54 protein-coding genes, 1 pseudogene and 1 other annotated feature (1 of these 56 cut by a window edge) are annotated in these 57,671 nt (G+C 38.0%); of the genes and pseudogenes, 37 read left to right on the top strand and 18 right to left on the bottom strand.

All coding sequences use genetic code 11. The annotated features are described in order from the left end of the window. The 5 genes from I2E21_RS01425 to I2E21_RS01405 form a co-directional block, all read right to left on the bottom strand. On the bottom strand, positions 1-349 hold the 5' portion of the coding sequence (locus tag I2E21_RS01425; protein ID WP_195410175.1) for a hypothetical protein. Its footprint begins 68 nt before the window's first position; only the first 349 of its 417 coding nucleotides appear in the window; the start codon lies at positions 347-349; the stop codon falls past the left edge of the window. A 154-nt stretch (positions 350-503) separates the two neighbouring features. Then, on the bottom strand, positions 504-1,121 hold the full coding sequence (locus tag I2E21_RS01420; protein WP_195410174.1) for a response regulator transcription factor: 618 nt from the start codon (positions 1,119-1,121) through the stop codon (positions 504-506). Next, entirely contained in the window at positions 1,114-2,256 is a 1,143-nt protein-coding gene (locus tag I2E21_RS01415; RefSeq protein WP_195410173.1) for a hypothetical protein, read from the bottom strand. Before I2E21_RS01415 ends, I2E21_RS01420 begins: the two co-directional genes overlap by 8 nt. A 266-nt stretch (positions 2,257-2,522) precedes the next feature. Further along, positions 2,523-4,322 carry a hypothetical protein gene (locus I2E21_RS01410; RefSeq protein ID WP_195410172.1) on the bottom strand — a complete coding sequence of 600 codons (1,800 nt, stop codon included), beginning with the start codon at positions 4,320-4,322 and terminating at the stop codon, positions 2,523-2,525. A gap of 56 nt (positions 4,323-4,378) precedes the next feature. Further along, positions 4,379-4,915 (bottom strand): hypothetical protein, encoded by a 537-nt coding sequence (locus I2E21_RS01405; protein ID WP_195410171.1) that lies wholly within the window; start codon positions 4,913-4,915, stop codon positions 4,379-4,381. A gap of 456 nt (positions 4,916-5,371) precedes the next feature. On the opposite strand from I2E21_RS01405, the gene I2E21_RS01400 reads away from it, so the two are divergent. The 4 genes from I2E21_RS01400 (at position 5,372) to I2E21_RS01385 (ending at position 8,604) form a co-directional block, all read left to right on the top strand. Next, entirely contained in the window at positions 5,372-5,581 is a 210-nt protein-coding gene (locus tag I2E21_RS01400) for a FeoA family protein (RefSeq protein WP_022234514.1), read from the top strand. A gap of 12 nt (positions 5,582-5,593) precedes the next feature. Beyond that, entirely contained in the window at positions 5,594-5,815 is a 222-nt protein-coding gene (locus I2E21_RS01395; protein WP_022234513.1) for a ferrous iron transport protein A, read from the top strand. 80 nt (positions 5,816-5,895) lie between these two features. Further along, complete coding sequence (locus tag I2E21_RS01390) at positions 5,896-8,388, top strand: ferrous iron transporter B (protein WP_195410169.1); 2,493 nt, start codon at positions 5,896-5,898, stop codon at positions 8,386-8,388. A gap of 27 nt (positions 8,389-8,415) precedes the next feature. Next, the gene (locus I2E21_RS01385) at positions 8,416-8,604 is read left to right on the top strand and encodes a FeoB-associated Cys-rich membrane protein (RefSeq protein ID WP_022234511.1); all 189 of its coding nucleotides are present in this window, start codon (positions 8,416-8,418) and stop codon (positions 8,602-8,604) included. 216 nt (positions 8,605-8,820) lie between these two features. Here I2E21_RS01385 and I2E21_RS01380 read toward each other — a convergent pair whose 3' ends face one another. Next, the gene (locus I2E21_RS01380) at positions 8,821-9,915 is read right to left on the bottom strand and encodes a leucine-rich repeat protein (protein ID WP_195410168.1); all 1,095 of its coding nucleotides are present in this window, start codon (positions 9,913-9,915) and stop codon (positions 8,821-8,823) included. 127 nt (positions 9,916-10,042) lie between these two features. Between I2E21_RS01380 and I2E21_RS01375 the strand changes: the two genes are divergently transcribed. Then, positions 10,043-10,291: a helix-turn-helix transcriptional regulator gene (locus I2E21_RS01375; protein WP_022234254.1), complete on the top strand. Its 249-nt coding sequence runs from the start codon at positions 10,043-10,045 to the stop codon at positions 10,289-10,291. A gap of 49 nt (positions 10,292-10,340) precedes the next feature. Continuing rightward, positions 10,341-10,619, top strand: a complete 279-nt coding sequence (locus I2E21_RS01370) for a helix-turn-helix transcriptional regulator (RefSeq protein ID WP_195410167.1) — start codon at positions 10,341-10,343, stop codon at positions 10,617-10,619. Positions 10,620-10,709: 90 nt separating this feature from the next. Here the strand turns inward: I2E21_RS01370 and murC are convergent, their stop codons facing one another. Then, complete coding sequence (gene murC / locus I2E21_RS01365; RefSeq protein ID WP_195410166.1) at positions 10,710-12,095, bottom strand: UDP-N-acetylmuramate--L-alanine ligase; 1,386 nt, start codon at positions 12,093-12,095, stop codon at positions 10,710-10,712. A gap of 159 nt (positions 12,096-12,254) precedes the next feature. Between murC and rlmD the strand changes: the two genes are divergently transcribed. From rlmD to I2E21_RS01335, 6 genes are all read left to right on the top strand, one after another. Further along, the gene (gene rlmD, locus I2E21_RS01360) at positions 12,255-13,625 is read left to right on the top strand and encodes a 23S rRNA (uracil(1939)-C(5))-methyltransferase RlmD (protein WP_195410165.1); all 1,371 of its coding nucleotides are present in this window, start codon (positions 12,255-12,257) and stop codon (positions 13,623-13,625) included. Between the two features lie 309 nt (positions 13,626-13,934). After that, positions 13,935-14,696, top strand: coding sequence for a hypothetical protein (locus I2E21_RS01355; RefSeq protein WP_195410164.1), 762 nt, complete (start codon positions 13,935-13,937; stop codon positions 14,694-14,696). 4 nt (positions 14,697-14,700) lie between these two features. After that, complete coding sequence (gene mutT / locus I2E21_RS01350) at positions 14,701-15,114, top strand: 8-oxo-dGTP diphosphatase MutT (RefSeq protein ID WP_195410163.1); 414 nt, start codon at positions 14,701-14,703, stop codon at positions 15,112-15,114. A gap of 376 nt (positions 15,115-15,490) precedes the next feature. Then, on the top strand, positions 15,491-16,330 hold the full coding sequence (locus I2E21_RS01345; protein ID WP_195410162.1) for a hypothetical protein: 840 nt from the start codon (positions 15,491-15,493) through the stop codon (positions 16,328-16,330). Between the two features lie 23 nt (positions 16,331-16,353). Next, on the top strand, positions 16,354-16,617 hold the full coding sequence (locus I2E21_RS01340; RefSeq protein ID WP_195410161.1) for a hypothetical protein: 264 nt from the start codon (positions 16,354-16,356) through the stop codon (positions 16,615-16,617). A gap of 11 nt (positions 16,618-16,628) precedes the next feature. Beyond that, entirely contained in the window at positions 16,629-17,576 is a 948-nt protein-coding gene (locus I2E21_RS01335; RefSeq protein WP_195410160.1) for a DUF1848 domain-containing protein, read from the top strand. Positions 17,577-17,626: 50 nt separating this feature from the next. On the opposite strand, the gene I2E21_RS01330 is transcribed toward I2E21_RS01335, so the two are convergent. Then, complete coding sequence (locus I2E21_RS01330; protein ID WP_243240571.1) at positions 17,627-18,037, bottom strand: hypothetical protein; 411 nt, start codon at positions 18,035-18,037, stop codon at positions 17,627-17,629. A 170-nt stretch (positions 18,038-18,207) separates the two neighbouring features. Between I2E21_RS01330 and I2E21_RS12405 the strand changes: the two genes are divergently transcribed. From I2E21_RS12405 to I2E21_RS01285, 9 genes and pseudogenes are all read left to right on the top strand, one after another. Then, entirely contained in the window at positions 18,208-18,648 is a 441-nt protein-coding gene (locus I2E21_RS12405) for a transposase (RefSeq protein ID WP_195410159.1), read from the top strand. Positions 18,649-18,652: 4 nt separating this feature from the next. Then, positions 18,653-18,916, top strand: a pseudogene (locus tag I2E21_RS12400) (transposase); the annotation flags it as partial. A gap of 152 nt (positions 18,917-19,068) precedes the next feature. Then, positions 19,069-19,566 (top strand): hypothetical protein, encoded by a 498-nt coding sequence (locus I2E21_RS01315; RefSeq protein ID WP_195410157.1) that lies wholly within the window; start codon positions 19,069-19,071, stop codon positions 19,564-19,566. Positions 19,567-19,705: 139 nt separating this feature from the next. Then, entirely contained in the window at positions 19,706-20,863 is a 1,158-nt protein-coding gene (locus I2E21_RS01310) for an FprA family A-type flavoprotein (protein WP_022235242.1), read from the top strand. Between the two features lie 112 nt (positions 20,864-20,975). Beyond that, the gene (locus I2E21_RS01305) at positions 20,976-21,644 is read left to right on the top strand and encodes a Crp/Fnr family transcriptional regulator (RefSeq protein WP_022235243.1); all 669 of its coding nucleotides are present in this window, start codon (positions 20,976-20,978) and stop codon (positions 21,642-21,644) included. A gap of 414 nt (positions 21,645-22,058) precedes the next feature. After that, the gene (gene nrdR / locus I2E21_RS01300) at positions 22,059-22,517 is read left to right on the top strand and encodes a transcriptional regulator NrdR (protein ID WP_022235244.1); all 459 of its coding nucleotides are present in this window, start codon (positions 22,059-22,061) and stop codon (positions 22,515-22,517) included. A 164-nt stretch (positions 22,518-22,681) separates the two neighbouring features. Next, positions 22,682-24,721, top strand: coding sequence for an alpha-amylase family glycosyl hydrolase (locus I2E21_RS01295; protein ID WP_195410156.1), 2,040 nt, complete (start codon positions 22,682-22,684; stop codon positions 24,719-24,721). A gap of 20 nt (positions 24,722-24,741) precedes the next feature. Continuing rightward, a complete protein-coding gene (locus I2E21_RS01290; RefSeq protein ID WP_195410155.1) occupies positions 24,742-25,551 on the top strand; it encodes an enhanced serine sensitivity protein SseB in 810 nt (269 codons plus the stop codon). A 294-nt stretch (positions 25,552-25,845) separates the two neighbouring features. Beyond that, positions 25,846-26,337, top strand: a complete 492-nt coding sequence (locus I2E21_RS01285) for a CarD family transcriptional regulator (protein WP_022235247.1) — start codon at positions 25,846-25,848, stop codon at positions 26,335-26,337. 578 nt (positions 26,338-26,915) lie between these two features. On the opposite strand, the gene I2E21_RS01280 is transcribed toward I2E21_RS01285, so the two are convergent. The 8 genes from I2E21_RS01280 to thyX are packed head-to-tail and all read right to left on the bottom strand — an operon-like array spanning position 26,916 to position 33,818. Next, a complete protein-coding gene (locus I2E21_RS01280; RefSeq protein WP_195410154.1) occupies positions 26,916-28,136 on the bottom strand; it encodes a U32 family peptidase in 1,221 nt (406 codons plus the stop codon). A 15-nt stretch (positions 28,137-28,151) separates the two neighbouring features. Next, positions 28,152-29,483, bottom strand: coding sequence for an endolytic transglycosylase MltG (mltG, locus tag I2E21_RS01275; protein ID WP_195410153.1), 1,332 nt, complete (start codon positions 29,481-29,483; stop codon positions 28,152-28,154). After that, a complete protein-coding gene (locus I2E21_RS01270) occupies positions 29,484-30,092 on the bottom strand; it encodes a 5-formyltetrahydrofolate cyclo-ligase (protein WP_195410152.1) in 609 nt (202 codons plus the stop codon). After that, positions 30,083-30,622 carry a DJ-1 family glyoxalase III gene (locus I2E21_RS01265; RefSeq protein ID WP_207735287.1) on the bottom strand — a complete coding sequence of 180 codons (540 nt, stop codon included), beginning with the start codon at positions 30,620-30,622 and terminating at the stop codon, positions 30,083-30,085. The genes I2E21_RS01270 and I2E21_RS01265 overlap by 10 nt, the downstream gene beginning before the upstream one ends. Positions 30,623-30,641: 19 nt before the next feature. Continuing rightward, positions 30,642-31,424, bottom strand: a complete 783-nt coding sequence (locus tag I2E21_RS01260; RefSeq protein ID WP_195410151.1) for a GNAT family N-acetyltransferase — start codon at positions 31,422-31,424, stop codon at positions 30,642-30,644. After that, complete coding sequence (locus I2E21_RS01255) at positions 31,411-32,307, bottom strand: phosphatidylglycerol lysyltransferase domain-containing protein (RefSeq protein ID WP_195410150.1); 897 nt, start codon at positions 32,305-32,307, stop codon at positions 31,411-31,413. Before I2E21_RS01255 ends, I2E21_RS01260 begins: the two co-directional genes overlap by 14 nt. Next, positions 32,301-32,972, bottom strand: a complete 672-nt coding sequence (locus I2E21_RS01250) for a deoxynucleoside kinase (RefSeq protein ID WP_195410149.1) — start codon at positions 32,970-32,972, stop codon at positions 32,301-32,303. The genes I2E21_RS01255 and I2E21_RS01250 overlap by 7 nt, the downstream gene beginning before the upstream one ends. Positions 32,973-33,017: 45 nt before the next feature. Next, the gene (gene thyX / locus I2E21_RS01245) at positions 33,018-33,818 is read right to left on the bottom strand and encodes an FAD-dependent thymidylate synthase (RefSeq protein ID WP_022234541.1); all 801 of its coding nucleotides are present in this window, start codon (positions 33,816-33,818) and stop codon (positions 33,018-33,020) included. Between the two features lie 219 nt (positions 33,819-34,037). Further along, positions 34,038-34,253 (top strand) — a binding site (T-box leader). A 48-nt stretch (positions 34,254-34,301) separates the two neighbouring features. Between thyX and alaS the strand changes: the two genes are divergently transcribed. The 8 genes from alaS to I2E21_RS01205 all read left to right on the top strand — a co-directional run bounded on the left by alaS (position 34,302) and on the right by I2E21_RS01205 (position 43,844). Then, positions 34,302-36,935 (top strand): alanine--tRNA ligase, encoded by a 2,634-nt coding sequence (gene alaS, locus I2E21_RS01240; protein WP_195410148.1) that lies wholly within the window; start codon positions 34,302-34,304, stop codon positions 36,933-36,935. 217 nt (positions 36,936-37,152) lie between these two features. Then, entirely contained in the window at positions 37,153-38,259 is a 1,107-nt protein-coding gene (locus I2E21_RS01235) for an LPXTG cell wall anchor domain-containing protein (RefSeq protein WP_195410147.1), read from the top strand. Positions 38,260-38,431: 172 nt separating this feature from the next. Next, positions 38,432-38,695, top strand: coding sequence for a PqqD family protein (locus tag I2E21_RS01230; protein ID WP_022234538.1), 264 nt, complete (start codon positions 38,432-38,434; stop codon positions 38,693-38,695). Beyond that, positions 38,688-39,158, top strand: a complete 471-nt coding sequence (locus I2E21_RS01225) for a S24/S26 family peptidase (RefSeq protein ID WP_195410146.1) — start codon at positions 38,688-38,690, stop codon at positions 39,156-39,158. The genes I2E21_RS01230 and I2E21_RS01225 overlap by 8 nt, the downstream gene beginning before the upstream one ends. A 10-nt stretch (positions 39,159-39,168) precedes the next feature. Further along, complete coding sequence (locus tag I2E21_RS01220) at positions 39,169-40,383, top strand: nucleotidyltransferase family protein (RefSeq protein ID WP_195410145.1); 1,215 nt, start codon at positions 39,169-39,171, stop codon at positions 40,381-40,383. A gap of 237 nt (positions 40,384-40,620) precedes the next feature. Beyond that, positions 40,621-41,337, top strand: coding sequence for a polyphosphate polymerase domain-containing protein (locus I2E21_RS01215; RefSeq protein WP_195410144.1), 717 nt, complete (start codon positions 40,621-40,623; stop codon positions 41,335-41,337). Further along, positions 41,330-42,022 carry a DUF4956 domain-containing protein gene (locus tag I2E21_RS01210; protein WP_195410143.1) on the top strand — a complete coding sequence of 231 codons (693 nt, stop codon included), beginning with the start codon at positions 41,330-41,332 and terminating at the stop codon, positions 42,020-42,022. Before I2E21_RS01215 ends, I2E21_RS01210 begins: the two co-directional genes overlap by 8 nt. Further along, positions 42,012-43,844: a carbohydrate-binding domain-containing protein gene (locus I2E21_RS01205; RefSeq protein WP_195410142.1), complete on the top strand. Its 1,833-nt coding sequence runs from the start codon at positions 42,012-42,014 to the stop codon at positions 43,842-43,844. Before I2E21_RS01210 ends, I2E21_RS01205 begins: the two co-directional genes overlap by 11 nt. Before the next feature lie 124 nt (positions 43,845-43,968). Here I2E21_RS01205 and I2E21_RS01200 read toward each other — a convergent pair whose 3' ends face one another. Then, a complete protein-coding gene (locus I2E21_RS01200; protein WP_195410141.1) occupies positions 43,969-45,588 on the bottom strand; it encodes a lectin like domain-containing protein in 1,620 nt (539 codons plus the stop codon). 130 nt (positions 45,589-45,718) lie between these two features. On the opposite strand from I2E21_RS01200, the gene gpr reads away from it, so the two are divergent. From gpr to I2E21_RS01160, 8 genes are all read left to right on the top strand, one after another. Then, the gene (gene gpr, locus I2E21_RS01195; protein WP_195410140.1) at positions 45,719-46,594 is read left to right on the top strand and encodes a GPR endopeptidase; all 876 of its coding nucleotides are present in this window, start codon (positions 45,719-45,721) and stop codon (positions 46,592-46,594) included. Positions 46,595-46,649: 55 nt separating this feature from the next. Further along, positions 46,650-47,747, top strand: coding sequence for a stage II sporulation protein P (spoIIP, locus tag I2E21_RS01190; RefSeq protein ID WP_195410139.1), 1,098 nt, complete (start codon positions 46,650-46,652; stop codon positions 47,745-47,747). Between the two features lie 77 nt (positions 47,748-47,824). Continuing rightward, on the top strand, positions 47,825-48,361 hold the full coding sequence (locus tag I2E21_RS01185; RefSeq protein ID WP_186934542.1) for a hypothetical protein: 537 nt from the start codon (positions 47,825-47,827) through the stop codon (positions 48,359-48,361). Between the two features lie 10 nt (positions 48,362-48,371). Next, positions 48,372-49,355: a tRNA dihydrouridine synthase DusB gene (gene dusB / locus I2E21_RS01180; RefSeq protein ID WP_195410138.1), complete on the top strand. Its 984-nt coding sequence runs from the start codon at positions 48,372-48,374 to the stop codon at positions 49,353-49,355. A gap of 32 nt (positions 49,356-49,387) precedes the next feature. Continuing rightward, positions 49,388-50,644 carry a serine hydroxymethyltransferase gene (gene glyA / locus I2E21_RS01175; protein WP_195410137.1) on the top strand — a complete coding sequence of 419 codons (1,257 nt, stop codon included), beginning with the start codon at positions 49,388-49,390 and terminating at the stop codon, positions 50,642-50,644. Positions 50,645-50,772: 128 nt separating this feature from the next. Continuing rightward, entirely contained in the window at positions 50,773-52,038 is a 1,266-nt protein-coding gene (locus I2E21_RS01170) for a replication-associated recombination protein A (RefSeq protein ID WP_195410136.1), read from the top strand. 240 nt (positions 52,039-52,278) lie between these two features. Then, positions 52,279-53,844, top strand: a complete 1,566-nt coding sequence (locus I2E21_RS01165; RefSeq protein ID WP_195410135.1) for a starch-binding protein — start codon at positions 52,279-52,281, stop codon at positions 53,842-53,844. 46 nt (positions 53,845-53,890) lie between these two features. Continuing rightward, on the top strand, positions 53,891-56,293 hold the full coding sequence (locus I2E21_RS01160) for an alpha-amylase family glycosyl hydrolase (RefSeq protein WP_195410134.1): 2,403 nt from the start codon (positions 53,891-53,893) through the stop codon (positions 56,291-56,293). Between the two features lie 350 nt (positions 56,294-56,643). Here the strand turns inward: I2E21_RS01160 and I2E21_RS01155 are convergent, their stop codons facing one another. Beyond that, positions 56,644-57,669, bottom strand: a complete 1,026-nt coding sequence (locus tag I2E21_RS01155) for a branched-chain amino acid aminotransferase (RefSeq protein ID WP_195410133.1) — start codon at positions 57,667-57,669, stop codon at positions 56,644-56,646. Positions 57,670-57,671 lie beyond the last annotated feature (2 nt).

Raw genomic sequence — 57,671 nt, 5'->3', positions numbered from 1 at the left:
GTGACACGAAATTAAAGCCACTACCGCCAACCGCACCAATAATAATGCCGAGTAAATTAAATATTGCAACAATAATACCGAACACTAAGCACGAGGTTGCTTTTTCGGGCTTTGTACAATTTTTTACACCAATGATACCTGCAATAAGCTCAGCAACCGAACCCAGAATCATAACAACACATGAAGTATAAATTATTGTCGGATTAAGTTGAACAGAGGAAAGGTCGCCGTCTGTGAAGTAAGTTAAAGTACCTACACTTGCAATGGCAATAATGCTCATGATAATAGAAATTGCACCGCCGATAATCATTAAAATACCAACGACTTTAAGTAATCCTTTTCCTTTCATTAAAAAAACCACCTTTTCAATATATTTGTACAGGAGATATATCCTTGATACAATTATATTGTACAGTAACTTATAATATTTTGCCCTACCCATTTGGGTAGTTTTGGCAAAATTACTGTAAATAAAAGGTGGCAAAGTTATATTTTGTTATATTTTAATATAGAGGGTTGATGTAACCGCTTGAAATCATAATAATTGCAAGCTGAGCAACACTTGAGCATCCGGTTTTTGAAAGCAGATTACCAATGTGATATTTTACTGTGTTTTCCGAGATATAAAGCTCCGAGGCAATCTCTCCTCTTGATTTATGCTTGCAAATTAATCTGAGAATTTGCATTTCTCTTTCAGTAAAAGGAGTTTCACCCTTTGGCAAAGGAATTGTTTTGGGTTCAGGAAAATATTTTTCTCCATTGAGCACTTTTCGTATTGTATCAATAAAAAATGTCATACTTTTGCTTTTATATACAAATGCGTCTGCACCTGCCTCTTTAGCACGAGGAGAATAAGATATTTCATCAAAGCCGCTCATAACCACTACCTTAATATCTTTAAAATTCTGTTTGATATTTTCTGTAGCAACAAGTCCGGAGGAGTAGCCCTCTGTGCATACATCTAACAGTACAATATCGGGACTTAGCCTTTCACATAAAAGCACACAATCGTTCGCATTTGCACTTTCGCCAACAACGCAAAAATCATCTTTTTTCTCAAACATTGCTTTAAAAGCTTCTCTGACAGAAGTGTGGTCGTCAACAATCAATACTTTAATCATAGTTTTCACCCTCCTTTACGGTTAACTCAACTGCGAAATGCGGATATGGTGTAACACTGAGGGTTCCACCGAGCATTTCTGCTTTATTTTTAAGTCCGGAAAGTCCTGTGCCAAGTTGGATTGTAGTACAGGTATTTGTTCCGTTATCTGTGATTTTAAGAGAATTAATACCATCCTTGCTCTTGATTTCTGCACGCACTTTTGTTGCAAGTGAATGTCTGACCGCATTTGTACTGCATTCTCGTATTGTTTCTACAAAAAGTGCGGCTATATCATTATCATACGGCATTTCTCCGATTATTGCAAGCTCAACACCTATTGATGACATTACTTCTTGCAGGAGAATCAGACTTTTATCAGATGCATTTTTTTCATCCGATAATATATCTTTCATTATACTGTTACAGAATTTTTCAATAGCGTCAGCGTCTATATTATCATCTTTATTCTGTAATTTTCGCAAAAGTACAGAAAGCTTTTGTCCCAGTAAATCGTGTACTCTTGTGCGTATCTGTAACAGAGCACCCTCTTTGCATGAGGTTTCAAGATTATTTAGCTGAAAATTCAGTTCATTACCTTTTTGAACAAGTCTTGCTTTCAGGCTCAATAGCTCCTGCATTGCATTCATCTGTTCTGTAACATTTGTGGAGGTAATCAGAAAGTATGGTTTTTTCTTTATATACATTTCGGTTTGCTTAATCATATAATAAGAATTTTTAACTTTGCAAACTGTTTGCTGATTTTGTGTGTTGGAAATATTACGGATTTCGTTTATAAACTTTATTCCGCTTGTAAATTCTTTATTAAAAATCTCCGTCATCAAATTACTTATGCAATGATTTGCAAGCAGAATCTGCCCGTCATTTCTGCAAAATAAAATTCCTGTATTGAGTGCGTCTATTGATTCCTTTACAGAAAGCGGAGTTATAGTGTTTCGTTTTAATTTACTTGCTTTTAATATTAAATGTACACTTCTTATAATAAACATTATCAGTGCAGTAAAAAGAACAACTGTAAATGTACCGTTTGCAAGATGATTTGCAAATGGCAGCAATGGCAGAGCAAAGCATATTGATAATGTTATGTGTGCTTGCTTTAAATAAACAGCAGTTGCAATAAGCATAATTAAAAACAAAATGGATGCTATGTACCCAACAGCTAAATATTGTTCGGGATAATAAATTGATATATTAGTTTGGTAATAAATGCAGGAATATATATAACCATAAATAAATTGCAGCAGTATTACGGAAAATTCAAATGATAGTTCGCAAACATATTTAAAACCTTTTGCTCCACTGTTAAATTTGTATATAAATGCAAAGCATTGCATACAAATGCCTGCAATTATCAAGATACAAACTAAAACTCGCTCAAATTCAGGATAAAAATAAATGTAATTCATTGCTTTTCACCACCCTTAAGCAAGAGCCAAATGCCAAGGTTATCGTCATCATTTTGCTCGATGATTTTACCACCCGATTTTTCAAGTGAAATCATAAATTTTTTGTCAAAAATATTACTGTTGATTTTCGTTGAGCTAATCACCTTTATAGAAATTTCCTTATCGGATATTTCTGTGCGAGCAAATATGTATTCGCATTTTGTTTGTGTTGCTTCGTCAAGAATGTTGTACATAAACTCATACATAAGATTTGCGTGTTCAATGTCAAGCTTTTTATTGCCGTTATTGGTGCAGAGCAGCTTTACTTTGGAATATTCTGCAAAGCTTCCGAGTTCGTCTATATACATACTTAGTTCATCAGAGGAAAAATATTTTTCCTCAAGAGCAATAAAAAACATATTACACCTGCGTTTTATGTAGCACAAAAGTAATGCGGCTTTGACAGTAAGCAGGGAATTATTGTTTTGATTTTTCATCTTTTCAGGTAAACGGGAAAGCAACTTGAGTTTATCGGAAATTTCACTTTCAAGACTGTTGCAGATGTCAATTTTTTCCTCGTTTTGTAAGTATTTTCGCCTTGCTTTTTCTTCTTTTCTGATTAAGGCATTGGTTGCCCTTAGCTTTTCTACAGTAGTTTTAGTATTTGAATACATTTTGTTCAGCTGAGAAATATCGTCCTGCCAAACAACATATCCGCCGGAAATTTTCTTGCTGAAAAGCAGTGTGTTCTCATCAAGTTTTATTGGATTTTTACCGTTAATAATGCTGCCTTTTTGTTTATCGGTAAGGCAGTAGTCGAAATTTGCGGTAATTTCTTTTTCAAAATAATTGTTGAGAATTTCCATTTTAAGTGGTGAATTTTTAAAAAGATTTTTGTATTTTGTGTTGGTGGGAATAAGACTGCTACGCAAGCATACTTCCATAAATGCGAGGATAATAAATGTGATAACTACCGTCATATCACCCTCAAAGGCAAACGGCAGACGCATTACATAGGCAACAGTATATAAAAAAATCAAAAGAAAAAAAGTAACAGGGTAAAAAATATTTAGCTTATTCGGACTTTTTATACTGCGTACTATAAGCCACAACAATACAATGAAAGTTTGTAATCCAATGCACAGCATAGATAAATAATATACAATGCCGTAGGTGTATTCAGAGGAACCGTTTTCAATTCCGTTATAAAACGAAAAAGCAAGCTGATGGTAGTCATTTGTGTATATCAGACATAGCAGAAATAGTTCAACCACTATAAAAGGCAGAATCCGCAGCGGTATGATTTTGTTGCTGCTTGGTTTGTCTGTTACGCTTGTTAAATATAACAGACCTGTTGCTATACCGAATTGAAAAAGATAGTAGCTGTACCAAAGCTGTCTTTCAATCATCGGAGAATTAATTTGCCACTTAATGCACCTCGCTGTAAGCCATAGAATAAGCATTGAACCGATAATAATAAAAGATAATTTAACCCTTTTGTTAATTACTCTCAAGCCAAGCACAGCTATCCACAGCACTGTTAATGTAATGAAAAATACTGCTGACAAAATATGCTCTTGTCCGTCTGCTGTTGAATATCTGCGTTGCTCAAAAACTGTTCTCCTCATCTTTTTAATAACATTTGTTGATTGCTCGTTAAAGTGCCGGTAATCGGTATAAATAACAGCGTTAGAATATTTTTCTTGGGTAGGATACAGGAGAGATGCGTTGTTATATGTTCGCAAGTCATTTTGATTTATATTATTGCAGAGATTGTTTTCAAAACATAGTGGGTATGGTGAAATTATTCCTTGCACAAAAGAAAGCGTACCATCATTTGGAATAATAATGTCTATATTTTTGTTACCTCGTTTTAGTTTAACAGCCTGTGTATCGGTGCAGATCCATATTGGAAGTTCAGTATTGCTGTTGCTGAGTCTGCCATTTCTTTCAGGTAATTAATGGCATCGTCAAGACGGTAATTTTCTTTTTTAAGCGAATAGCCGATTGATGCGGTAATGTAATTATAATAATCTGAATCTATATAGATTTTTTCTTCAACACCTGCAAGAGAATTAAAGCTGTTTATGTTTTCTTTTACTTTGCCTGTGTCAACTGCTATTACTATCGTTGTGATATAATGTGGATACCAATAATAATGCCCGCCACTATCCATAAGGCTTTTTGCAAGCAGTTCATCAGCTTGAGCAGCATAACCGTTATTGAGATTATCTACTACCGAACTTTCGGATATAACTAAATTATATTCATCATTATCGCATTTTAATGCATTAAAGTAATCCTCGTTATTGACTGAAATGGTCTTTATATGGTTCATACAACCGTTAAAAAGAGTACAAAGCAAAATTAAGAGCATAACCAAAATTGAAATTTTAATCTTTTTGTGCATTACTTCACCGCCTTTTAGCTTTAAATTAATTTTATTGTATGCAAAATTTGAAAGTTACATTATTATGAATATTCTAAAATTGTAACATAAAATTTCGTATAAGACAAATTTTAAAAAATAAAAACCTTAGCAAGCGGTGGCAAAAAACCACCGCTTGTTTATTGTTTATATAAAAATAATTCATATTTTTGCTTTGCAATTGCATAATATTGATATGTAAAAGATTTGCGATAAACAGATGCGAAAAAGTATTAAAAAGAATATATCAATTTACCGAATTAAGTAATATAAAATTTGTCAATTTAACGAAATTAGTGTTGAATTATTTTAAATTTATTAAACTTATTGACTTTTTAATATAAAAGTAGTAAACTAATAATCAGTTAGCGGGTGCTAACTTTTTTGTACTGTCAAAGTTAGTTAGCACTAATGCTGTATAGCGAGGATGGTGAGCTTATGCCTTTAACATTTGCCGATCCGGGCGTTGAAAACATTATTAAAAAAATCGGAGGTAACTCTGAGGTTCGTGCACATCTTGAAAACTTGGGTTTTGTTGTTGGCGGCACAGTTACAGTTGTTTCTTCAATGGCGGGTAACCTTATTGTTAATGTAAAAGGAGCACGAGTTGCAATCAGCCGTGAAATGGCAAGCAAAATTATGATTTAATGGAGGTACAATATGAGAACTCTGAGAGAAGCAAAAATCGGAGAAACCGTAAAAGTTGCAAAACTTAACGGTGCGGGCGCTATTAAGCGCAGAATTATGGATATGGGTATTACAAAGGGCGTTGAAATTTATATCCGTAAAGTTGCGCCGCTCGGTGATCCTATTGAAGTTACAGTAAGAGGTTATGAACTTTCTTTGCGTAAAGCCGATGCTGAAATGATTGAACTTGTTTAAGTTAAATACGGGGTTTATCCCCGATATTTTTAAATTCTAAGTTAGTCTAAAATAACTAAATCTATGAGAGGAAGACACTAATGGGTATTAAAATTGCACTTGCAGGTAATCCTAACTGCGGTAAAACAACCCTTTTTAACGCTCTTACAGGTTCAAACCAGTTTGTTGGTAACTGGCCGGGCGTTACCGTTGAGAAGAAAGAGGGTAAGCTCAAAAAGCACAACGATGTTGTAATTATGGACTTGCCGGGTATTTACTCACTTTCTCCTTACACACTTGAAGAAGTAGTTGCTCGTAACTACCTTATCGAGCAAAGACCTGACGCAATCCTTAACATTGTTGACGGTACTAACCTTGAGCGTAACCTTTACCTTACAACACAGCTTACAGAGCTCGGTATCCCTGTTGTTGTTGCCATTAATATGATGGATGTTGTAAAGAAGAGCGGAGATAAGATTGACACTTCGGCACTTGCTAAAGAGCTTGGCTGTAAGGTTGTTGAAATTTCTGCTTTGAAGGGCACAGGTATTATGGAAGCGGCAGAGGCTGCAATTGATGCTGCCGAGAACACAAAAACTGTTCCAATGCACACATTTAACGGTGTTGTTGAGCACGCTATTGCTCATATTGAAGAGGCAGTAGTTCACGAAATGCCTGAAGAACAGCAGAGATGGTACGCTATCAAGGTATTTGAGCGTGATGATAAGGTTATGGCAAAGCTTAACCTTAGCGACGAAATTAAAAAGCATGTTGAAACTGACATTGAAAATGCCGAAAAAGAGCTTGACGATGACAGCGAAAGCATTATTACAAACGAAAGATATATTTACATAGCTACTATTATTAAGACTTGCTATAAAAAGAAGAGCAAGGGTAGCCTTTCAACATCAGATAAGATTGATAAGGTTGTTACAAACCGTTGGCTTGGCCTTCCGATTTTTGCCGTAATTATGTTCCTTGTTTACTTCATTTCAATGCAGACTGTAGGTTCAATGGCAACAGACTGGGCAAATGACGGATTGTTCGGTGACGGTTGGCATTTGTTCGGTATAGGTACTTCACAGGCAGAAGAGGCAGAAGAAACTTACGGCGATTCAGATGCAATCATTGAAGCTTTCAATGAAGAATACGGTAATGACGATATTGCAGCTGCAATTGATCTTGAAGATGAAAATTATTCTGAAGATGCAGCAAAAGCAGCGCTCTCTCAGCTTGTAACATTAACTCCTGCCGATGCAAATGTTACTTATTCTGTTGAAGATGAAGAAACACTTGAGGTAACTGAAACTCCTAATACAACAAAGGCTCAGTTGCAGGAGGCAGTAGACAATTATCTCAATACAGATTACAAAGAGGCTTACGGCGCTCCTGACGCAAGCACATACGGTGTTTGGGTTCCCGGTATTCCTGTTCTTATCGGCAACGGACTTGACGCTATTAATTGTGCCGATTGGCTCAACGGTCTTATCCTTGACGGTATCGTAGCCGGTGTAGGCGCAGTTCTCGGCTTCGTTCCGCAGATGCTTGTACTTTTCTTACTCCTTGCTTTCCTTGAAAGCTGCGGTTATATGGCTCGTATCGCATTCGTACTTGACCGTGTATTCCGTAAGTTCGGCCTTTCAGGTAAATCATTTATTCCAATGCTTGTCGGTACAGGCTGCGGCGTTCCGGGTATTATGGCTTCTCGTACAATTGAAAACGAGCGTGACCGTCGTATGACAATTATGACAACAACATTTATTCCTTGCGGTGCTAAGATGCCATTTATCGCTATGATCGCAGGTGCTATTTTCGGTGGTTCACCGTGGATTGCTACATCAGCTTACTTCATCGGTATGGCTGCAATTGTAGTTTCGGGTATTATGCTTAAGAAGACAAAGATCTTCTCAGGCGATCCTGCTCCGTTCGTTATGGAACTTCCCGCTTACCATCTCCCGACAGTAAGCAACCTTCTCCGTTCAATGTGGGAGCGTGGCTGGTCATTTATCAAAAAGGCCGGTACAATCATTCTTCTTTCAACAATCATTGTTTGGTTTACAACATACTTCGGATTTGTTGACGGTCAGTTCCAGATGCTTTCAGAGGATCAGATCAGCAATTCAATTCTTGCCGCTATCGGTAACTGCATTGCTTGGATCTTTACTCCGCTTGGTTGGGGCAATTGGCAGGCAGCCGTTGCATCGGTTACAGGTCTTGTTGCTAAAGAGAATATCGTTGGTACAATGGGTATTCTTTATCCGGGCGGATGGTCAGAAATCGGCGGTGCTTTCACAGCAATCAGCGGTTTCTCATTCCTCGTATTCAACCTCCTTTGTGCTCCTTGCTTCGCAGCTATCGGTGCTATGAAGAGAGAAATGAATAATGCTAAGTGGACCTGTTTTGCAGTAGCTTACCAGTGTGTATTTGCTTATGCAATCGCTCTTATGATTAATCAGTTTGGCGGACTCTTTACAGGTAATGTAAATGTTATCGGTCTTATTTTCGCTGTATTGGTACTTGCATTTATGATTTATATGCTCGTAAGACCATACAAAGAGGCTAATACATTAAAAACTTCTGTAAAGGTAAAATAATTTAGATTTTGATAGAGGAGGATGTATATGCTTACTTTTTTACTTGATAATATTGGTACAATAGTTGTTTTGCTTATAGTTGTTGCTGTAGTTGCCGCAATTATTATCAGCCATTTCAGAGCAAAGAAAAAGGGCAAATCTTCTTGTGGCAGCTGTGGCTGCGGATGTGCATCCTGTGCAATGGCAGGTAAATGCCACTCTAACAACCATAAATAATTATTGCTGACAAAAGCGACCGAGCATTTTAAGTGTTCGGTCGCTTGTTTTGTTTTTTGATTATTTTTCAATAGTTGGGGGTAAATTATGGTTTTACGGAATGATTTATCAAGCAATTTGCTGAATCATAATTAAATATTACAACAAATATTTGGATAACTCCTTATAAATAAAACAAGGCTATCGCATTTTAACCTTGCGATAGCCTTTCTTGTATTAATTGATTTTTGGGTTGTTGTTTGAAATATAAATCTGCAATGCGGTTACATCGGAAACCGAAAGTTTCCCGTCTTTGTTCATATCAACGCAGTTAAACAGTTGCTTGTTTGTTTCGTCAATAAAAGCAGAACCGTCGGTGTTTTTGTTGCCTGCAATGTGCATTTGCAAGTATGTAACATCATTTACATCTATAATACCGTCTTGGTTAGCATCGCCTGTGAGAATTATTTCATCTATTGCAATAAATTCAAAATCATTTTCTTTTGCATAAGTTTCTGCATATGTTCCAATGTAGCCGTTTATAGTTAGTATATTACAATTTTCAAATGAATCACGGGCTATAAAACTAACATCTTTAGGAATAATAATGCTTTTTAAATTAGTGCAATTATAAAAAACTTTATTACCTATAGAAGTTACATCTTGCGGTATAGTGATTTTTTGTAATTTATTACAGCCTGCAAAAACTCCATAACCAATATATTGTAAATTATCAGGTAGTTTAACATATGTTAAATTAATACAATTTTCAAATACAGACTTTGCTAAACCTTTTGAAAAGCCATTATCTGAAAGTTTATCCGGAAAATTAACTGTTTCTAAACTCTCACAATTACCAAAGGCAAAATCATCAACATAGGATAAACTATCCGGAAGATCTATTCTTTTTAATGATAAACAATTTCCAAATGCTCCTACCAAAATTTTTGTCAACGAGTTAGATAGTTTAATGGTTTCTAATGATTGACAATTATAATATGCACCGTCATATATTGATAGTATATTGTTTGACATTTCAATATTTTTAATACTTATATTGTTTTCAAATGCACCTTTGCCTATACTCGTAACCTTTTTTCCGTCAATTTCATCAGGAATAGTTACATCACTATCATTACCCACATACTCGGATATTTCTACAGTACCGTTATCAAGTAATGAATACTCATAATCTCCACTTGTCAAATAATCTGATGATAAAACCGAGTTATTACTTTCAATCACTGCCGCACTTACAGGCAGTACGGAAAATGCACTTGTCATCATAAGTGCAGACAGTATTACGGCTGTTAATCTTTTAACTTTTTTCATTTTTTATCGCTCCTTGCGTTATTTAATTTATTATTCGCAATTGACACTCACTAAATGTCAATTACAGGTGTATTATAGCATAAAATATTCTTATTGACAAGCACTAAATGTCAAAGGAGTATAAAAAATGTTTAAAAATAAAAATGAAAATATGAATAATGTATGCGGAAAGAGGATTGCGGAATTAAGACTTGCATTAAATCCTAAATGCAGTCAAAGACAGCTTGCTGAAAAATTGCAGCTTTTTGGATTGGATTTAGACAAAAATGCAATTCAAAGAATAGAATGCGGAAAAAGATTTATAACAGATATAGAAATAGTGGCTTTTTGCAAGGTATTTGAAATTCAGCCTAATGATATTTTTGCTATGGTATAAAATTAAAAGTCTGATATAAATATTATGATACTTGTATTGGAGTGTTGGTATGTTAAGCAAAAGAATTCGTGAATTAAGGTTTTCGCTCGGACTGAATCAGGTGCAATTCGGACAGGCTCTTAATGTAACAAAGCAGACTATCAGTAATTGGGAAAACGACAATATTCAGCCGTCTGTGGAAATGCTTATTAAAATAGTAAATACCTATTCAGTAAGTGCCGATTATTTGCTTGGTATTAACGAGAGGGAAACCGTTGATGTTTCGGGGTTATCTCAAGAGCAGATTGCTCATATACAAATGATAATTGACGATATTAGAAATAAATAATTATTCAAGCAAAAAATCAGCCTGATTTCGTATGAAGTCAGGCTGATTTTATATCTGTTAAATTTTAATTCCTTTAAATGAAATATGAAATTACTTATTCTCCTCATTATACTTAAGCTGATTGTAAATCATATTGGCGCACATATAAACATTGCCGCCGCCCATTGTGAGAATGAGGTCGCCCTCTTTTGCGTTTTTGCATACATAGTCTGTAATTTCTTCAAAAGTGTCAAGGCAAACCGAGTTTGGTACTTTTGCGCCGAGGTCGGTTGAGTAAATATTATATGTGTTTGTTTCTCTTACAGGGAGAATTTCAGAAATAATCGCAACATCCGGAATCTTAAGAGCCTCTGCAAAATCATCAAGAAGAAGTGCTGTTCTTGAGAAAGTATGCGGCTGGAAAATCGCCCATACTTTTTTAAAGCCCATATTCATTGCGGCATTGAGTGTTGCGGTAAGCTCTGTCGGGTGGTGAGCAAAATCGTCTGCCACTGTAATTCCCTCGGGTGTACCGAGAATTTCAAAACGGCGGTGAACACCTCCGAATTTGTGGAGATTTTCGGCGATTTCCTTAGGTGTTGCACCAAGGTAATGTGCGGTAGCCGCTGCGGCAAGTGCATTATAAATGTTATGCTTGCCCGGAACAATCAACTTAATATTTGTAAGGAGTTCACCCTTGTAATATATGTCAAATTGCTCGTGAACACCCTTGTCTGCAGAAATATTTTCTGCTCTGTAGTCGCAGTTTTCGCCAAAGCCGTAGGTGATTTTTTCAATGTCAACATCGTTTACTGCATCAAGTGTGTTTTGGTCGTCACCGTTGATTACAAGCAAACCTGTAGTCTGTTTTGCAAATTTATTAAATGACTTTTTAATGTTGTCAAGATTTTTAAAGTAGTCGAGGTGGTCGGCATCAATGTTAAGTATAATAGAAATAAACGGATTAAGCTGTAAGAATGTATCAACATACTCGCAAGCCTCGCAAACGATAATGTCGCTCTGACCTACATAGCTGTTGCCGCCGATAAACGGAAGTTTGCCGCCGATAATTGCCGATGGGTCAAAACCGCTGCCGATAAGTACCTGCGAAAGCATGGCTGTGGTTGTGGTCTTGCCGTGAGTACCGGAAACCCCAATACTTCTCTTGTATCTTCTTGTTACAACGCCGAGCATAACGCTTCTTTCAATGCAAGGAATACCCTGTTCAACAGCTGCTTTTCTTTCCGGGTTATCTTCTTTGATAGCGGCAGAATATACCACAAGCTCTGCACCGTCAATGTTCTCTGCACGATGTCCCATATATACGGGAATGCCGTAGCCTTTGATTCTGTCGAGTGTCTCACCCTCATTCATATCCGAGCCTGAAAGCTGATAGCCCTCGCTGTTTAAAATCTCTGCAAGCGGACACATACCGCTGCCGCCGATGCCGATAAAATGTATCCTTTTTATATTATCAAGTAAAATGTCGTAATTCAAAACACTCATTCTCCATTCACAAAAATTCTATCTTATATTATAAAGCTATAGTCAAAAAAAATAAATACCTTTTTTCAATTTGTAATATATTTTTTCGTATTTTAGTTTTTATATTGCCAATTTATATTAAAAATGTTACAATATAATCGGTGATAATCAGTGAATTTAGTTAAGAATGATATTATAAAATTAAACATAACTTCGGCTACCGCAGAGGGCAGCGGCGTAGGAAAAACAGAGGACGGAATAGCGGTGTTCGTACCGCTCTCAGCCATTGGCGATGAACTTGAAGTAAGAATATTAAAAACAAAGAAAACTTATGCTTTCGGTAAAATTGAAAATATAATTACTCCGTCTTCTGCAAGAATCGAGGCGGACTGCCCGCAGTTCTCAAAATGCGGAGGCTGTACTTGGCGGCATATTTCTTATGAAGAAGAATTAAAAATAAAATCAATGCGTGTTTACGATGCGGTAACACGAATAGGCGGAATTAAAGACTTTGAATTTAAAGATATTATCAGCTGCGAAAGACCTGACAGATACAGAAATAAGGCGCAATTTCCTATAGGTAGGGCAAAAGAAGGAAGTGCGGTGTTCGGATTTTATTCATTTCATACGCACAGAATTATTCCGTGTGATGACTGTTTATTGCAGCCTGAAGTTTTTAATTCTGTAATAGAAATTACAAAAAGATTTATAGATAAAACAAATGCTGATATTTATGACGAAACAACAGGCAAAGGCAGATTAAGACATTTATATATGCGTCTTGGTGAAATTACTGACGAACTTATGGTTTGTTATGTTGTCAACGGCAACGGCTTAAAACAGGAAGACGAACTTGTCAGAATGTTAAAAGACGGCTTGCCTAACCTAAAAAGCGTAATTATTAATTCTAACAGAGAAAAAACAAATGTGGTTTTAGGCAAGAAAAATCGTGTTGCATACGGCAGTGACCACATTACCGATGTTTTATGCGGACTTAAATTTAAAATATCACCGTTTTCATTCTGGCAGGTAAACCGTGCCCAAGCAGAAAAACTGTACGGTAAAGCAAAAGAATACGCAAACCTGCAAAACGACGAAATTCTGCTTGATTTATACTGCGGAACAGGTACAATAGGACTTACAATGGCTGAAAACTGCAAAACACTTGTCGGTGCGGAAATTGTCGAGGATGCTATAAAGAATGCAAACGAAAACGCAAAAGCAAACGGCATAGAGAACGCAAGATTTATTTGTGCCGATGCATCAAAGGCAGCGGCTCAACTTAAAGCAGAGGGACTTCAACCTGATGTCGTAGTGCTTGACCCGCCAAGAAAAGGCTGCGGCGAAGATGTAATTTTGACCGTAGCACAAATGTCACCGAAACGAGTTGTGTATGTGTCTTGTGATCCCGCAACCCTTGCAAGAGATTTAGAAATTTTCGAGTCAAACGGCTATAAAACCAAAGAAGTAACACCTTGCGATATGTTCCCAAGAACAGCGCATGTGGAGACGGTCTGTTTGCTGTCAAGAAAAGATAAATAAGTGCTGAAAAGTGGCGTATTTCCGGGCTTTTTGCGAGGTGAGTATCATCAGAGAAGCCTTGCGGAAAGCTCGGTTTTCTTGTAGGGAAACATATCTACTTTTTAGTCTGACCGAAGAAAAAGTGGATGAGCGAAAAAATGCGGTAGGGTTTAGGCTGTGGATTAGATGTCATATGTTGTGGCACGGGGATTGTTGTCAGAGCCGACCGCAGTTTAGGCTACTCGATATCAAGAGGCAGAGTTGGCAGTGAAATAGATAACAAGATGTATTTTTAATTATTAATAATTCCAAGATAATGGGTGATGACAAATGAATTTATTAAATTTAAAAGTCAAGCACAAAGTATTTGGCAACGGAGTTGTGACAGGAATATCTGACAACTTACTGACTATACAGTTTGCTTCAAAGGTATCAAATTTTGTTTATCCGGACGCCTTTGAAACATTTATTGTTGCGGAAGATACCTCGGTACAGTCTGAAATTTTGTCAGAAATTGAAAATAACAAGAGAGCTGTCAGGAAACAACGTCTGGCAGAGGAGACAGCACATAAAGCTGAAAAAGAACTGCGGGTTACAGAGAGAAATGGTACTCCTTCACGAAGAATTCGCAATAACATTGAGGATGGCTTTGGACCGGATTACAACGTTAGACATTTAGCTAAGCAGCCTATTCTTACATATAAACAGGTAGAAGAACAATTTGGTATCAGAATTGCTGGCTTTGGCCGAGGAATAAATAGAACACCATCAACAGTAGTGCTCGTTTCATCCATTGATAAAAAGAAGGCTGGCTTTGTTTACCACGACCACTGGACTACTGATGGAGACTATATTTATTCCGGTGAAGGAAAGACTGGAGACCAAACAATGTCACTTGGCAATAAAGCTATTGTTGATGCAGAAAATGACGAAAAAAAGATTCACCTATTTGTTAAGTTCTCGCCGCAAGAATATTATTATCAAGGCGTTTTTTCTTTAGTAGATTATACATATGAAGATGACAAAGATGAATCTGGAAATATGCGCAAAGAGTATAAATTTCGATTACGGAAGCAGTCGGTAGAGGAATAAAACAGTGAAGACAATAAAAGTAGTGGCCGCAGTTATATGTGACTCTTTAGAAAATACAACCAATTTATTTGCTACAGTGAGAGGCTACGGCGAATTTAAGGGCAAGTGGGAGTTCCCCGGAGGGAAGGTTGAACCAGGCGAGACACCGCAACAGGCACTTGTTAGAGAAATACAAGAAGAACTTGCTGTAAAAATAGAAGTTGGTGAATTGATTGATACCATCGAGTATGATTATCCGACTTTCCATTTAAGTATGGATTGCTTTTGGTGTAATGTTACCGAGGGTGAAATAAAACTCAAAGAAGCAGAGGACGCGCGCTGGCTTAGTAAAGATGAATTATACAGCGTTAATTGGCTGCCGGCAGATATGGCATTAATTAAAAAAATACAGAATAGCCTAATTATGCGAGATGGCTGAATTGTTGTCAGCATTCTATAGGCTATCTGAAAAATCTATCAAATTAACTTTTTGGGCATTTGGGTACTTGTTCCCGAAATAGCCTTACTTTCACAAACTGAGATGTAGTATTAATGTCAAGGGCTGATAATTAAAGTGTAAAAAACCGCTTTTTCCCCAGCATTTTGAGTGATATTGTCTGACATACATCTCACTCATTTTCCTATTCGAAAGTGAGTAAGAGGAAATATATGTCGAATCAGAAAAATTGAGTTGGTGTATTGTATGGTTGACAGTGACAGATGTTCAGCACACCCGATTGTTTAGAAAATTGAGTGTGCGAAATGGATATCAGAGAAATGATTCATAAATAGTGTTATGAGAACGAGGTGAAAGAATGTTAGCATATGATGAGAATAACGTGTTGTGTGAATATGAGGAAAACAGTTCTATTGCTGTCTGTAGTAACTGCCATAAATTATATCACCGTACTGTAAGTGAACAAATCCCCGGTTTGAGGGAGCATGAGTACGATAATTGTCCATATTGCGGCTACGAGAATGGCAGTAGTATGTCTTATGATTATTCAAATTCAAAACTGACAAAAAAAGAATTAAAAAGGCTTAAGAAAAAATCTTTGTTGGATGTTGTGGTCAATTACTGCCACAGGCAATACATCACAACTACATGTGATGACTGTGACCACAATTCTGCCTGTCCGGGAACGCCTTGCGGGAACTGCAAACAATGTCTTGAAGAGGTTCACTATCCAAGTAGATATCCGTTGGGTCGAAAAGATTATGAATGTGAACGTATGATGCATTTTTATGTTTGTGATTATACAGCAAAGTATGCGTCAGAAATGCTTTACCTTATGAGAAAAAGCGACGCAATGATGGAAATTGAGAAATATCATGTGCTATCTATCGGTTGTGGCGCTTGCCCAGATCTTATGGCATTGGAGCGCTTTTGTCATGAGACTTCACCAAGTAAAACAATAAGTTATTTGGGGATTGATATAAATAAACGTTGGAAAAGTATTCATGAAAAAATAGATACCTACAAGACGTCAACCGTGAAAAAGACACGGTTCAAGTATTGGGATGCTGTGACGAAAGATTTTACAATCTCCGATGCCAATGTTGTTGTTTTACAATATATAATTTCACATTTTTACAATACTGGTCAATCAAACAAATTAATGCATTCTTCCAAAAACTTGTGGATACTATTATAAGCCATAAGCAGGAGAATGTTCCAATGGTGATTCTTATTAACGATGTAAACAGTGTAAACAGGGGAAGGGACTATTTTTCTGACCTTATTGATAAGTTGAAGGCGGCCGATTTCCATGAAAGTTGCGGAAAGTTCTATTTTGATTATAAAATAGTAAACCCTGCGCAAAGATATGGTGAGAGGCATGCTTCTAGCCAAACGGTTTTCAATTTGCCAAAAGAATTTGATGGTATATATCAACCGTGGCATGATTGCTCAAGCGCCCAATTACTTATCGAAGTTCAGTAGGAGGTGATTCGATGATAATAAGCGCCAGTCGAAGAACGGACATTCCAACATATTATTCTGACTGGCTTTTTAACAGGCTTAAAGAAGAATATGTATTGGTCAGAAACCCGATGAATATCCATCAAATAGGTAGGATAAATCTGTCACCCGACGTTGTTGATGGAATTGTCTTTTGGACAAAAAATCCAGTACCTATGCTGAACCGTTTATCGGAACTTGAAAGATATAATTATTACTTTCAGTTCACGTTAACAGCTTATGATAAGGATGTGGAGCCAAATATTCCATCCAAAAACAATATAATAATTCCTGCATTCCAACAATTATCTAAATCAATAGGAAAAGAAAAGGTCATCTGGCGATATGACCCAATCTTCTTCAATGATAGATATACAATGGAATACCACTGCAAATATTTCAGGGTTCTGGCAGCAAAATTGGGGGATTATACGGAAAAATGCACCGTGAGTTTTCTCGACTTCTATCGCAATACGGCAAGAAATACTCAGCCGCTAAAAATCCATCCAGAGTCAAAAGAGCAACAAATAGAACTGATGCAAAGGTTTTCTGAAATCGCAAAAGAGTATGGTTTCTATATAGACACCTGTTCTGAAGCAATCGATCTTGATAGATTTGGAATAACACATGCTCACTGCATTGATAGAGAACGTTTTGAACGGATAGGAAAATGCAAACTTGCTGTAGGAAAAGATCAGAATCAGCGGCCAGAATGTGGTTGTATTGCTAGCATTGATATTGGAACATATAACACATGCAAAAATGGTTGCCTTTATTGTTATGCCAATTATAGCCATAATACAGTCATGCGAAATACTCAGGTACATAATCCTTTATCCCCTCTTCTTTTCGGAGAAGTTTGCCATGACGATGCAATAAAGGAACGTAAGATGGTATCACTCAAGGAATGTCAGCTTACATTGTTTGATTCAATGGAATAAGCATTAGCCCTCTCAACCATCATGGCTGGGAGGGTTTAGTGCATTTATGCTTATCTTTCAACATCGACCTTAAGTCCGGATTTCAATTCAACCGTACAATGGTCATTCCAAATTGTAATTTGCTTAAGCCATCGTTTTACCAATGTCTCATCGAAAACTTCGAGGGTAGCACTTTGCTGCTTAATGAAATCCTGCAGCTCATTGATACGCTGAATCTGTGCGTCTCTGGCGGCAGTGTCAACAGTGCAATTTTCTCGCTGTTCACGGAGCTTAAAAATCTGGTCTGCAATCTCATCATAGGCTTCCTTGTTGTTAGCCTTTTTGAGAAGCTCTTTCTGGAGTTCCATCAGTTGCTCGTCAATGCCATCCGTGGTGATTGCAGCGGAAGCTCTGATGACTGATGCAATATTCTGCTGTAGCTGTTGCTGGTATTTGGATTTATCACCAAGCAACTCATTCAAGGCTGTGAGAACGATTTCCTGCAGGTCAAGTTCGTTTATGGTTTTGGCGTGGCATTCAAGGCCGGTGGGTTCTAGCTTGCTGATGCAGCGCCAGACGATGGACTTAACACCTCGGTTATTCCAGTGGAGCCTGCGGAACATTTCACCGCATTCGCCGCAGATGACGATTTGTGAGAAGCAGTGATTGCAGCTATAGCTTCGTTTTTTGCCTTGCCTTCCGACTCCTTATCGGCAGTCATCGCGGTAGCGATGGCCATGAACGCATCTTACAACAAGCTTGTAACAAAGCACGGATTGTATATGATCGGTTTCATATGCAGTCGCAATTTGGCAGAGATGTTCTCGGCACTGTTCGTCTGGATGAAGCTCGCAGGCATAAAGCCAAAGAAAAAGAAATTCTTGCCGATATCTCGGATGATACCGACAAGGAAACTATGAAATCTCTTAAACAAGAAGCTAAAGCGGAAAAGCAGGAATACAGCCAACTCAAGAAGCTGCGCTGGTCATTGCTCACTAACTCTGATAAACTCTCCGATAGTAAAACCGAGCAATTACAATCTATTCTGCAAGATCATCACGACCGAGCTTGTAAAATAAAGTGTGTAAGTTAGAAAAATAACTTGCACACTTTTTGCATTTTGGAAAAAGTGTGTTACAATGAAAGAAAGGAAAAAGGAATGGACAAAATGGTTTCAGGCGGCGAAAGAAAGTGAGATTCCCGCATTGGTACGGTTTGCAGTTCAAAAAGAAAAACGACTCCCCGGCTTAGCGGCTCATGCCATCTACCCAATCAGCACCGGCAAGCTCGAAGGCTTCAACAACAAGATCAAGGTCGCTAAACGAATCGGCTACGGTTACCGTGACGACGACTTTTTCTTCACCTTGATTCGCTATCTTTCTATTCCTTCTGTCCGTTCACCATCCCACAAAAATAGTGATGAACCATCTTATCTATTCACACTTTTTTCGGTAACCATAAATTATAAGTAAGTTGTACTGCAAAGACTGATTTATTTTAAGGAGATTATTGAATGAGTAAAAAAATATTGATAGGAGATATGGGACTGCTTTTGTATAATGCTGTTTTGCTCTTTATTTCAAGGATTTTATACGATAATAAAATTTTATATCCGTATAATTATCCGTTACATATACTCTTTGCCGTACTTTTGATTTGCGGTGCGGTTGGATTCTGGATTTTTTCTTATAATGCAGAATGTAAAAATGTTTCCCGTACAAATATAGCAATTTCTTTAGTAATGTGTTGTTTAATATTTCTTGCTGTTATAAATACAAATATCAGTTATATCGGAAATAATGCTGTAAATACCATGACGGCTTTTGGAATGTTCGGATTTCAAGTTGCCCGATATTTAAAATCCATAGTCTGTTATTACGATGTTTATGGTGAATTTCCGCCATTGCTCGACAAAATAAAATATATTCGTAATATAGAACTAAGCTTTGCTCCTGCATTAGCAACAATTTTCTCTGTTTTAAGTATTGTTTTTTTGATATTTACTGCTTAGGAGTATTTATTTGTATTTGTTTATATGTTTTTTGCTTTTTGTAAAAGTAGCTAATTTGCTACCTGACTCTATTGAAATATATGTCTAATTATGGTATAATCATATACGAATTATTATTTTAATTAAGGGGAGAATAAAAATGAATATAAATATTTCTGACGCTATTAAATATATCGGCGTTGATGATAAAGATATTGACCTTTTTGAAAGCCAGTACATTGTGCCAAACGGCATTTCTTATAACTCATATGTAATTCTTGATGAAAAAATCTGCGTACTTGACACGGTGGATAAGAGAAAAACCGATGAATGGGTTGCAAATCTTGAAAATGTACTTGACGGAAAAACTCCCGATTATCTTATTATTAATCATCTTGAGCCTGACCATGCGTCAAACATACAGCTGCTTGCAGATAAATATCCCGATATGAAGCTTGTCGGAAATGCTAAGACATTTAATATGCTGCCTCAATTTTTTGACATTGACCTTACCGACAGAACGGTTACTGTAAAAGAGGGCGACTCATTAAACCTCGGCGAACATACACTTTCTTTCTATATGGCACCTATGGTACATTGGCCCGAGGTTATGGTTACATATGAAAGCAAGGAAAAAGTGCTTTTTTCTGCCGATGGATTCGGTAAATTCGGTGCACTTGATACAGACGAAGATTGGGCTTGCGAGGCAAGAAGATATTACTTTAATATTTGCGGAAAATACGGTGTGCAGGTTCAGGCTTTGCTTAAAAAAGCAGCTAAGCTTGACATTGAGAAAATCTGTCCGTTACACGGTCCTGTTCTTACTGAAAATCTCGGTTATTATATTAACCTTTATGACATCTGGAGCAAGTATGAGCCGGAGGTTGACGGTATATTTATCGCTTATTGTTCAATTCATGGCAATACCGAAAAAGCCGCTTTAAAACTTTATGATATTTTGAAAGAGAAAACAGATAAAAAGATTGCTATTTCTGACCTTTCAAGAAGTGATATGGCAGAAAATGTTGAGGACGCATTTAAGTATTCTACACTTGTTGTGGCCGCTCCTTCATATGACGGCGGAGTTTTCCCCGTTATGAATGACTTTTTACATCATTTGAAAATTAAGGGATACAAAAACCGTAAAGTCGCTATGATTGAAAACGGTTCATGGGCACCTTGTGCAATCAAGTCTATGCAGCCTTATTTTGACGAAATGAAGGGCATTGAGATTTCAGATGCCAAGGTTACAATCCGTTCAACTATGACAGCTGAAAATGAAGTTCAGCTTGCCGCTCTTGCAGATTCAATAATTTAATAAAATAGTTTTTGCTAAAAGTACGCAAACTATTTTGAATATACGGATAAAATATCCGTATATTTTGGTGCGGATATTTTTAGTATTGCATATTTAATTCGTCGGAGGAAATATGGAACAACATTTTGAATTCCTAAGAAAGCACCCGATTTTTGAAAGTTTTACAGATGAAGAAATAGAACAGGCGCTTGTGGAATTTGATTATAAAATTCAGAGCTATAAAAATGATGATATTATTGTAAGTTCAGGCAAAATTCATAAATATTCCGCTTTTGTGCTTGAGGGTGCGGCTCAAATACAAAAATATAATTCAGACGGAGTTCGTGAAATTTTGGGAAGAGTTTACAGTGACAGCATAGGTTGGCTTATCACCGCCGCACCACGAACCACACATTGCGATATTGAAATAGTGTCGCATGGGGAGTCGACAATTCTTTTTCTGGATTTTGCGAAAATTAAAGAAAATGATTATAAAAAGATTATTATTCAGCAAAAATTACTTAAAAATCTTTTTGTATTGTTTGAGGAGATGGATTTGCGCTCTCTCGAATATAAAATTGTGCTTTCAGAGCGTTCCATACGCAAAAAAATAATGCGTTATTTTGAATTCAGAGAAAAGCGTGACGGAAGTTCTTCTTTTTGCATTGAAGGCTCAAGACAGGATTTTGCGGATTATCTAAGCGTTGATAAATCGGCGCTTTCCCGTGAGCTTAATAAAATGAAAAAAGACGGATTAATAGATTTTAACGGTGATAATTTCACCATATTGCAAAAATTATAAATTGTGGGGATATTATAAAACAGTAATGAATATTGCTTGTGTTAGTCTTGATATTAATTAAATCTTGGCATATTAGTAAGTATTCAATAAAATTTATTACTGTATTTTTATACAGTTTCTTGAAAATCGTTGCAAATGCAATTTCCAAAATAGTATTATTCTGCTATAATTTTAAAAGAAACAGCGAATGAGCTGTTAAAAATATGCTATCAACTACATAACATAAATTTCTTCTATAACCCTATTACCCCTAAAAAAGCAACAGACGAGTTTATTCTCAACTGTTGCTTTTTTCATTTGTAAAAATCAGCATAGAGCAAAAATGTAATAAATTTGTAAATAAATATTTATTGCCTTGAATTTTTCGGTATGTTATAATATTTTTAGAATATTTGTGATTTAGGGGAGCTTTTTATGAAATGCCCATATTGTTCATTTGAAGAAAGTAAGGTTGTGGATTCCCGTTCGGCAGATGACGGGGAAAGAATACGCAGAAGAAGAGAATGTCTTAAGTGCGGAAAGCGTTTTACAACTTATGAAATTATTGAGAATATTCCTCTCTATGTTGTCAAGCGTGACAAATCAAGAGAAGTTTTTGACCGCAATAAGCTGACTGCAGGTATTCTTCGTGCTTGCGAAAAGCGCCCTGTTTCTGTTGAACAGGTAGAAGAAATGGTCACTGACATTGAGCTTACTGCACAGAACGGCTTTGAACGAGAAATTACTGCCGAGCAGATCGGTGAACTTGTAATGGAGCGCCTTAAAAAGGTTGATGAAGTTTCATATGTTCGTTTTGCCTCGGTTTATCGCCAATTCAAGGATATTAATACATTTATGGAGGAGTTAAACAAACTCCTTACCGAAAAAAAGTAATATTTTAAGAGTCTGATTATCCAAAAAAATCAGGCTCTTTTTGTTTATTAGGTAGGAATTTTTAAAATAATTGTAAAAAATCTCAAAATACTATTTATTTTGCTAAGAAATAATGTTATAATAATTTTATCCTTGTGGCTTATCGCACTCGGATTAATTGTGAAATGAAAGATGGTGATTATTTGTTTAAAAGAATATTATCAGGTCTGTTGGTTTCTGCTATGCTCACAGGTTCTGTCGTTTATTTGACAGGCTGTTCAAATTCGCAGAACGGTTCAGATGATAATACTTCTACCAATACTTCTACCGAGTATGCTCACGCAGATAAGATTGATAACGGTACAATTTTGCAGTGTTTTTCGTGGGATTTCAATACTATAAAGGAATCTATGGCTGACATTGCGGCTTCAGGATATACGGCGCTGCAGACTTCGCCTATTAATGCTTGCCTTGAGGGCGAGAACGGCGGAATGCAGCTTTACGGTGATGGCAAATGGTACTATCATTATCAGCCCACCGATTTTAAAATCGGTAACTATCAGCTCGGAACTCGTGACGAGTTTAAAGCTATGTGTGACGAGGCGGAAAAGTACGGTATTAAGGTTATTGTTGATGTTATTGCTAACCACACAACACCGACCACAAGCGCAGTAAGTCAGGATCTTATTGATGCAGGCGGCGGAAGTTTGGACACGCTTTATCATAAAAACAATGCGTATGACCTCAATGACTTTTCAAACAGACTTGCTTGCACTACTTACAAAATGGGTGGTTTGCCTGATATTAATACAGAGCGCACATCTTTTCAGGATTATTTTATTGAGTATCTCAATGACTGTGTCGCTTGCGGTGCTGACGGTTTCCGTTATGATACTGCAAAGCACATCGGCTTACCTGACGATCCTAAGGAAGATGACGGCTTTACAAATAACTTCTGGCAGAGAGTAATCACCGAAGTAAACAATGCTGACAATCTGTTTATATACGGAGAGGTGCTTCAGGGCAACAATGAAAGAATTGCCGACTATATTGAAGCAATAGGTCATACTACAGCAAGTACATACGGCAGTAAAATCAGAGGCGCAATTACAAACAATATTTTGTCAAAAGGTACTGTAAGTGATTATTGGCTCGGTGACGCACCGCTTAATATGGTTACATGGGTTGAATCTCACGATAACTACATTAATGACGGCAACTGGTACAGTATGACAAAGGAGCAGGTTCTCCTCGGTTGGGCAATTATAACCGCAAGAAAAGACGGTACACCGCTGTTCTTCGATCGTCCTTACTATTCAAGTGTTGAAAACGAATGGGGAATGAACCGTATCGGCACAGAGGGTGACGATATGTACAAGGATAAGAGTGTAAAAGCCGTAAATTTCTTCCGTACAGCTATGATTGGCGAAGACGAAAATATTGTAAATCCGAACTCTGATTCAACCGCTGTTATGATTGAAAGAGGCACAAAAGGAGCGGTAATTGTAAATACAAAAGACGCTCTTAAGACAGGATTTGAAACAAATCTTGCCGACGGTACATATGTAAACAGAGTTGACGGCAAGACAGAATACACCGTTAAAAACGGTAAACTTACTTCTGATGCCGATATTCCGGCAAACAGTGTGGTAGTTCTTTATAACGACGGTTATAAGGAATATGAAGCTGCCGCCGAAGTAGGCGTTGCCGAGGACACCGTATTTAATATTCAAAGCGGTAAAACCGCAACAGTCACACTTACTTGTGCAAATACTGATAATGCGGAATATGCTCTTAACGGAGCCGCGGCTGTTTCATATAAGAACGGAGAAACCGTAACCGTTTCTGTACCGAGCGGAAGTGATATAGCAATACTTGAACTTACAGCTAAAAATTCCAAGGGTGTAAAAACCTACGAAAGAGTTGTATTTGCTACAGAAGTAAAATATTCAATTTCAAGCGGCACAAAGGTATATTTTGAAAAGCCCGACAGCTGGGGCGATCAGATTTTTGCATATGTTTACAACGATGAACTGTATGAAAACGAAACCTGGCCGGGAATTGAAATGACAAAGGAAAGCGACGGAAAGTACAGCTATACTTTTGAAGACGATTGGGAAACACCGTATATTATTTTTAATGACGGTGACGAAGACGGTTCTCAGCAGTATCCAGCAGATAAGGGACTTATTGTTGAGGACGGCAAAACATATACTATAGAATAACTGTTGGAGGATATATTATTATGAGCGAAATGAAAATGGAAAACAGCAGAGTACCTGCTGAAAAGATTTTTAACCCTGATTTAAAAGAAGCAATTGTAAATATGCAGGAAGACAACTCAAAAGAGAACGTCGATAAGATGATTACAGAAGTTGTAAAGGCTAAGTTTATTTTACCTGCAAAGGTTGTTCCTACAACACAGGCTGTTACAGAAAACGGTCAGACTGTTATGAAGCAGGCAACACAGGTTCAGTTCAGACTTCTTGAAAATCAGAAAAAAGAAAAATTCTTTGGACTTTTTACAGATACAGAAGAATTATTTAAGTGGCAGGATACCCAGAATGCTCAAAAAGTAGTTACTGATTTTGATAGCATTTCTCAAATGGTTATGGATCCACATTCGGGTGTTGTCGGTTTTGTTATCAATCCGTTTGGCAAGAGCGTTACTTTCCCTAAGCCAATGATTATTTCAATCAAGCAGCAGAAAGACTTTAACACACTTAATAAAGATTTGTTCAAGCCGGGTGAGCAGATTAAAATCGGCGAACCAAAGGATTATCCTATTGACCTTATGGCTACACTTATCAATCATTTCAGCACAGAGCCAAATGTAAACGTTGCTTTCTTAAGAATGATGGAGCACAGCGACAAAAAGAGTTTCCTTGTTGTAGTTGACTTTATCGGCGATATGAAAAAGATTTTTGACGCTATAAAAGAAACCGCACAGCCATACCTTACTGAAGATGTAGACCTTGTTGTAATGCCTGTTACTATGGACCTTGCAAGAAATGCAATAAACGGTGTAGAACCATTCTACAGAAAAGAACAATAATAATTTTTATTTTAAATAAAGCTTCCGATAAACTCGGGAGCTTTATTCTTTTAAAAACAGAAATAATTAGCATTTTTTACAACATATTTTATAACATTGTTAGCTATATTGCCTATGTCATAATTTATCAAAATATGGTATAATATTAGATATAAGAAATATAATAAGCATAAACTGTTTTCCGCTTTGTCAGACATTGTTTTAAACAATTACTAACGAATGAGAATTAAGAATAGGAGAGAAGTATGTTTTATCGAAATAACGCTTACAAATCTGCGCATGGAGGTGCCGAAAATGTTTGAGGTATCTGATATAGTCGCATATGGTGTTAACGGTGTTTGCACTGTTACCGAGATTACAACAAAAAGAATAGACAAGGTAAATGTAGAGTATTATGTTCTTAGTCCTAATGCGACAAAAACCGCAAAGGTTTTTGTTCCCGTACAAAATGAAAAACTTGTCGGAAAAATGAGAGCCGTACTTACTAAAGATGAGATTATCGACCTTTTGGATAATATGCCGAAAGAAGAAGAGTGGATTTCCAATAAGAATATAAGATTTGAAACATTTAAAAACATCATTTCAGAGGGCAAGTCATCTGAATTGCTTAGATTAATCAGAACTTTAAAACTTCACGAAAAGCAGCAGTTAAAAAGAGGCAAAAGATTACATATGGCTGATGAACGCTTTTTGAAAGAAGCAGAGAAAATGGTGCTCGGCGAGTTTGCTTATGTGCTTAACGAGTCTACCGATGATATACTTAACAGAATAGTAAATTGTGCATAAATATTACACCTTTCACTTTAGTTGTGAAAGGTGTTTTTTCGGTTCTTTTTAAATAGTTGGGGTAAATTATGGCTTAGCAAATTGATTTGCCAATTAATTATAAAAGTTTGGTCGACCTTTTCAAAGGTCGTGGGTGTGGGCAAAGCCCACAAATACTTTCCGTTTACGCAATCTAACGATAGCCGAACAGCTCGCTGTTTGGCGGCTTGAATACAACGGCGTTAGCCTTTAAATGCGATAGCAATAAGAAAAAGCCATTCATTATATAAATTGGAAATTAATTATTTCTTTTATAAAAGGCTGTCGCCTGTTTTAACAAACTTGGTTTTAGCACGCAAACAGCGTAGCTGTTTGCGCCTGATAAATTGTTGTATCGGAAGATTTTTATGGGCGCTGCCCAAACCCGCAATTTTTGAAAAAATTGAGTAAACTTTTTTGTTTTTTTGCTGATAATTTAGCGTTAGCTAAATTTCAATGCCCGACCGACACTCCGCTAAACCATAATTTCACAACAACTAAAAAAGAACTTAGCAAAGCCAACAAAAACTCCCCTGCCGCAAAACAGGGGAGTTTTTATATCAAATTTTCTTTTTTCTTATAACTGAACCGTCAGGAATTTTTACATTACTCTTCATTGTGAGCTTTTGCATTGGATGCGGTGCGGCATCAACGGAATTTCCGTATTCGTCAGTAAGTGAAACACACTTTACATTAAACGGAATACCGCTTGGCGGCAGTACATCGAGTGTATCGCCCACAAGAAATTTGTTTCTCTGTGTAATTTCTGTTGTGGTGTCGTCAATCGACTTTTCGCAAACAGCAACCACATCATAATGTCTGATGTAACCACCGTTTCCCGTAACCTGTCCCGGTTCTTTGCCAAAGTAAAAGCCTGTATTGTATTCACGGTGGCTTATCTTGTCAAGTTCCTCTTTAATCCAAGGTTCAAGCACATAATTTTCACCGTTAGTCATAAATCCGTCAACAGCATGGCGATAGGCATTTGTTGTAACAGCGGTGTAATAAGCTGATTTTGCTCTGCCCTCAATTTTAAGACTGGAAACTCCTGCTTTTACAAGCTCGGGAATATGCTCAATCATACAAAGATCTCTGGAATTGTAAAGGTATGTGCCGTCCGAATGTTCCTCTACAGGGAAGTACTGACCCTCTCTGTTTTCTTCAAAAAGGTGATATTTCCAACGGCAAGGCTGTGCGCAGTCGCCGTGGTTTGCATCTCTGCCTGTCATATAACTTGAAATAAGACATCTGCCTGAGAACGACACACACATTGCGCCGTGTACAAAGCACTCGATTTCAAGGTCTTTCGGAATTTTTGCTCGCATCTGTGCGATTTCATCAAGCGGAATCTCTCTTGCAAGCACAACTCTTGATGCACCCATATTATAAAGTACATTTGCGGTTGCATAGTTTGTTACGCCTGCCTGTGTTGAAATATGTCTTGCAACCTTTGGAGCGTATTTTTTAGCAGCTTCAAAAACACCTAAATCCGCAATAATAAATGCGTCAACACCACATTCTTGAGCATAGCTTAAATAGTCGGGTAAAAAGTCAAGTTCATTATTTCGTGGTAAAGTGTTGCAGGTTACATATAATTTTGCACCCTTTGCGTGGGCAAGTTCGCAAGCCTGTTTTAACTGTGTATTGTCAAAATTCTTTGATGCAGAGCGCATACCAAACATTTTGCCTGCGAGGAATACTGCGTCTGCGCCAAATGAAAGCGCAGAGTTAAGACATTCCATATCGCCTGCAGGTGCAAGCACTTCCGGTCTTGTAATCATATTATAATCTCCTAATTATTCAATATTTGCAAGATTTTCGTTATGCTCATAAATTGTTGAAGCATAATAAGCATTACCGTCTTTATCGTGACAGAAGAAGTAGTAATTTGTATCCTTAGGATTGAGCGCAGCGATAATTGCATTCATACCCGGGTTACAGATTTCACCTGCCGGTAAGCCTTCTTTAGAATATGTGTCATATGAACTTTCAAAAGTATCTCTTGCGTCTTCAGGAATATCAGCTTGTGTTCTGTACGGGTAGAATTTAGTAGAGTCAAGACCGAGATACTTAACACCCATATCTTCATCGGCATTAAGACGGTTGTAGATAATAGAAGAAATGTAATACATATCGTCTGTATCGGCAGCCTCTGACTGAATGATTGACGCAACTATCATAACCTGGTCAAGAGTATAGTCGCTTCTGTTCTTCTTAAGCATATCTTCAATGGTTGTTACCTTATCATAACCCGGAACATCTTGTTTTTCGGTAAGTTTTGATTCGTAGTTATTAAGGAAACGATAAATAACATTCTCTGCATCTTCGTTTTCATAGAATGTATAAGTATCAGGATACAGGTAACCCTCAAGTTTGTAGTAACGGTCATCTGCATTTGTAATATCCTTTAAGAATGAATATTCATCGTCAAAATGGTTTGAATTACAAAGCTCAAGGAACTTGTCTTCATCGGCGAGAGCACCTTTTTCTTTAAGTAACTTAGCAATCTCAAGGACATTTCTGCCTTCTGGAATTGTTACTTCAACTGTATCTGTACGGTTTACACTGCTAAGCAAGAAGTTGATAATTGCCTCGTAGTCCAAATTTGTTTTGATGTCATATGTACCCTGTGTAAAATCGTCATCCGCCTTTGTAAATTTTGCAAACAGTTTGAAATAGTTTTTATCATCAATGATATTATTCTTTTCAAGAACGGTTGCAACTGTGTCAAGATTCGGATTTGCAGGGATTTCTATTCTTACATTTTTTTCTTCGGTACGGTTGATAGCGAGCATATCGTCAATGCCTGCCACAAAGAACATACCTGCCATAGCACCGACAATTATAACGGAAACCAACCAGATAACTCTGAAAACTCTGCGGTTACGCTTATTTTTGGCTTTTGAAAGTTTTTTATCTATTTTCTTTTTCTTTTTTAAAGCCTGCTTAGAATTTTTTGCCATCTGTTCCTTAACATCTTCGCCGCTGTAAGAGTTAAGTTCTTCGGGTTCGTTGTTTTCTGTTTTTGCGGATTCGTCATAGATGTCGTCCTGAATATTTAAAGTAAAGCTTTTTGCTTTTTGGCGACGCTTTTCTTCAAGGTTCTGAATATTATTTTCTTCGTTCACTTACACCATTCCTTTTTCAAACACATTTCGTGTATCGTTTGTGAATTTTTCAGTTATTATTATGTCAACAGCCTTGTCATATATTCCGTGCGGTAGTTTTTGCTCAATGCATCTTGAGTAGCAAAGACCTGCCGTTGTACCGCCAAACTGTTCTAAAAATCTGTCATAATAGCCTTTTCCGAAACCGAGCCGATAGCCGTATAAGTCAAAACTTAATCCGGGTACAAGACAAAGACCGTTTGAATAATCGGTAATTTTGCCGCAGACTTCTGTATCAGGCTCCATAATGGAATATTTGCCCTCTATAAGCTGACTTAGTGATGTTACTTTATAAAAGTCCATAACAGGCTCGCTTTGTCTGCATTTTGGCAGAACAAGTATTTTTTCGTCTGCAATCGCCTTTTCAAGAATAGGGTAGGTGTTAATTTCTATCGGCATAGATACAAACGCAAACAGAATACTGCACTCTTTATATTCTTTCAAATCAACAAATTTTTCAAACAATGCTTTGTCAAGAGCGGCTCTGATTTCTTTTGGACAGGCTGTTCTGATTTTCTTATGCTTTGCTCTTAGTGAATTTTTTTGCTCTTTTATATTTATTATGGGCATTGCATATCACCGCAGACTTTGTTTGCAGCTTCGGCAGACACTGCTTTTTCTACAATAGCTTTGCCGAAGAGAATTGCACAGCCTGCGCCTTTGCCTGTAATTACATTGCCGTCAATTTCAACAGGAGCAGCGGTGTATGTTGCTCCCTCAAGTTCTTTTTCAAATCCGGGGAAACAGGTTGCTTTTTTACCTTTAAGTATTCCGAGGTTACCCAAAACCGACGGAGCGGCGCAGATAGCAGCGGTAATTTTGCCGTTTTCTGCACAGTAAACAGCCGCTTTAGTCACAGTTTCAGATTTGCCGAGATTAATGGTTCCCGGCATACCGCCCGGAAGAACCACGCCGTCAATGTTATTAAATGATATTTCTTCGGGTTTTAAATCGGCTTTAACGGTAACACCGTGTGAGCCTGTTACAAATTCGCCTGTAACTCCTACTGTTTTAACTTCAATTTTTGCTCTGCGCATCATATCAAGCGGTGCAAGAGCCTCGGTTTCTTCAAATCCGTCTGCTAAAAATAAATAAAACATAGCAATACCCTTTCTATACTTAATTTAATGTTATTCCTATATAAATATCCTTTGGCACGGTGATTTTGCTGTCAAGCGATTTTACCATTCCATATCGGATTTTTTGTGCGTTTTCAAATAATTTGTTATGTGTAAATCTGAAATATTCGGCATCGGTATTTTGCAGAATATCATTTATCATATTTTTTAAATTGTTTTTTTCAAATTCAAAGTAAAATACTTCTGCCGTATTTTCATTTTCTTCAAACAATGCAAAATAATTTTTGCTTTTAACATTTTTTATATTATATGTTGAATAATATTCGACAGCAAAATTTTTAAAGTCATTACCCTGCTTGAGAATATTATTTTCGCTGAAATTTAATTCCTGCAAAGAAAGTAAATCATTTCTTGAAAAATCGGAAATATAAGCAATGCAGTTTTCACGATAACCAAAATTTTGATAATAGTTATAAAGATTATCGTTTGCAGGGAAAAGAAAGGAATACTTATCTCCGCTTTTTGCCGAATCTTCAAGAGCGTATTTAATTAATTTGCTCATAATGCCTTGCTTGCGAAAATCTTTATGGGTTGACGCACCGCAAAGATAATGAGCTTTTTGACCGTTAAAACTTGCACTTATAAGATAAAGTGCGGAAATGATTTTTTCACCGTACTTTGCAATATAAGTTTGTTTTGCGTTAAAACATTTGTCAAAAAATAAATCAACAGCTTTCGGTTCTTCATCAAAAGAGGAAAGCCAAAGCTTTTTAAGTGATTTAATATCGGAATTGTCGGGTTTACAAAAATTAATTTCCATCATTTTTTAATGTTGCGTTATACCTCGCAATCAGAATTATGGGATTATATGAGAGTTTGGACTTTTTAAGTCCCTCTATACCCATATCTTCTTCACGGTTTATATATTTATAAGAAAACAGCGTTTTGGCAAATTCATTGTTAATTACTGCATAAATGCCGTCGTATTCACGCAAAGCTTTTTCAAAACATATATCAAATGCAATGGGGGAGATTTCGCATCCGAGAGTCATGGCAACAGCTTTGTCTTTTACATAAACAATACCGCCACGCATTTTAAATTCTTCCATATTGTCAAGAGCCTCTCTGATTGCATTTTTTTCTTCGTAGTGCTCAATATCAATTTCATTTTCGGCACACCAATCAAGCATTACTTTATAAGCGTCCTCTTTATTTGAATTTGTTATTTCTTCAAATCTGTAATCGGGATAACAGTTCTTAAACTTTGAAATATGGTTGCGCTTTGCGTGGAATTTTCTGCCCGAAAGATTTATTAAATCTTCTGACAAATAGACATATTCCTGATTTTCGGGTGAAAATTCATAGTTAAATTCTGACGGGAAAAGGGTTTCAAGTTTAACCCTTTGTGCGTCTGTCAGCATTACGATAAAAGGTTTTTGCCCACGCTCGTGAGCGTCCTTTATGATTTCTTCGACAGCGGGTTTTATATCTTCGCCGTGCGGCAGGCAATATCCCCACACGCTGTCATCGTTATTAAAATATGCTTTTATTAAACAGTTGTTGTACAAAGCAAATTTTATATTATATTCATTTCTCCAGAGGTATGCGCTCAAAATATTGGTAGTAAGTGATATTCCCTCCGGATTGTCGTAGTATTTCTGAAATTTATTTATATCGGATTTTTCTATCAGCTTAAAGTTTAGCATAAATTATTAAGTTCAGCCGCCTTTTCTATTTCCTCTGCTATTGATTCTATCGGCTTGATTTCACCGTTTTCACAACAGTCAATAATTGTCCAACCGCATTTTTCAGCGGCATATAAAGCAGATTTTCTACATTCGAGTAAAAATGCAAAGTTTTTTTCGTGCAAGTCCTTTTTGCTTTCGTCACCCTCGTAACGCTTGCTCATAAGTTTTTGCGATACTTCGGGTTTAACATCAAGATAAATAACTTTATCGGGCTTAGGAACAGAAAGTTTATTGTATTCAAAATCCTCCTGCCATTCAATAAAGTTGTCCCACTCCGATTTGTCAAGTTTAGACATCTGATAAATTATATTGGATGTAGCGTATCTGTCGCTTAAAATCACATCACTGTTTTCGTAATCTTTTTTCCAAAATTTAAGAAAACTTGCCACTCTGTCTACCGCATAAAAGGACGAAGCGGCATAAGCGTTTACATCATTCGGATTACTGCCGAATTCTCCGCCGAGATACATTTTTACAAGTGCCGAGCTTTCGTTTGCGTAATCGGGAAATTCAAGCCTTTTAATGCTTTTTCCCATTGCTGAAATTTTATCAAAGAGGATTTTTGTTTGGGTAGCCTTTCCGCTTCCGTCAAGGCCCTCTATTACAATGAATTTTGCACTCATTTTTGTTCCTATCCATTTCTATTATTCTAAAATATAATTAAAATATTACTCTCTGCCGTATTTTTTGCGTACTTCTTTCATTTTGCCGCAGCTCATTTTGCCCTCGGGGCAAGCACCGAACAAACACGCAGGACCGCAGTTTTTGAATAAATGCGGAGCAACTTCAAGACATTGTTTAAGCATTTGCTCGGCAACATCTCTGATTTCCCACTGTGCACGGTTACAGCAGCGGTGTGCAAAGAAATTCTCAAGACTTCTTGCATTAAAAGTGCAGACAATTTTTGTGGTTGATGCGTTAGGAAGAATAAATCTTGCGTCTTCATTCGCTTTTTTTACAAAAGCATTGAATTTTGCTTTGTTTTCGTTTCTGAAGTTTTCTATGACTTCTTCATCGTTATCGTCGCAGTTTCCTGTTGCCTCTCTGATATATCCTGCAACAAGTGCGTCACGAACCTCGCTGTAAGCCTTTGACTGCATTTCTATTACTTTGTTATAAGCGGCAAGAGCCTTTTCGTTTTTTGCAATTTCAGGCGGTGTTACAAAATCAAACTTTGTGCCGTCAACATAACGCTGCGACTGCTGACTGTAAGATGCGATTCTGTGTCTTACAAGCTGATGTGAGCAGGCTCTTGAAATGCCCTCAATGCCAAAGGTAAAAGAAGCGTGTTCAAACGGACTGCCGTGCCCGATGCTTGCAAGCATATCTATAAAATCAGCGGTCTTTTCCTCAGTAAGACCATCTCTTATATTTGATATTTCGGACGGTGAGTAGCAGAGTTTTGCTGCCATTGCAACCGTCATTTCGGGATTTGGCGTATAAGTAAGTAAAGTGACTTTTGCACTCAAAATAATCTCCTCCAAAGCGATATAAAAACATATATAAATGTATTATCCAAAGCGATATAAAAACATATATAAATGTATTATATCATTTTGTGTCGCAATATGCAACAAAATTAATGCGATTGTTGCGGTACGAAAAAAGAAAAATATCAGAAAATTTCCGATATTCACTTGACATTGTGAATAATTAGTTTTATAATGCTACTGAATAAAAAGTATATGTAATTGGCGTTGACGGGATTAGCTGTATCTCGTTCTTTCAGAGAGAAGTCGGTCGGTGCAAGACTTTATGAATGTTTACAGCACGCTACCCCTGAGCTCTGTGTGACTAAGCACAGCGTATATCTGCGTTAAGGATTGTAATCGTAAGATTACTCAAAGAGGGTGTTTAAGCACCAATTTGGGTGGTACCGCAGGAATTATTCTCCTGTCCCATTTTTATGGGGCAGGATTTTATTTTGCAAATTTTTTAAGGAGAGATTTTTAATGGAATGGACAGGACTTAACGAACTTCGTGAAAAGTTTCTTTCATTTTTTGAGAGTAAGGGTCATTTAAGACTTCCGAGCTTTTCACTTGTTCCGAAGGACGACAACAGCCTTCTGCTTATCAACAGCGGTATGGCTCCTATGAAAAAGTATTTTACAGGTGAGGTTACACCGCCGAGAAAGCGTGTAACAACCTGTCAGAAGTGTATCCGTACTCCCGATATTGAGAGGGTAGGCATTACTGCCCGTCACGGCACATACTTTGAAATGCTCGGTAACTTCTCTTTCGGTGACTATTTCAAGCACGAGGCTACAGCTTGGGCATGGGAGTTCTTTACAAAAGTTCTCGAAATGCCTGTTGATAAGCTCTATGTATCTATTTATGAAAACGATGATGAGGCTTACAAGATTTGGACCGAAGAAATCGGTGTTGAGCCATCTCATATGGTAAGACTCGGCAAAGAAGACAACTTCTGGGAGCACGGTTCAGGTCCTTGCGGTCCTTGTTCGGAGATTTACTTTGACCGTGGTGATGAAAAGGGCTGCGGTAAACCTGACTGTCATGTCGGTTGTGAATGTGACCGTTTCGTTGAGGTATGGAACATAGTGTTCTCACAGTTTGAAAACGACGGCAACGGCAACTACACTCCGCTTGCTCATCCTAACATTGATACAGGTATGGGTCTTGAAAGACTTGCTTGCGTAATGCAGGGTGTTGATAACCTTTTCTTGGTTGATACTGTTCAGAATATTATGAAGAAGATTTCTGAAATTACAGGTGTAAATTACGGTGAAGACGATAAAAAGGATATTTCACTCCGAGTTATCACCGACCATATCCGCAGCACAACATTTATGATTGGCGACGGTGTTCTTCCGTCAAATGAGGGTAAGGGTTATGTTCTCCGCCGTTTGCTCAGAAGAGCAGCCCGTCACGGCAGACTTTTAGGATACAAAGACGCATTCTTGTATAAGGTATGCGAAACTGTAATAAAAGAAAATGAATCGGCATATCCTGAATTAAGAGAAAAGCAGGACTTTATTACAAAGATTATCAGAGTTGAGGAAGAAAGCTTCCAAAAGACAATCGACCAGGGCTTTAAGCTTTTACAGGGCATTGTTGACGACCAGGATATTAAGGTTCTCAGCGGTGAGGACGCATTTAAGCTCAACGATACTTACGGTTTCCCAATCGACCTTACAAGAGAAATTCTATCCGAGCAGGGTATTGATGTTGATGTTGACCGTTTCCACGAGCTTTTGAAAGAGCAGAAACAGCGTTCAAGAGATGCAAGAAAGAAAGAAGACACAGACGCTTGGATTTCGGATTCAACAGACCTTTCAGATATTGCTAAAACAGAATTTTGCGGTTATACTGACCTTAATACAGGCAGCAAGGTTCTTGCCATCATTAAAGATGGTATCAGAGTTGACAATGTCGGCGAAAACGAAACAGCTCTTGTTGTTCTCGACAAAACTCCGTTCTATGCAGAGAGTGGCGGACAGGTAGGCGACACAGGTGTAATGGAATCGGGTACTCTTGAGGTTGATGTTGACGATACAACTAAGGATGCTTCGGGTGTTTATCTCCATTCTTGTACAATTAAGAGCGGTACACTTGAGGTCGGCACAGAACTTCGTGCAATCGTTGACTTTGACAGAAGAGCAAATATTATGCGTAACCACACAGCGGCTCACCTTTTACAGGCCGCACTTCGTGAAGTTCTCGGCAATCATGTTCATCAGGCAGGTCAGCTTGTAACAGACCATTCGGTTCGTTTTGACTTTACACATTTTGAGGCTCTAACAGATGAAGAACTTAAGAAAGTCGAAGATCTTGTAAACAAGAAGATTCTTGCATCTATCCCTGTTGTTACAAAGGAAATGCCAATCGAAGAGGCAAAGAAACTCGGCGCTATGGCATTGTTTGGTGAGAAGTACGGCGATGTTGTACGAGTTGTAAGCATCGGTAAGTTCTCAGTTGAGTTCTGCGGCGGTACACATGCTACAAATACATCAAGCCTCGGCTTGTTCAGAATCCGTCAGGAGGGTTCTGTTGCATCAGGTGTAAGAAGAATTGAGGCTATTACAGGTATCGGAGTTCTTAAGTATATGAACGATGTCCGTGAAACTGTACTCAACGTTTGCGAAACACTTAAGATTTCAAATACAAAAGCACTCACAGAGGGCGCACAGAAGATTGCAACCTTACTTCATGATCAGCAGAAAGAAATTGCAGAGCTTAACACAAAGCTTGCTGCTATGCAGGTTGACAACCTCTTTATTAATTCTGAAATTGAAAACGGCGTAAGAATTATTGCTAAAAAAATTGACAATGCAAACGCTGACGCACTTCGTGCAATGTGCGAGAGAACAAAAGATGTTGCTCCGCTTTCTGTAGTTGTACTTGCTTGTGAAAATGACGGCAAGGTTACATTTGCCGCATCTTGCGGTAAAGATGCTAAGGCACTCGGCGTAAATGCAGGCAAACTCGTTAAGGCTGTTGCACAGGCAGCGGGCGGCAACGGCGGCGGTAAGCCGGATATGGCTATGGCAGGTGCAAAAAATCCTGAAAAGATTGATGAAGCACTTGCTATCGTTAAAGAAACTGTATATGGTATGATTAAGGCATAAATGTTGCGAAATCCACATAATTTGATTTTTGTTGTCTGAAAGATTGCAATTTATTGCTATTATTGTTTAGAACTACTAAAAACAGTCTTGCAAGATTGTATATTAAAACAACGATAAAAAGAAATTAAAGTATTGAAGTTTTGTAATGTTTGATGTATAATAATTCCAATGGAATAGTGTATTCCTAAAAGTTAATGAACAATGGAGGAGATTTAAAATGTTCAAAAAAGTAATGAGTCTTGCTCTTGCTTCAACATTAGTACTTTCAGCAGGCGCATTTGCAGCAAGTGCAGCTGAAGCAGAGGACGCAGTAGCAGCAAATGACGAGTCTGCAGTAGCAGCTGATGATTCTTCAGCAGTAGCAGCAGGTGACGAGTCACAGGTAGGTGCCGGCACAAAGATTTACTTTGATGTAAAGAGTGCAGGTTGGAAAAACTTTAGCAAGATCTATTGCCACGTCTGGAGAGCTGACGGTACAGGTAAATGGCCAAGCTGGCAGACAAAGAAAGAAGTGTGCAAAAAGGAAAGCGACGATCTTTATTCTTATGATATAACAAAGACAGGCAACGCTGAAGAAATTCAGAATGCCGGCAGCAAGAACTTATATTGCGTAATCTTCAGTGCAGATACACAAGTTCAGATTTACAACACAATCATGAACGGTAACTGCATTGGCGATACTGTGTATGTAACAGGTAACAAGATCGAGAACCCTAAGGACAGCAGCAAGACAGATACTGAGGCTGCATGGAAGAACCATCCGGAATGTGGTCCGCAGAAGGTTATTACTTCAACATCAAAAGTAGTTGGTACAGCTCTTGCAGACGGTACAACAGATGTAACACTTTTAGCTGACTACCTTCTCGATTATGTTTCTGACGACGGTACTGCTGATACAAGTAAGACAGATAAGACACAGGATCTTATCAACCAACTCAAGATCAGCCCACTCGCTGTAATGTCTAATGTAAATTTCAAACTTGAGGGTTTTGTTAAGGAAGAAACAATGACTCAGGATGTTGCTAACAAGAAGAAGGCAACAATTGAGGGTATCCTTGGTAAATGCACAGACCCAACAAAGGGTGGCGAAAAGGTTAACCAAGATGAGATTAACAATGCAGAGGCTAAGAACGATGCTGATGAATCAAACGGCGGTTCATCATCAAACGGCGGTTCATCATCAAACGACTCTTCATCAAATGGTTCATCATCAGGCTCTAACTCAGTACAGTCAGGTCAGGAGACAACAATCTTCTTCGTATTTGCCGGCGTAATGGTTGCAGCTGCAGGTGTATTCTTCCTCGTTAGAAGAAGAGAGAACTAATTTATCTTAACAGATAATTAATACTTAATCACTTAGCTCCGCAGAGTTTTCTGCGGAGCTTTTTGTATGCTCGAAACTCCCTCATTACTTGCTTTTTTATGCTTTATGTATTACAATATTATTATCAAAACAATTAAAAAAATATTATATTCATATATGAGGAGAAATGAGTATGAAAATTAAAGATGATTTTGTTTTAAGAAAAGTAGCCGATTCATATGTAGTGGTACCGGTAAACAGTCTTACACTTGATTTTAACGGTGTTATAAATCTTAATGAAACGGGTGCTTTCTTATTTGAACAGTTGCAAAAAGGAATTGAGAAAGACGAACTTATTGCTAAAATGATTAGTGAGTACGATGTAACAAAAGAAAAAGCAAGTGCGGATATAGATATATTTATTAATAAGTTAAAGGATGCAAATGTCTTTGAATAATAAAGAAATTCAGCTTGAAGATGTAATACAAATTATTAAAGAAAAACTTAACAGCGGAGGCACGGTTACATTTACTCCGCACGGAACAAGTATGTATCCTATGCTAAGAAACGGCGAAGATGTTGTTGTCCTGAAAAAGCCGGAGGGCAGGCTAAAATATCTTGATGTTGCTTTATACCGAAGGAGTAACGGCGATTTTGTTTTGCACAGAGTTGTCGGTTTTGATAAGGACAGCAAATATATTTTTTGCGGTGATAATCAGTTTCATAAAGAACGGGGAATTACTGACGAAAATATTATAGGTGTGGTTACCGCATTTTATCGAAAAGGTAAACACTATACCGATAATTCGCTTTCATACAGATTTTATAAGTCAGCGTGGGAGTATATCAAAGCGCCAATGCGTATGCTTTATTCAGCGCACAGAATGAATAAGTCGATAAAGATAAAAAAGAAAAGGTAGTTTTTGTATAATGAAAAAACATCTTAATGACGCTCAAAAAAAAGAATATGCATATTATTTGACGCTTGTATCAAGTGTTTTAAACGGAACAGAACCGCAGTTGCCGTATGAAAATTGTAATCTTGATCACATAAGGCAGATTTCTAATGATACCCGAATGGACGCAATTTTTGATGAGGTTGTTTTAATGCTGTCAAAAAAATATTCGGTTTCAGATAAATTGTTATCTTATGTAAAAAATAATCTTAATCATTGGATTTATATTGATACGATGATGAAATATGAAATTGAAAGTTTGCTTAAATGTTTTGATGAAGGGAAAATATATAATCTCCCTATGAAAGGCTATTTTCTTAAGGAAGACTATCCCAACTCATTTGAACGCTCAATTTCAGATTATGATATTTTGTTTGATATAAATGATATTGACAGAATAAAAAATATATTTAAACAAAACGGGTACAAATTTTTACAAAATGACGATCAACAATATCATTTTGTAAAAGCGCCGTTTATGTATATTGAAATGCACCGTTCGCTTTTAAAAAAGAATAATAAAAATTATTCTTTATTGGAAAATCAACTTGAAAAAGCTAAGGTGCGTGACGGGTATTCTTATTCAAAAGAAATGACGCTTGAGGATTATTATATTTATATGTTGCTTCACAGTGCAAAACATTTTTCCGAAGGCGGAATCGGTATCAGAATGATTGCCGACGAATATGTATTTTATAAAAAATATTCGGATCAACTTAATCAAAAATATTTGAGTGAACAGTTTGAAAAATTAGGAATAACCTTGTTTGAGAAAAAACTGCGTGATATTTCACTGAAATGGTTTTCAAAAGGCAGTGAAGTTAAAGATTTTGACGATGTTGAAGAATATATTTTATTAAGTATGACTCTCGGCAGAGTAGATGTTGCGGTTATGTCCGAAATGGAAAGACAAAGAGTTAATACTAAAACAGGCAGAAAAAAATCAAGATTTGCTAATTTTATTTCATCGCTTTTTCCCAATAAATCATATATGGCAAATAAATATCCGTTTGTGGAGAAAATGCCGATTTTATTGCCGTATTCATGGGCATGTATGTGGTGCAGAAGAATTTTTATTGACAGAAATATTAATATAAAAAAAGGTTTTAACAACAGAACTTCTTATACCGATGATGATGTAAGTTATTTTAATTATATTCAAACAGAAGTAGGTTTTGATGTTAAATAAAATTTTATTTATGTTTTAATTGACAAATAATGTATTTATTGATATAATATCAAATAAGTTAGCGAACACTAACGGCACTTGGTGTTCGCTGATTTAAAGAGGAATAGTTAGTCCGTCCTAACTATTCCTCTCTTTTTATTTATTTTTTAAATTTTAGGTAAATTTTAAGTAAAATTTAAATTTCATTTAAAGTTACAACGGTACAATATACTCATCAAAACAAAAGGGGAGTTAAATGTGAGTTACCAAAGCGTATTTAAACGCTATGAAATAAAGTACCTTGTGACTGACGAACAAAAGAAAATGATTATGCGGGAAATGCAAAAATATATGTATGCCGACAAATACGGCAAAAGCACAATTTGCAACATATATTTTGACACACCTGATTTTTTACTGATAAGACGCTTGCTTGAACATCCCGTTTATAAGGAAAAGTTAAGATTGAGAAGTTACGGAGTTGCAAAACACGACAGCACAACTTTTATAGAAATCAAAAAGAAATATAAGCGTGTTGTCTATAAACGCAGAACCGAAATGAGTGAGAACGAGAGTATGCGTTATCTTTGTAACGGTGAACATATTGCCGACAGTCAGATTTTAAGAGAAGTCAATTATTTTCTTGAGCATTACAAAGGCATTGCACCGCAGGTTGTAATTTCATACAACCGAGAGGCCTTTTATTCAAAAAATGATTATGATTTCAGAGTAACCTTTGATGATAATATTCTTTGGCGTAACTATGATTTATCACTTTGTAAAGGTATTTACGGAACACCGATATTAAGAAATGATTATTCTCTTATGGAAATAAAGACAGGCACGGCAATTCCGCTGTGGATGACAAACATTTTAAGCGAAAACAAAATTTATAAAACATCTTTTTCAAAATACGGCAATGCTTATGTTGCAATTATGAGCGAAAGAGCAAACGGAGGTAAAAAATATGCTTAATACATTATTTTCAGGAATTTTCAGTTCAACAACCGAAACAATCGCAGTGCCGCAATTTCTGCTTGGCATAGCAGTTGCTCTTGTAATCGGCATTTTTCTTGCGGCGGTCTATTCATACAAAACCAAATACACAAAGAGCTTTGTTGTTACTCTTGCACTTTTACCTGCCGTAGTTTGTGTGGTAATTATGATGGTAAACGGTAATGTCGGTGCAGGCGTTGCTGTGGCAGGTGCTTTCAGCCTTGTAAGATTTCGTTCCGTGCCCGGCACCGCTAAAGAAATCGGCACAATCTTCCTTGCAATGGGTGCAGGTTTGATTTGCGGAATGGGTTATCTCGGATACGCAGTGCTGTTCTCATTAATTTTAGGAATTGCAATGTTTATCCTCAATAAAGTAAATATCGGTGCAGACAAAAGACTTGAGCAGGACAGAATATTAAAAATCACAATTCCCGAGGATTTAAATTATACAGGTGCTTTTGACGACCTTTTTGAAAAATATACCGTAAAATATGAAACGGTATCGGTAAGAACCGCTAATATGGGCAGTTTGTTCAAACTTACATATAATGTAACTCTCAAAAACCCGAACGATGAAAAAGATTTTATTGATGATTTGAGATGCAGAAACGGCAATCTTGAAATAAGTATGGCAAGACAGGAGATAACTAATAATGAGCTTTAATTTAAAAAGAAAAGGGAAATTTGCAGCATTGCTTGTGGCACTTATTATATCCGTAAGTGTAACAGGCTGCGCAAATACAGATGAAAAAACATCCTCGACAAATTCTTCAACTGTTACAAAAGACAGTGTTTCTACTGCTTCAATCGCTTCGGATGAATCTCTTGACAGCGATATGTTCACCGACCGTGACAAAGAGGTAGGCTATGATGAAAGTTCGGCGGTAATGGTTGCTTTTTCATCATCAGGTGCAACCGCAAGCTCTGACAGCGTTTCTGTCAGCGGAAGTAAGGTTACTATTAAAAGTGAGGGCACATATATAGTTACGGGTACAACATCCGACGGTCAGATTATTGTAGATGCCGACAATAAAACAAAAGTGCAGATTATACTTAAAAACGCCTCTGTAACCTGTAAATCAAGTGCCGCTTTATATGTAAAACAGGCAGATAAGGTATTTGTAACAACTGCAAAAGACACAGAAAATACACTTGCGTCAACAGGTGACTATGTTCAGACAGATGACAACAATGTAGATGCGGCGGTATTTGCAAAAGATGATATTACCTTTAACGGAGAGGGCAAATTGACTGTAACTTCCGAAAAAGGTCACGGCATTGTTTCTAAAGATGATTTAAAACTTACAAGCGGAGAATACAATATTACAGCCGCAAGCTATGCATTAAGCGGTAAAAACAGTATCAGAATTGCAAGCGGTACTTATACTTTAACTTCGGGTAAAGACGGTTTGCACGCAGAAAATACAGACGATACTTCAAAAGGCTTTGTGTATATAGCAGACGGTAAATTTACCGTTAATTGCAAAGGTGACGGCATTGATGCCGGTACGACGGCTCAAATTGAAAACGGCACATTTAATATTACTTCAAACAGAGATTCATCATCTTCAAGTTCAACAGATTCTGCAAGTGTAAAAGGAATAAAAGCAGGAGGAGATATTACAATCAACGGAGGTACTTTTAATCTTACTTGCGAAGATGACGGTTTACATTCAAATTCAAATGTAACCGTATCAGGAGGTACTTTTACAATTTCAACAGGTGATGACGGTATCCACGCCGACAGCAAAACAAGCATCAGCGGAGGAACAATTAATATTACCGAAAGCTATGAGGGAATAGAGGGAACGGAAGTTGAAATTTCAGGCGGTACAATTAATCTGAAATCGAGCAATGACGGATTTAATGCCGCAGGCGGAAAAGACGAAAGCGGATTCGGTGGCGGATTTGACCGTGACAATTTCAGTTCATCAGATGCTTCCATTACAATATCGGGCGGCAAAATAACAATTGACGCTGACGGTGACGGAGTTGATTCAAACGGTTCGCTTACCGTTACAGGCGGGGAAACCTATGTCTTTGGCCCGACAAGCGGAGATAACGGAGCGGTTGATTATGACGGAGAAGCAACCATAACAGGTGGCATATTCATTGCCACAGGTTCATCTCAAATGGCACAGAACTTTGGAGAAAATTCAACTCAAGGTTCAATGCTTGTAAATACAAATTCGAGCGGTGAAATCACAGTCAAAAACAGTGACGGCGATGTTCTTGTATCGTTCACACCTACCAAGACATACGCTTGTGTGGTTATCAGTTGCCCGGGTATTACAACAGGTCAGACATATACTGTAACGACAGGCGACAGTACAACAGAAGTTGAAATGACTTCTATCATATACGGTTCAGGCGGTATGGGTGGTCACGGAAGTATGGGCGGCAGAAATATGGGCAACGGCGATATGAACGGAAACGAAATGGGCGGCCCGGGCGGAGATATGTGGGGCGGTCCTCAAATGAGATAAAATGAAAAACACAACTGTTCCGATGAGCAGTTGTGTTTTCCTTTTAGTCTAAAGTTGAATGTTTGTGATTTGTCGATTTGCAGGTAAAGAGACAGTTGTCCAAAAATTCTGTTTGCATCTGTATTCAGTTATTATTTGCAATCATAATTTGTAACTGTGTAACATCGTTTACATTAATTTCGCCGTTTTCCTCAGTATCGGCATTTAAATTTTGAACAGCCGAAAGTTTTGAACCGCCTGAAATAGCTATCTGCAAATCGGTTGCATCTTTAATGTCAATTTTGTTGTTTAAGTCAATGTCGCCGAGCAGTGTGACTGCAAGTTCGGTTTTATTTGTAACAGCTTTTATAACGAATGTGCCGCCAAGATTATCGTCACGCTCCGTTTTGTACCAATCGAGAAGGTCTGTCATAGTTCCGTTTTGATAAATAAAACTTTCGCCTTTTTGGCTTTCGTTTATAAATGCAAACTGGCCGTTTGATTTGTTAAGCCATTCACCGACGCCTATAGTATTTTTTTCGCTTTCACTATTTTTTTTAATTTTAACGGCGATTGCACCGTAAGTTACAGGTAAGTCAAAATCGTTTGTATCAATATTTAAATATCCGCTGTACGGAACTTTTCCGCTGTTTAATTTAGTCCATTTGGTTTCATCTGACACAGGAATTTTATTTTCGGCAGGTACATAGTAGATTTCATAGTTGGAATTTTTTGCGGTGGTTTCAAACATTACCGAATCAAGTTTGTTGTAACCCTCGGAAAAATTAAAAAGATTAAGATATGTGACGCTGTCATCATTTATGTAGTTAAATTCATATGTTGCACCGTAAATTTCATTTTGCATAAGTTTAACATCATCGGTGATTTCTGTGACATCTTCAACAGCAAAATTGTATTTAAAGGTACTGCTAAACAAATAAGAATCTTCGTATGAAAGCCAAAAGTAACCGTTTAAAGTGTTGTAATCGCCCCAACTGTTTTTTACAAGCCATGCTCCGTCATTTTCGGGTAAAACACCGTTTATTGCTTTGAAATTTTCCTTTGAATAATTATCATCCCATCCGACAATAGCTATTGCATGACCTGTGAATTTTGGAGAACCTTGCGGACAGAAATACGCTGTTCTGTCATTATTTTCGTAATAAGGACTGTGAGAATATGCCGCATAGATTGAACCGTTATCCATAATCTCTTGCTTAATTTCTTCTTGTGTACAATCGTCGAGGTATTTTATAGCGGTCACCCCGTAATTTACAAAAGCGGAAAGGTCTTTGTCGGGAGTATATTTTTCTGCAAGAGTGTCGTAGTCGCTTTGTTCGATTCCGCCTTGCCAGGAACTTAAATATCCGAGTGCGGTAAATGCATAGCCGTCGGAAGTGACATTGCGCTGCCAGCCTTTACCGTTGCTTTTTGTTGTTGCCCAAAGGTTCATATGCTCGGCAGAAAAATTATTAGCCGTAAAATCTTTTTTTAAAAGTTTTGTTTCAAGCACCGAGAGCGAGGAATATATCCAGCAATCGTTGTATTTTTGGCTTTTCGGAGAATTTACAATGCCAAGCTCCACTGAACTGTATGCAGACGGAATATCATTTTTTGCATTGTCTGAAGTTTTAATTTGAAATTTACTTAATGTTTTTGAATTGTTATCAATGCTTGCAGCATTAGCCGATACGCTTACAGCAGAAAATATCATAAGTGCAGATACTGTTGCCGTTATCGCCTTAATAACAGGTGATTTTATCATTTTACATTCACACCTTTTTGTTTATATATATCAAATTTTATTATATCAAAAATTTTCTTTCTTGTAAAGAATATAAACGCTGTTTATACACAAGATAATAGCAATATTTACAGATAAAAGGGGCGACTTTATGGAACTTAGAACTGACCTTGCGGTAGAAGCTCGTGAAATAGCGGGAGAAGATGTCGGAGGTGTGGATTTTGTTCAGTACAGTGAAAACGGACTTGATATTTCAAGACTTGAAGTAAAAACAAGAAAAGCCAGGCAGCAGCTCGGAAAAGAAGAGGGTACTTATATAACAGTAGAACTTCCGTCACTTACCGATAATTTTACCGAAACCGACGAAAGACTTATTACTATAGGAAATGAAATTCGCAGGCTTTTGCCGGTCAACGGCCTTGTACTTGTAGTAGGACTCGGAAATCCTGAAATCACTCCCGATTCTCTCGGCCCGAAAACAAGCTCCAGAGTGCTTGCTACAAGGCATATTTCGGGTGAGATTGCAAGAAGTACCGGTCTTGACCGCTTAAGACCGGTTGCGGTTATGGCAACGGGAGTAACAGGGCAGACGGGCATTGAAACAGGCGAATATATATTGAGTATTGTAAAAAGAATAAAACCGAATGCAGTTGTTGTAATAGACGCACTTGCATCACGCAGACTTGAAAGACTCGGCTGTACTTTGCAAATAAGCGATACAGGAATTTCACCCGGGGCGGGCGTTGGAAATCACCGTACAAAGATTAACAAAGAAACTATAGGAGTACCCGTGATAGCAATAGGAGTGCCCACAGTTGTAGATGCAGCCACATTTGCATCGGATCTTTTAAGCGTCAATGACCCGCACAGGGCAAGGCAGAAAATCACACCGCAGGGCAGGCAGATGGTAGTAATACCGAGGGAAATAGATTTGCTTACCGAGAGAGCCTCAAGACTGATTTCATTTGCGCTTAACGGCGCACTTCAAAATGAATTTAATATTTCCGAGCTTGTTTCGCTTATGTAGAAATTCGGTCATACATTAAAATCATCGGCATATATTTTTATAAGGCGGTGATTTTGTGAAAAAGTTAGGAGCATTAAAAATAACGGCGTCGATTATCCTTGTATCGACTGCCGTTTTCTGCGTTTGTCGGAGAATGCCGGAGTGCTTTGCAAGCGACAAACCTGCGGCGCTTGCGGTTGCGGCGCTTACTCTGTCCGACGGTACATATAAATTGGCCGATGCTGAAACTACAACCCTTGCCAATACCGATACCACACAAAAGAAACAGAAGGAAACACAGCCGATTACGAAACCTGTTACGATTACAAGAAATCTAAACGGAGAAAAAGACAAAAGCGGATATTATGATTCTTTCGGAAACCATGACGGAGAGGCGGTTTATGATATTCTTGCCGAACAGATTGGTGCGAACGGTGTAAAATGCGGTACCGCTTATGTGAAAAACAATACGGGACTTGATTACGATTTTGATTCCGCTTTAAACAGTGAACTGCCTTTTCATGTCGATTCAAACGGAACGGCGCAGGTGCTTATTTATCATACGCACACAAGTGAAAGCTATATGGACGAAGATGTTGATTATTTTTACGAAAGCTATTATTCACGCACGCAGAATAATGATTATAATGTAACGGCTGTGGGAGATGCTATTACCGATGTGCTTAATAAGCGAGGAATAAAAACTATGCACGATACCACGGTGCACGACTCAACATACAGCGGTTCTTATGACAGAAGTGCGCAGACCGTTGAAAGTATTATGGAAACCAACACGGATATTAAGGTAATAATTGATATTCACCGTGACGCAATCGGTACTGAAACTCAAAAGGTAAAACCTGTTTTTACATATGACGGTAAGCAGGGGGCACAGATAATGATTCTTTCGGGTTGCGATACCGACGGCGAGATGAATTTTTTAAGCTGGGAGAATAATCTTAATTTTGCGCTTAAAATTCAAAATAAAGCGGAAGAAATGTATCCGGGTATGACAAGACCGCTGAATTTCGGATATTTTGCGTACAACGAGTATATTTGCGACGGTTCTTTGCTTATAGAAATAGGAACAGACGCAAATACAATAGAAGAGGCGGAATACAGCGGAGAATTGCTCGGAAATGTGCTTTATGAGGTGCTTAAACACGGGTTATAATTAAATGTAAAAATAGCTTGCAATATATTGCGACTTTTGGTATAATTTTAATATATGTATCCGCAAGGAGTAATGTAATGAAAAAATACAGAATTTCAAAATCTGCTGTCTGTGTGCTGTTTGCGGTATTATTTATGTTTGTTGTTGCAATCAGTGCCTATGCTGTAGACATTGACGGTGACGGAATTGATGACGGAGATATAGTTGAAACAGAGGTATATACAGACCCTGAATATACAGAGCCGTATACCGAACCCGAAACTTATCCCGAAACCGAACCTGAATATACAGAGCAACCGACTGAATATTATACCGAAGAAGTTACAGAAGAATATACGGAACCTGTATATACAGAAGAACCTACAGAGCCGTATTACGAAGAAACAACAGAATATGATTTTAATAATAATGTAGTCAATGAAACGGTGTCGCCTACACAGCTTTCAACTTCAAAAGTAAGTACAAAGCGTTACGAAACCAATGATGCCGCAGGTGTTGTATATTGGGTTTGCGTAATTGTAGGTATAATTGTTTTGATTTTCGTATTGCTCAGTACAAAAATATCTTATGCGCTTGAACGCAGAAGAGAGCAGAGAGATATTTATTCTTCATAAGGAGAGCAGTATGGAAAAAATTAAAATTGGAAATGTAGAATTTAAGTCCCGTGCCGTACTTGCTCCTATGGCAGGCATTACAGACAGGGCGTACCGTGAGCTTTGCGTGGAATTTGGCGCCGCCTATTGCGTAAGTGAAATGGTCAGTTCAAAGGCGCTTTCTTTCAACAGTAAGAAAAGTGAGGAGCTTATGGAAATTTCCGACTATGAACGCCCCTGCGGTATTCAGATTTTCGGAGATGACCCTAAATGTATGGCTGAGGCGGCTGTTCATTCTATGGAAAACAAGCCCGATATTATTGATATAAATATGGGTTGTCCCGCACCTAAAATCAGTTCAAACGGCAGCGGCAGTGCTTTGATGAAAAATCCGCTGCTTTGCGGTGAAATTGTAAAGGCAGTTACAAGTGCCGTTGATGTACCTGTTACGGTCAAAATTCGTAAAGGCTGGAACAATTCTGCCGTAAATGCGGTTGAAGTTGCAAAAATCTGTGAACAGGCAGGCGCAGCGGCAATTACAATTCATGGAAGAACAAGAGAACAGTATTATAAACCTCCTGTCGATTATGATATTATAAAAGAGGTTAATAATGCGGTGTCAATCCCCGTAATTGCAAACGGCGACATAACCTCTGCAAAAATAGCAAAGGAAGTTATGGATTACACAGGCTGTCAGCTTGTTATGGTTGGACGGGCCTCTTTGGGAAATCCGTGGATTTTTTCGGAAATAAATGCTTATCTTGAGAATCCCGACTGTATTATAAAAACACCGACTCTTGAAGAAAAACTCAATGTAATGTGCCGACATATTGAAAAAATGGTTGAATACAAAGGTGAGCATATGGCTATGCTGCAGGCAAGAAAACTTATAGCAGGTTATTTTAAGGGAATGCGCGGTGCGGCAGAACTCAGAAATCAATCAGGAAAAGTGTGTACTCTCAATGATTTGTACGCACTGAAAAATAAGGCTTTATCATCTGTTTATGATGCTTAAACTTATATATTTTTAGATTAAGGAGAATAATTATGAGTGAAAAAACAAATATTGCAGCTCTTGATTATCTCAACAGCTATGATCCTGCTGTTGGCGAGGCAATGACTGCGGAACTTAAAAGACAGAGAAGAAATCTTGAGCTTATTGCAAGCGAAAATATCGTTTCTCCTGCCGTAATGGCAGCAATGGGCAGCTTACTTACAAACAAGTATGCAGAAGGTTATCCGGGAAAGCGTTACTACGGCGGTTGCCAGTGCGTTGATGTTGTTGAGGAAATTGCACGCAAGAGAGCTTGCAAACTTTTCGGCGCAGAACACGCAAATGTTCAGCCACATTCGGGTGCACAGGCTAACACAGCAGTTTACTTTGCTATGCTCAACCCGGGCGATACAGTTATGGGTATGAACCTTAACGAGGGCGGTCATCTTACACACGGTTCACCTGTAAACATTTCAGGTAAGTATTTTAACTTTGTTCCTTACGGTGTTGACAGCGTAACACACAGAATTGACTATGATAAGGTTCTTGAGATTGCCAAGGAATGTAAGCCAAAACTTATTGTAGCCGGTGCGTCTGCATATCCAAGAATTATTGATTTTGCAAAACTCCGTGAAATTGCCGATGAAGTAGGCGCATATCTTATGGTAGATATGGCTCACATCGCAGGCCTTGTTGCGGCAGGCGTTCATCCAAACCCTGTTCCGTACTGTGAATTTGTTACATCTACAACTCATAAAACACTCCGTGGTCCTAGAGGCGGTCTTATCCTTTGCCGTGAAGAGTTTGCTAAGCAGATTGACAAGGCAATTTTCCCCGGTACACAGGGCGGTCCTCTTATGCACACAATTGCGGCTAAGGCAGTTTGCTTTGGTGAGGCATTAAAGCCTGAATTTAAAGAGTACGGTGCAAAGATTGTTTCTAACTGTAAGGCTCTTGCGGAGGGACTTCTTAAGAGAGGCAATAAGCTTGTTTCGGGCGGTACAGACAACCATGTACTTCTTATGGATCTTCGTGATACAGGTGTTACAGGTAAAGAGCTTGAGGCTCGTCTTGATGAGTGCTATATTACAGTAAATAAAAACACTATTCCGGGTGAACCGCTTTCTCCGTTCGTAACAAGCGGTGTTCGTATAGGTACTGCCGCTGTTACAACAAGAGGTCTTAACGAAGAGGATATGGACAAGATTGCCGAGTATATTACACTTGTTCTCAATGATTTTGAAAACAGTGCCGACAAGGTAAGAGCAGGCGTTGAAGAAATCTGCAAAAAGTATCCGCTTTACGAATAATAAAATTCGGTTTATTTTCCGTTCCGTCAAATTTAAGGCGGAACGGATTTTTTTGCTAAAAATCTTGACAAATTCTACGAACAAATGTACTATGAAATATATACTAAATTTGAAATGAGGCTGATTATATGAATACTCCTCTTGCAGACAGAATAAGACCGCAATCTCTTGATGATATTGTGGGTCAAAAGCATTTGCTCGGAGCGAATAAGCCACTGCGAAAAATAATTGAAAGCGGAGAAATTCCGAATCTGATTTTTTACGGCCCGTCAGGAGTGGGAAAAACAACTCTTGCTACATATATAGCTAAAAGAACGAACAGAACTCTGAAAAAACTCAACGGCACGACCGCATCAACATCCGACATAAAAGAGGTAGTTTCGGAGTTGAACACTTTTTCGGGAATGAACGGCATTTTACTGTATCTTGACGAAATTCAGTATTTTAATAAAAAGCAGCAACAGGTTTTGCTTGAATATATAGAAAACGGTTCGATTACGCTTATTGCATCAACTACCGAAAATCCGTATTTTTATGTATATAATGCTATTTTAAGCCGTTCGACTGTTTTTGAATTTAAACCGGTACCGCCCGAAGAAATAGAAAGAGCTGTGCAGAGAGCGGCGGAAATTATTTCCGAGGAACAGGAGGTAGAGGTGGATTTTCCCGAAAGTTGTCGTAAAAAAATCGCTCATGGCTGCGGAGGTGATGTAAGAAAAGCTATGAATGCGGTTGAACTTGCTATTCTTGTGGCTGACGAAGTTGACGGAGTAAAAAAAGTCAGCGAAGAAAGTGTTGCGGAACTTGTACAAAAAAGCGCCGTGCGATATGACAAGGATGGTGACGAGCATTACGATATAATTTCCGCATATCAAAAAAGTATGCGTGGCAGTGACAGTAATGCGGCTTTGCATTATCTTGCAAGGCTGCTTGAGGCAGGGGATTTGCCGAGTGCGTGCAGAAGACTTATGGTGTGTGCCTGCGAAGATGTAGGACTTGCGTATCCACAGCTTATTCCTATTGTAAAATCATGTGTGGATATTGCACAGGCTGTCGGCTTGCCGGAGGCGAGAATACCGCTTGCAGACGCAGTTATAATGGTATGCAATGCGCCGAAATCCAATTCCGCATATATGGGGATTAATCGTGCAACACAGGATTTAAAAGCAGGCAATTACGGTCCTGTACCAAGACAGCTTCAAAATATGCACTATGATGGGGAAGATAATAATAACAAAGGACAGTTTTATAACTATCCGCACGATTATCCGAACCATTATGTAAATCAGCAATATTTGCCGGACATTATCCGTGACAGAGTTTATTACGAATACGGTGACAACAAAAACGAACAGGCATATAAGAACTATTGGGATAAAATTAAGAACAGATAGTATTATAGATAGTCACAAAAACAACATCTTGTATTTGTGCATATTGATATTAATAAATGCTTTTTCTCGCCTTTTTGTTGAATATATACAAATATAGACTAATAAATTTGGCTGTAAGAAAATCAAAATAATTCTCAAAGAGAAAAAAATATTAGCAAACATTGTTGTATAATATAATTGTCAGAACGTGGGATTATATTATCCACAAAAACCATAAAAAAAAATTTGGAGGAAATTCTTATGGTAACAACAAAGCACAGGGTACTCAGCTTAATACTTTGTATTATGCTTGCAGTATCTGCAGTTTGTGCAGGCAGTATGGCAGTATCAGCAGCAACAGGCGATACTGTATACGTTCGTGCAAACAACGGCTGGGCCAATCTGTACTGCTATATGTGGACAGATGGTGCAGGCAACAACGCAGCATGGCCTGGTGAGGCTATGACAAAGGTTGAAGATGACGTTTATGCTTACACACTTTCGGGTGATTTTAAGAATGTTATTTTCAACAACGGCAGCGGCAATCAGACAACAGACCTTACTTATGCAGGCAACGGTCAGATTTATGACCTCAGCACACGCAAGTGGTCAGCTTACTCTGATGTAACTAACCCAACACAGGCAACATCATCAACTAAGCCGACACAGGCTACACAGCCGGCAACTTCTTCGGGCAATGCAAAACCAATTTACTGCCAGAATGATGCAGGTTGGTCAAATGTATATTGCTATATGTGGAACAGCAGCACAGAGAACAACGCTGCATGGCCGGGCAAACCAATGACTGAAATCGGCGATAATGTATGGTCTTATACTCCTAATAAGGCTTATAAGAATGTTATCTTCAGTTCAGGCAGCAATAAGTCAAATGACCTTACAGTAGGTTCAGGCGACCTTTACAACAACAAGACAAATACTTGGTCTGTATATGATACAAGTGATATTCAGGTAACTTCTTATAAAGCAGACCCATCGAAAACAATTTATACAGGTACAGCTGTTACACTTTCAACAACAGCAAATAGCCTTGTAAATGCTACTATCAGCTATCAGATTTCTGTAAACGGCAAGGTAGTATCTCCTATGAGCTCGACAAACTCGTATGTATGGACACCATCAGCAGTTGGTGAATATACAATCAAGTTTGAGTATTCTGATACAAAGGGCAACACAAACGAGCGTTCACTCACACTTACTGTTGCAGATGACTCAACACTCGTTAAGCCTGTTATTAAAAATGTAACACCACTTAATCTTAACTTTATCAAGCTCAACACAAAAGCTACAGTTAAAGTTCTTGCAGGCGGCGGTAATACAGGTACAAACCTTCTTTTCTATAAGTATGTAGTTACAGATCCAAACGGTAATAAGAATATTCCTTATTACACACTTAACGATTCATACTCATTTGTACCAACAGTAAAGGGAACATACACAGTTGAAGTATATGTTGAAGGTTCTGACAACTCAAAGGTTTCAAAGACTTATACTTATACAGCTGATTCGAATGTACCGACTACAACACAGCCGACTACATCTGTTATTCCTACAACATCACCAAAACCAACTACACCAAAACCAACTACACAGCCTACAACTTCAGTACAGCCTACAACAACTCCGTTTATGCTTGGCGACTGCGACGGTGACGGCAAAGTTGATGTAAACGATGCTACATATCTCCAGATGATCATTGCTGAATACAGCGGTATGAAATATGATTTCAAGACATGTGATGTTGACGGTAACGGTGTTCTTGATGTTATAGACGCAACAATGCTTCAGAAGATGGTTGCAGAAAAGTAATTTTTAAAACATACGACGATTAACTAAAATAAATTGAGGTACTATTATGACAAAGATTAAAAAATGGTGTGCATTAGTACTTTCTGTAATGCTTGTTATTACAGCAGGCATAGTATCTGTAAACGCTGCTGACGCTGACGCTACAACTGAAGAGGTTGGTGCTGCGTCAGCTGAAACAGGCATTACTATACATTATCAGAACAGTGAACTTGCACAGCCATATGTTTACCTTTGGAATTCACTTCCAACAAACAGCGCAATGTCAGATTCATATCCGGGTGAAAAAATGACTGCCTCTTCAAACGGTTGGTTTACTTATGTAATCAACGATGTTACAGCTGTAAATATGATTTTTACAGATAAAGACGGCAAACAGTATTCACCTGAATTAAGAAGAACTACCGGTGAGTGGTGGTACAAAAACAAGAGATGGACAAAGTACAATCCTGATGAAATTGACCCTGTTGATTCAGTGGATATGCGTGAAGAGTCTATCTACTTTGTTATGACAACCCGTTTCTATGACGGAGATACAGGCAATAATGTTCATTGCTGGGATGACACACAGGCAAATAACCCTGATTCAGACCCTGCATGGCGTGGTGACTTCAGAGGTCTTGCAGACAAGCTTGACTATATAAAGGCACTTGGCTTTACAGCTATCTGGATTACTCCTGTAGTTACAAACGGTTCGGGCTATGATTATCACGGTTATCATGCTATGGACTTCTCAACCGTTGATGTACGTTATGAGAGTGATGATTTTACATACCAGGATCTTATTGATGAGGTTCACGCAAAAGGTATGAAGATTGTTCAGGATGTAGTTTTCCAGCATACCGGTAACTTCGGTGAGGCTTATTTCTGCAATCTTTTTGAAAAAGATACAACAAAAGACCTTTCAAATCTTGAAGAGTCAATGATTCCTACAGACTTACTTCTTGACACATACGGACTTAATTCAGCAGAGGAATACTGGGCACAGAAGCCTGGAATTCAGTATTCTCAAAGACTTAACCTTATGAAGAATACAACATACTCTTCGGATGTAGGTAACTCAACAGGCAGCATGCCGGATGCAAAAGATTATGATTCTGCAAAGATTTCAAATTCTGACACATTTAATGCAAACAACTATTATCATACAGGTTATTTCCAGAGCCTTAACTGGGACGACTGGACCTGTAAATTTGCTCAAATCGCAGGTGACTGTGTTGACCTCAACACAGAAAATCCGGCAGTAGCAGAACACATCGTAGATGTATACTCAGACTATATCAATATGGGCGTTGACGGTTTCCGTGTTGATACAGTAAGACATATTCCAAGACTTGCACTTAACCTTATGTACAATGACCAGCTTTATGCTGCTGCAAAGGCATCGGGTAACAACAACTTCCTTATGTTTGGCGAAATCTGTACTCGTTACACACAGATTTGGTATCGTGGCCACGCAGAGGAATCTACACCTTACTACACTTGGAAAGAGTCAAACAATAAGTGGGCTGATTTATGGAGTTACGGCACTTCTGCTGAAGATATCAACAACAATATGAATGTTGTATTTGATCATTATCTCGCAGAAGATGATCCTACAGATCAACCTACTTCAGACAATGCTTTCTTAAACGGTATTACATACCACACACCTGACAGATCTATGGCATCAGGTATGGAGGGTATTGACTTCCAGATGCACAGAATGTTTGGTAACGCAAGCAGTGCTTATAACTTTGCTAAGAGCACAGACCAGTATTATAATGATGCAACATACAATGTAATGTATGTTGATTCTCATGACTATGCTCCTGAACAGCCTGATGAAAAGAGTCGTTTTGCAGGCGGCACACAGACTTGGGCAGAGAACCTTGACCTTATGTTTACATTCCGTGGTATTCCATGCGTTTACTATGGTTCAGAGGTTGAGTTCCAGAAGGGCGCAGTTATTGATGTTGGTCCTAACGCTCCTCTTTCAACAACAGGTCGTGCTTACTACGGCGATTATCTTGAGGGTAATGTAACAGCTACAGACTTTAGCGAGTACACAGCTTCTGGTACAGTTGCTGAAACACTTGCAAGCCCGCTTAGCGTTCATCTTTCAAAGCTTAATGCTATCAGAAGAGCTATCCCTGCTCTTCAGAAAGGTCAGTACACAGCTTCTGAATCTTATGTAACAGGTGGCGATATGTCTTATATCCGCCGTTATACAAGTGCAGAAGACGGTATTGACAGCCTTGCACTTGTAACAGTTTCAAGTGGTGCTACATTTAAGAATATTCCTAACGGCAGATATGTTGACGCTGTTACAGGTGATGTTCAGAATGTAACAAACGGAACACTTACTGTTTCAGATATCGGTAAGGCAAATATGAGAGTTTATGTATGTTGTGCAAACGGCTTTACAGGCATTGACGGTCAGATCGGTGGCACATCATCTTTCCTTAAATAATAAATAATTTTTATTGCATTGCGGCACTCGTTTGAGTGCCGCTTTTGCGTTGTAATTCGTGGTTATTTATTAAAGCTTGGGTAAATTATGGTTTAGTGGAGTGTCGGTCGGGGATTGAAATTTAGCTAACGCTAAATTATCCTCCCAAAAGCAAAAAAGTTTACTCAATTTTTTCAAAAATTGCGGGTTTGGGCAGCGCCCATAAAAATCTTCCGATATAACAATTTATCAGGCGCAAACAGCTAAACCATGATTATCTCAACTTTTGATAAAACCTCACATATGCAAAAAGTGCCCAAGCAGAATGCTCGGGCACAAATTTTTATAATTATATTTTCGATAATATGTAATTATTCGATTACCTTTATCCAACCCTTAGGAGCTTCAATTCTGCCCATCTGAATACCTGTGAGTGTTTCATAGAGCTTCTTTGTAACAGGGCCCATTTCTTCCATACCGCTTGGAAAACAAATTTCTTTGCCGTGGTCGTTGATTTTGCCAACAGGTGAGATAACAGCCGCTGTACCGCAAAGACCACACTCTGCAAAATCTTTAACCTCGTCAAAGTAAACTTCTCTCTCCTCTACCTCAAGACCGAGATACTCTTTTGCAACATACATAAGAGAACGACGGGTAATTGAAGGAAGAATACTGTTTGACTTAGGAGTAACAACTTTGCCGTCCTTTGTAACGAAGATAAAGTTTGCACCGCCTGTTTCCTCTACCTTTGTACGGGTAGCAGCATCAAGATACATATTCTCGGCAAAACCTTCTTCATGAGCTGTAACAATTGCGTGCAAACTCATTGCATAGTTAAGACCTGCTTTGATGTGACCTGTACCGTGCGGTGCGGCTCTGTCAAAGTCAGAAACCTTAATTGTGATAGGCTTTGCGCCGCCCTTAAAGTATGGACCTACAGGGGTTGTGAAAAGTCTGAACTGATATTCTGTAGAAGGCTTAACACCGATAACAGGTCCGATACCGAACATATACGGACGGAGATAAAGTGTTGCACCCGAACCGTAAGGAGGTACATAGTCTGCATTAGCCTTTACTACCTTGCAAACTGCGTCTACAAACATATTCTCCGGGAGAACAGGCATTTCAAGTCTTTTGCATGAATCCTGCATTCTTGCTGCATTAAGGTCAGGTCTGAAAACTACGATTTTTCCGTCCTGTGTTGTATAGGCTTTTAAGCCTTCAAAGCAAGTTTGAGCATACTGCAAAACACCGGCACATTCACTCATTGTGATTGTTGCATCGGTTGTCATTGCACCTTCGTCCCACTTGCCATCTTTATAATTAGCTACAAATCTTTCACCGGTAGGCATATAACCAAAACCGATATTCGCCCAATCAATATTCTGCTTTTCCATGA

Source organism: Ruminococcus sp. BSD2780120874_150323_B10 (assembly GCF_015553695.1).
In the GTDB taxonomy this organism is placed as follows: Bacteria; Bacillota; Clostridia; order Oscillospirales; family Acutalibacteraceae; genus Ruminococcoides; species Ruminococcoides intestinale_A.
This window is presented reverse-complemented; position numbering and strand designations above follow the sequence as displayed.

What these genes read in the sequence shown, in the direction of transcription:
- I2E21_RS01370 (WP_195410167.1), top strand. Translation starts at nt 10,341, where the DNA reads ATGTTAAGCAAAAGAATTCGTGAATTAAGGTTTTCGCTCGGACTGAAT.
- I2E21_RS01230 (WP_022234538.1), top strand. Translation starts at nt 38,432, where the DNA reads ATGAAAATTAAAGATGATTTTGTTTTAAGAAAAGTAGCCGATTCATAT.
- I2E21_RS01155 (WP_195410133.1), bottom strand. Translation starts at nt 57,669, where the DNA reads ATGGAAAAGCAGAATATTGATTGGGCGAATATCGGTTTTGGTTATATG.
- I2E21_RS01305 (WP_022235243.1), top strand. Translation starts at nt 20,976, where the DNA reads ATGGAACAACATTTTGAATTCCTAAGAAAGCACCCGATTTTTGAAAGT.
- I2E21_RS01250 (WP_195410149.1), bottom strand. Translation starts at nt 32,972, where the DNA reads ATGAGTGCAAAATTCATTGTAATAGAGGGCCTTGACGGAAGCGGAAAG.
- I2E21_RS01390 (WP_195410169.1), top strand. Translation starts at nt 5,896, where the DNA reads ATGGGTATTAAAATTGCACTTGCAGGTAATCCTAACTGCGGTAAAACA.
- I2E21_RS01405 (WP_195410171.1), bottom strand. Translation starts at nt 4,915, where the DNA reads ATGCACAAAAAGATTAAAATTTCAATTTTGGTTATGCTCTTAATTTTG.
- I2E21_RS01285 (WP_022235247.1), top strand. Translation starts at nt 25,846, where the DNA reads ATGTTTGAGGTATCTGATATAGTCGCATATGGTGTTAACGGTGTTTGC.
- I2E21_RS01345 (WP_195410162.1), top strand. Translation starts at nt 15,491, where the DNA reads ATGTTAGCATATGATGAGAATAACGTGTTGTGTGAATATGAGGAAAAC.
- I2E21_RS01270 (WP_195410152.1), bottom strand. Translation starts at nt 30,092, where the DNA reads ATGCCCATAATAAATATAAAAGAGCAAAAAAATTCACTAAGAGCAAAG.
- I2E21_RS01260 (WP_195410151.1), bottom strand. Translation starts at nt 31,424, where the DNA reads ATGATGGAAATTAATTTTTGTAAACCCGACAATTCCGATATTAAATCA.
- I2E21_RS01355 (WP_195410164.1), top strand. Translation starts at nt 13,935, where the DNA reads ATGAATTTATTAAATTTAAAAGTCAAGCACAAAGTATTTGGCAACGGA.
- gpr (WP_195410140.1), top strand. Translation starts at nt 45,719, where the DNA reads ATGGAACTTAGAACTGACCTTGCGGTAGAAGCTCGTGAAATAGCGGGA.
- I2E21_RS01335 (WP_195410160.1), top strand. Translation starts at nt 16,629, where the DNA reads ATGATAATAAGCGCCAGTCGAAGAACGGACATTCCAACATATTATTCT.
- I2E21_RS01380 (WP_195410168.1), bottom strand. Translation starts at nt 9,915, where the DNA reads ATGAAAAAAGTTAAAAGATTAACAGCCGTAATACTGTCTGCACTTATG.
- I2E21_RS01170 (WP_195410136.1), top strand. Translation starts at nt 50,773, where the DNA reads ATGAATACTCCTCTTGCAGACAGAATAAGACCGCAATCTCTTGATGAT.
- alaS (WP_195410148.1), top strand. Translation starts at nt 34,302, where the DNA reads ATGGAATGGACAGGACTTAACGAACTTCGTGAAAAGTTTCTTTCATTT.
- nrdR (WP_022235244.1), top strand. Translation starts at nt 22,059, where the DNA reads ATGAAATGCCCATATTGTTCATTTGAAGAAAGTAAGGTTGTGGATTCC.
- I2E21_RS01185 (WP_186934542.1), top strand. Translation starts at nt 47,825, where the DNA reads ATGAAAAAATACAGAATTTCAAAATCTGCTGTCTGTGTGCTGTTTGCG.
- I2E21_RS01160 (WP_195410134.1), top strand. Translation starts at nt 53,891, where the DNA reads ATGACAAAGATTAAAAAATGGTGTGCATTAGTACTTTCTGTAATGCTT.
- I2E21_RS01255 (WP_195410150.1), bottom strand. Translation starts at nt 32,307, where the DNA reads ATGCTAAACTTTAAGCTGATAGAAAAATCCGATATAAATAAATTTCAG.
- I2E21_RS01385 (WP_022234511.1), top strand. Translation starts at nt 8,416, where the DNA reads ATGCTTACTTTTTTACTTGATAATATTGGTACAATAGTTGTTTTGCTT.
- I2E21_RS01200 (WP_195410141.1), bottom strand. Translation starts at nt 45,588, where the DNA reads ATGATAAAATCACCTGTTATTAAGGCGATAACGGCAACAGTATCTGCA.
- I2E21_RS01265 (WP_207735287.1), bottom strand. Translation starts at nt 30,622, where the DNA reads ATGTTTTATTTATTTTTAGCAGACGGATTTGAAGAAACCGAGGCTCTT.
- I2E21_RS01420 (WP_195410174.1), bottom strand. Translation starts at nt 1,121, where the DNA reads ATGATTAAAGTATTGATTGTTGACGACCACACTTCTGTCAGAGAAGCT.
- I2E21_RS01315 (WP_195410157.1), top strand. Translation starts at nt 19,069, where the DNA reads ATGAGTAAAAAAATATTGATAGGAGATATGGGACTGCTTTTGTATAAT.
- I2E21_RS01295 (WP_195410156.1), top strand. Translation starts at nt 22,682, where the DNA reads ATGAAAGATGGTGATTATTTGTTTAAAAGAATATTATCAGGTCTGTTG.
- I2E21_RS01280 (WP_195410154.1), bottom strand. Translation starts at nt 28,136, where the DNA reads ATGATTACAAGACCGGAAGTGCTTGCACCTGCAGGCGATATGGAATGT.
- I2E21_RS01310 (WP_022235242.1), top strand. Translation starts at nt 19,706, where the DNA reads ATGAATATAAATATTTCTGACGCTATTAAATATATCGGCGTTGATGAT.
- I2E21_RS01210 (WP_195410143.1), top strand. Translation starts at nt 41,330, where the DNA reads ATGCTTAATACATTATTTTCAGGAATTTTCAGTTCAACAACCGAAACA.
- I2E21_RS01235 (WP_195410147.1), top strand. Translation starts at nt 37,153, where the DNA reads ATGTTCAAAAAAGTAATGAGTCTTGCTCTTGCTTCAACATTAGTACTT.
- I2E21_RS01395 (WP_022234513.1), top strand. Translation starts at nt 5,594, where the DNA reads ATGAGAACTCTGAGAGAAGCAAAAATCGGAGAAACCGTAAAAGTTGCA.
- glyA (WP_195410137.1), top strand. Translation starts at nt 49,388, where the DNA reads ATGAGTGAAAAAACAAATATTGCAGCTCTTGATTATCTCAACAGCTAT.
- I2E21_RS01290 (WP_195410155.1), top strand. Translation starts at nt 24,742, where the DNA reads ATGAGCGAAATGAAAATGGAAAACAGCAGAGTACCTGCTGAAAAGATT.
- I2E21_RS01340 (WP_195410161.1), top strand. Translation starts at nt 16,354, where the DNA reads ATGGTGATTCTTATTAACGATGTAAACAGTGTAAACAGGGGAAGGGAC.
- I2E21_RS01165 (WP_195410135.1), top strand. Translation starts at nt 52,279, where the DNA reads ATGGTAACAACAAAGCACAGGGTACTCAGCTTAATACTTTGTATTATG.
- I2E21_RS01205 (WP_195410142.1), top strand. Translation starts at nt 42,012, where the DNA reads ATGAGCTTTAATTTAAAAAGAAAAGGGAAATTTGCAGCATTGCTTGTG.
- dusB (WP_195410138.1), top strand. Translation starts at nt 48,372, where the DNA reads ATGGAAAAAATTAAAATTGGAAATGTAGAATTTAAGTCCCGTGCCGTA.
- I2E21_RS01375 (WP_022234254.1), top strand. Translation starts at nt 10,043, where the DNA reads ATGTTTAAAAATAAAAATGAAAATATGAATAATGTATGCGGAAAGAGG.
- I2E21_RS01400 (WP_022234514.1), top strand. Translation starts at nt 5,372, where the DNA reads ATGCCTTTAACATTTGCCGATCCGGGCGTTGAAAACATTATTAAAAAA.
- I2E21_RS01220 (WP_195410145.1), top strand. Translation starts at nt 39,169, where the DNA reads ATGAAAAAACATCTTAATGACGCTCAAAAAAAAGAATATGCATATTAT.